At 64.1% G+C, this 56,646-nt stretch carries 49 protein-coding genes and 1 pseudogene (1 of these 50 only partly in view); 28 read left to right on the top strand and 22 right to left on the bottom strand.

Annotated elements, in window-relative coordinates; translation table 11 throughout:
* The 4 genes from PMM47T1_RS12660 to PMM47T1_RS12645 all read left to right on the top strand — a co-directional run.
* Positions 1-755, top strand: partial view of an MFS transporter gene (locus PMM47T1_RS12660; protein WP_008369286.1) — the 3' portion only. The gene continues 622 nt to the left of window position 1, outside the view; 755 of the gene's 1,377 nt are visible here — the last part of the coding sequence; its start codon lies beyond the left edge, outside the window; its stop codon occupies positions 753-755.
* A gap of 40 nt (positions 756-795) precedes the next feature.
* Positions 796-1,974 carry an L-dopachrome tautomerase-related protein gene (locus PMM47T1_RS12655; RefSeq protein ID WP_008369284.1) on the top strand — a complete coding sequence of 393 codons (1,179 nt, stop codon included), beginning with the start codon at positions 796-798 and terminating at the stop codon, positions 1,972-1,974.
* A gap of 125 nt (positions 1,975-2,099) precedes the next feature.
* Complete coding sequence (locus tag PMM47T1_RS12650) at positions 2,100-2,573, top strand: GlcG/HbpS family heme-binding protein (RefSeq protein WP_008369280.1); 474 nt, start codon at positions 2,100-2,102, stop codon at positions 2,571-2,573.
* A 163-nt stretch (positions 2,574-2,736) separates the two neighbouring features.
* Positions 2,737-3,642: a DoxX family protein gene (locus PMM47T1_RS12645; RefSeq protein WP_008369279.1), complete on the top strand. Its 906-nt coding sequence runs from the start codon at positions 2,737-2,739 to the stop codon at positions 3,640-3,642.
* Here the strand turns inward: PMM47T1_RS12645 and PMM47T1_RS12640 are convergent.
* On the bottom strand, positions 3,626-4,534 hold the full coding sequence (locus tag PMM47T1_RS12640; RefSeq protein ID WP_008369277.1) for a LysR family transcriptional regulator: 909 nt from the start codon (positions 4,532-4,534) through the stop codon (positions 3,626-3,628). The genes PMM47T1_RS12645 and PMM47T1_RS12640 overlap by 17 nt on opposite strands.
* Positions 4,535-4,627: 93 nt before the next feature.
* Here PMM47T1_RS12640 and PMM47T1_RS12635 point away from each other — a divergent pair, with 93 nt between their 5' ends.
* The 5 genes from PMM47T1_RS12635 to aroE are packed head-to-tail and all read left to right on the top strand — an operon-like array spanning position 4,628 to position 8,472.
* A complete protein-coding gene (locus PMM47T1_RS12635) occupies positions 4,628-5,581 on the top strand; it encodes a ketopantoate reductase family protein (protein ID WP_008369275.1) in 954 nt (317 codons plus the stop codon).
* Positions 5,578-5,964, top strand: a complete 387-nt coding sequence (locus PMM47T1_RS12630; RefSeq protein ID WP_008369273.1) for a VOC family protein — start codon at positions 5,578-5,580, stop codon at positions 5,962-5,964. Before PMM47T1_RS12635 ends, PMM47T1_RS12630 begins: the two co-directional genes overlap by 4 nt.
* A gap of 8 nt (positions 5,965-5,972) precedes the next feature.
* On the top strand, positions 5,973-6,428 hold the full coding sequence (locus PMM47T1_RS12625) for a MaoC family dehydratase (RefSeq protein ID WP_008369270.1): 456 nt from the start codon (positions 5,973-5,975) through the stop codon (positions 6,426-6,428).
* The gene (locus tag PMM47T1_RS12620) at positions 6,425-7,657 is read left to right on the top strand and encodes a CaiB/BaiF CoA transferase family protein (RefSeq protein WP_008369267.1); all 1,233 of its coding nucleotides are present in this window, start codon (positions 6,425-6,427) and stop codon (positions 7,655-7,657) included. Before PMM47T1_RS12625 ends, PMM47T1_RS12620 begins: the two co-directional genes overlap by 4 nt.
* Positions 7,654-8,472 (top strand): shikimate dehydrogenase, encoded by an 819-nt coding sequence (gene aroE / locus PMM47T1_RS12615; protein ID WP_008369265.1) that lies wholly within the window; start codon positions 7,654-7,656, stop codon positions 8,470-8,472. The genes PMM47T1_RS12620 and aroE overlap by 4 nt, the downstream gene beginning before the upstream one ends.
* Before the next feature lie 183 nt (positions 8,473-8,655).
* Here the strand turns inward: aroE and PMM47T1_RS12610 are convergent, their stop codons facing one another.
* Together PMM47T1_RS12610 and PMM47T1_RS12605 are read right to left on the bottom strand one after the other, a co-directional pair.
* Entirely contained in the window at positions 8,656-10,224 is a 1,569-nt protein-coding gene (locus PMM47T1_RS12610) for a GMC family oxidoreductase (protein WP_008369263.1), read from the bottom strand.
* 12 nt (positions 10,225-10,236) lie between these two features.
* On the bottom strand, positions 10,237-10,797 hold the full coding sequence (locus PMM47T1_RS12605; RefSeq protein WP_008369261.1) for a hypothetical protein: 561 nt from the start codon (positions 10,795-10,797) through the stop codon (positions 10,237-10,239).
* 184 nt (positions 10,798-10,981) lie between these two features.
* Here PMM47T1_RS12605 and gloA point away from each other — a divergent pair, with 184 nt between their 5' ends.
* The gene (gene gloA / locus PMM47T1_RS12600; RefSeq protein ID WP_008369258.1) at positions 10,982-11,509 is read left to right on the top strand and encodes a lactoylglutathione lyase; all 528 of its coding nucleotides are present in this window, start codon (positions 10,982-10,984) and stop codon (positions 11,507-11,509) included.
* A gap of 45 nt (positions 11,510-11,554) precedes the next feature.
* Here gloA and glsB read toward each other — a convergent pair whose 3' ends face one another.
* A complete protein-coding gene (gene glsB / locus PMM47T1_RS12595) occupies positions 11,555-12,463 on the bottom strand; it encodes a glutaminase B (RefSeq protein WP_008369255.1) in 909 nt (302 codons plus the stop codon).
* 179 nt (positions 12,464-12,642) lie between these two features.
* Between glsB and PMM47T1_RS12590 the strand changes: the two genes are divergently transcribed.
* On the top strand, positions 12,643-13,326 hold the full coding sequence (locus PMM47T1_RS12590) for a GNAT family N-acetyltransferase (RefSeq protein WP_008369252.1): 684 nt from the start codon (positions 12,643-12,645) through the stop codon (positions 13,324-13,326).
* Between the two features lie 47 nt (positions 13,327-13,373).
* Here PMM47T1_RS12590 and PMM47T1_RS12585 read toward each other — a convergent pair whose 3' ends face one another.
* Together PMM47T1_RS12585 and PMM47T1_RS12580 are read right to left on the bottom strand one after the other, a co-directional pair.
* Complete coding sequence (locus PMM47T1_RS12585; RefSeq protein ID WP_008369249.1) at positions 13,374-14,648, bottom strand: glucarate dehydratase family protein; 1,275 nt, start codon at positions 14,646-14,648, stop codon at positions 13,374-13,376.
* Between the two features lie 28 nt (positions 14,649-14,676).
* The gene (locus tag PMM47T1_RS12580; RefSeq protein WP_008369246.1) at positions 14,677-16,017 is read right to left on the bottom strand and encodes an MFS transporter; all 1,341 of its coding nucleotides are present in this window, start codon (positions 16,015-16,017) and stop codon (positions 14,677-14,679) included.
* A gap of 104 nt (positions 16,018-16,121) precedes the next feature.
* On the opposite strand from PMM47T1_RS12580, the gene PMM47T1_RS12575 reads away from it, so the two are divergent.
* Complete coding sequence (locus PMM47T1_RS12575; protein WP_008369244.1) at positions 16,122-17,024, top strand: LysR family transcriptional regulator; 903 nt, start codon at positions 16,122-16,124, stop codon at positions 17,022-17,024.
* Here PMM47T1_RS12575 and PMM47T1_RS29785 read toward each other — a convergent pair.
* Complete coding sequence (locus PMM47T1_RS29785) at positions 17,008-17,184, bottom strand: hypothetical protein (protein WP_157212993.1); 177 nt, start codon at positions 17,182-17,184, stop codon at positions 17,008-17,010. The genes PMM47T1_RS12575 and PMM47T1_RS29785 overlap by 17 nt on opposite strands.
* Positions 17,185-17,312: 128 nt before the next feature.
* Between PMM47T1_RS29785 and PMM47T1_RS12565 the strand changes: the two genes are divergently transcribed.
* On the top strand, positions 17,313-17,963 hold the full coding sequence (locus PMM47T1_RS12565; protein ID WP_008369241.1) for a DNA-3-methyladenine glycosylase family protein: 651 nt from the start codon (positions 17,313-17,315) through the stop codon (positions 17,961-17,963).
* Here PMM47T1_RS12565 and PMM47T1_RS12560 read toward each other — a convergent pair.
* Both PMM47T1_RS12560 and PMM47T1_RS12555 read right to left on the bottom strand, forming a co-directional pair.
* A complete protein-coding gene (locus tag PMM47T1_RS12560) occupies positions 17,952-19,142 on the bottom strand; it encodes an MFS transporter (RefSeq protein ID WP_008369239.1) in 1,191 nt (396 codons plus the stop codon). The genes PMM47T1_RS12565 and PMM47T1_RS12560 overlap by 12 nt on opposite strands.
* A gap of 140 nt (positions 19,143-19,282) precedes the next feature.
* On the bottom strand, positions 19,283-20,128 hold the full coding sequence (locus tag PMM47T1_RS12555) for a LysR family transcriptional regulator (protein WP_008369237.1): 846 nt from the start codon (positions 20,126-20,128) through the stop codon (positions 19,283-19,285).
* Positions 20,129-20,258: 130 nt separating this feature from the next.
* On the opposite strand from PMM47T1_RS12555, the gene PMM47T1_RS12550 reads away from it, so the two are divergent.
* From PMM47T1_RS12550 to PMM47T1_RS30850, 3 genes and pseudogenes are all read left to right on the top strand, one after another.
* Complete coding sequence (locus PMM47T1_RS12550) at positions 20,259-20,768, top strand: thioredoxin family protein (RefSeq protein WP_008369234.1); 510 nt, start codon at positions 20,259-20,261, stop codon at positions 20,766-20,768.
* A gap of 92 nt (positions 20,769-20,860) precedes the next feature.
* Positions 20,861-21,637, top strand: a pseudogene (locus PMM47T1_RS30855) (PAS domain-containing protein); the annotation flags it as partial.
* Entirely contained in the window at positions 21,617-22,174 is a 558-nt protein-coding gene (locus PMM47T1_RS30850) for a methyl-accepting chemotaxis protein (RefSeq protein ID WP_425225844.1), read from the top strand. The pseudogene PMM47T1_RS30855 and the gene PMM47T1_RS30850, both read left to right, overlap by 21 nt.
* A gap of 150 nt (positions 22,175-22,324) precedes the next feature.
* Here the strand turns inward: PMM47T1_RS30850 and PMM47T1_RS12540 are convergent, their stop codons facing one another.
* Positions 22,325-23,227, bottom strand: coding sequence for a sugar phosphate isomerase/epimerase family protein (locus PMM47T1_RS12540; protein WP_008369229.1), 903 nt, complete (start codon positions 23,225-23,227; stop codon positions 22,325-22,327).
* A 160-nt stretch (positions 23,228-23,387) separates the two neighbouring features.
* On the opposite strand from PMM47T1_RS12540, the gene PMM47T1_RS12535 reads away from it, so the two are divergent.
* The 3 genes from PMM47T1_RS12535 (at position 23,388) to PMM47T1_RS12525 (ending at position 28,210) form a co-directional block, all read left to right on the top strand.
* A complete protein-coding gene (locus tag PMM47T1_RS12535) occupies positions 23,388-24,443 on the top strand; it encodes a LacI family DNA-binding transcriptional regulator (RefSeq protein ID WP_043300969.1) in 1,056 nt (351 codons plus the stop codon).
* 294 nt (positions 24,444-24,737) lie between these two features.
* Complete coding sequence (locus PMM47T1_RS12530; protein ID WP_043300968.1) at positions 24,738-27,161, top strand: glucose/quinate/shikimate family membrane-bound PQQ-dependent dehydrogenase; 2,424 nt, start codon at positions 24,738-24,740, stop codon at positions 27,159-27,161.
* Positions 27,162-27,331: 170 nt separating this feature from the next.
* Complete coding sequence (locus PMM47T1_RS12525; protein WP_008369221.1) at positions 27,332-28,210, top strand: pirin family protein; 879 nt, start codon at positions 27,332-27,334, stop codon at positions 28,208-28,210.
* Between the two features lie 2 nt (positions 28,211-28,212).
* On the opposite strand, the gene PMM47T1_RS29780 is transcribed toward PMM47T1_RS12525, so the two are convergent.
* On the bottom strand, positions 28,213-28,374 hold the full coding sequence (locus PMM47T1_RS29780; protein WP_008369218.1) for an NAD-dependent epimerase/dehydratase: 162 nt from the start codon (positions 28,372-28,374) through the stop codon (positions 28,213-28,215).
* Positions 28,375-28,400: 26 nt separating this feature from the next.
* Positions 28,401-29,054, bottom strand: a complete 654-nt coding sequence (locus PMM47T1_RS12520; RefSeq protein WP_008369217.1) for an O-methyltransferase — start codon at positions 29,052-29,054, stop codon at positions 28,401-28,403.
* A 90-nt stretch (positions 29,055-29,144) separates the two neighbouring features.
* Here PMM47T1_RS12520 and PMM47T1_RS12515 point away from each other — a divergent pair, with 90 nt between their 5' ends.
* Complete coding sequence (locus PMM47T1_RS12515; protein WP_008369214.1) at positions 29,145-29,777, top strand: TetR family transcriptional regulator; 633 nt, start codon at positions 29,145-29,147, stop codon at positions 29,775-29,777.
* Between the two features lie 427 nt (positions 29,778-30,204).
* Complete coding sequence (locus PMM47T1_RS12510) at positions 30,205-31,233, top strand: glycosyltransferase family 2 protein (protein ID WP_008369210.1); 1,029 nt, start codon at positions 30,205-30,207, stop codon at positions 31,231-31,233.
* A 72-nt stretch (positions 31,234-31,305) separates the two neighbouring features.
* Here PMM47T1_RS12510 and PMM47T1_RS12505 read toward each other — a convergent pair whose 3' ends face one another.
* Together PMM47T1_RS12505 and PMM47T1_RS12500 are read right to left on the bottom strand one after the other, a co-directional pair.
* A complete protein-coding gene (locus PMM47T1_RS12505) occupies positions 31,306-31,944 on the bottom strand; it encodes a 3-oxoacid CoA-transferase subunit B (RefSeq protein WP_008369208.1) in 639 nt (212 codons plus the stop codon).
* 8 nt (positions 31,945-31,952) lie between these two features.
* On the bottom strand, positions 31,953-32,648 hold the full coding sequence (locus tag PMM47T1_RS12500; RefSeq protein WP_008369205.1) for a 3-oxoacid CoA-transferase subunit A: 696 nt from the start codon (positions 32,646-32,648) through the stop codon (positions 31,953-31,955).
* A gap of 350 nt (positions 32,649-32,998) precedes the next feature.
* On the opposite strand from PMM47T1_RS12500, the gene PMM47T1_RS12495 reads away from it, so the two are divergent.
* Both PMM47T1_RS12495 and PMM47T1_RS12490 read left to right on the top strand, forming a co-directional pair.
* On the top strand, positions 32,999-33,409 hold the full coding sequence (locus tag PMM47T1_RS12495) for a RidA family protein (protein ID WP_008369204.1): 411 nt from the start codon (positions 32,999-33,001) through the stop codon (positions 33,407-33,409).
* Between the two features lie 174 nt (positions 33,410-33,583).
* The gene (locus PMM47T1_RS12490) at positions 33,584-34,087 is read left to right on the top strand and encodes a GNAT family N-acetyltransferase (protein ID WP_008369202.1); all 504 of its coding nucleotides are present in this window, start codon (positions 33,584-33,586) and stop codon (positions 34,085-34,087) included.
* 128 nt (positions 34,088-34,215) lie between these two features.
* Here the strand turns inward: PMM47T1_RS12490 and PMM47T1_RS12485 are convergent, their stop codons facing one another.
* Positions 34,216-35,109: a LysR family transcriptional regulator gene (locus PMM47T1_RS12485; RefSeq protein WP_008369200.1), complete on the bottom strand. Its 894-nt coding sequence runs from the start codon at positions 35,107-35,109 to the stop codon at positions 34,216-34,218.
* Positions 35,110-35,403: 294 nt separating this feature from the next.
* Between PMM47T1_RS12485 and PMM47T1_RS12480 the strand changes: the two genes are divergently transcribed.
* From PMM47T1_RS12480 to PMM47T1_RS12470, 3 genes are all read left to right on the top strand, one after another.
* Positions 35,404-37,101 (top strand): NAD-dependent malic enzyme, encoded by a 1,698-nt coding sequence (locus PMM47T1_RS12480; protein WP_008369198.1) that lies wholly within the window; start codon positions 35,404-35,406, stop codon positions 37,099-37,101.
* Positions 37,102-37,209: 108 nt separating this feature from the next.
* Positions 37,210-38,811 carry a PqiB family protein gene (locus PMM47T1_RS12475; protein ID WP_008369197.1) on the top strand — a complete coding sequence of 534 codons (1,602 nt, stop codon included), beginning with the start codon at positions 37,210-37,212 and terminating at the stop codon, positions 38,809-38,811.
* Positions 38,812-38,919: 108 nt separating this feature from the next.
* Positions 38,920-39,396, top strand: a complete 477-nt coding sequence (locus tag PMM47T1_RS12470; protein WP_008369194.1) for an RcnB family protein — start codon at positions 38,920-38,922, stop codon at positions 39,394-39,396.
* A gap of 87 nt (positions 39,397-39,483) precedes the next feature.
* Here the strand turns inward: PMM47T1_RS12470 and PMM47T1_RS12465 are convergent, their stop codons facing one another.
* On the bottom strand, positions 39,484-40,932 hold the full coding sequence (locus tag PMM47T1_RS12465) for a sodium:solute symporter family protein (RefSeq protein ID WP_008369191.1): 1,449 nt from the start codon (positions 40,930-40,932) through the stop codon (positions 39,484-39,486).
* 383 nt (positions 40,933-41,315) lie between these two features.
* Here PMM47T1_RS12465 and PMM47T1_RS12460 point away from each other — a divergent pair, with 383 nt between their 5' ends.
* Complete coding sequence (locus tag PMM47T1_RS12460; protein WP_008369189.1) at positions 41,316-41,699, top strand: DUF2784 domain-containing protein; 384 nt, start codon at positions 41,316-41,318, stop codon at positions 41,697-41,699.
* Here PMM47T1_RS12460 and PMM47T1_RS12455 read toward each other — a convergent pair.
* Complete coding sequence (locus PMM47T1_RS12455) at positions 41,689-42,558, bottom strand: isocitrate lyase/PEP mutase family protein (RefSeq protein WP_008369187.1); 870 nt, start codon at positions 42,556-42,558, stop codon at positions 41,689-41,691. The genes PMM47T1_RS12460 and PMM47T1_RS12455 overlap by 11 nt on opposite strands.
* A gap of 298 nt (positions 42,559-42,856) precedes the next feature.
* Complete coding sequence (copM, locus tag PMM47T1_RS12450) at positions 42,857-43,228, bottom strand: CopM family metallochaperone (protein ID WP_008369185.1); 372 nt, start codon at positions 43,226-43,228, stop codon at positions 42,857-42,859.
* A 200-nt stretch (positions 43,229-43,428) separates the two neighbouring features.
* Between copM and PMM47T1_RS12445 the strand changes: the two genes are divergently transcribed.
* Positions 43,429-44,022 (top strand): trypsin-like peptidase domain-containing protein, encoded by a 594-nt coding sequence (locus PMM47T1_RS12445; protein ID WP_157212991.1) that lies wholly within the window; start codon positions 43,429-43,431, stop codon positions 44,020-44,022.
* 27 nt (positions 44,023-44,049) lie between these two features.
* Here the strand turns inward: PMM47T1_RS12445 and PMM47T1_RS12440 are convergent, their stop codons facing one another.
* From PMM47T1_RS12440 to PMM47T1_RS12425, 4 genes are all read right to left on the bottom strand, one after another.
* Positions 44,050-45,231 carry an HlyD family type I secretion periplasmic adaptor subunit gene (locus PMM47T1_RS12440; protein WP_008369181.1) on the bottom strand — a complete coding sequence of 394 codons (1,182 nt, stop codon included), beginning with the start codon at positions 45,229-45,231 and terminating at the stop codon, positions 44,050-44,052.
* On the bottom strand, positions 45,228-47,387 hold the full coding sequence (locus PMM47T1_RS12435; RefSeq protein WP_008369178.1) for a type I secretion system permease/ATPase: 2,160 nt from the start codon (positions 47,385-47,387) through the stop codon (positions 45,228-45,230). The genes PMM47T1_RS12440 and PMM47T1_RS12435 overlap by 4 nt, the downstream gene beginning before the upstream one ends.
* The gene (locus tag PMM47T1_RS12430) at positions 47,384-48,796 is read right to left on the bottom strand and encodes a TolC family outer membrane protein (RefSeq protein ID WP_043300965.1); all 1,413 of its coding nucleotides are present in this window, start codon (positions 48,794-48,796) and stop codon (positions 47,384-47,386) included. Before PMM47T1_RS12430 ends, PMM47T1_RS12435 begins: the two co-directional genes overlap by 4 nt.
* Positions 48,797-49,036: 240 nt before the next feature.
* On the bottom strand, positions 49,037-56,646 hold a 7,610-nt coding region (locus PMM47T1_RS12425; RefSeq protein ID WP_008369175.1), incomplete at its 5' end, for a BapA/Bap/LapF family large adhesin.

The following is a 56,646-nucleotide window of genomic DNA, read 5'->3' as shown; positions in this document are numbered from 1 at the left end:
TGAGCCGCGCGGAGCTTGAGGTGATGCGCCAGGGCGGTGCCAGCCTGCGCGAGCACGCGGCGGCGCCAGGCAAGCCGCAAGGATGGCACGACACCTGGGCCAGCGCCCGGGCGTTGCTGGGCCAGCGCATGTTCCTGGGTATATATCTGGCGCAGTTCTGCATCAGCACCCTCACGTTCTTTTTCCTGACCTGGTTCCCGGTGTACCTGGTGCAGCAACGCGGCCTGTCGATTCTCAACGCCGGCCTGCTGGCGGCGATACCGGCTATTTTCGGTTTCATTGGCGGCATCAGCGGTGGCCTGGTCTCGGACTGGATGCTGCGCAAGGGCCTGTCCCTGACCCTGGCGCGCAAGCTGCCGATTTTCGTCGGCATGGCCCTGTCCATGAGCATGATGGTGTGCAACTACGTGCACACCGACGCGCTGGTGGTGGTGTTCATGGCCCTGGCGTTCTTTGGCAAGGGCATGGGCGCACTGGGCTGGGCGATCATCGCCGACGTATCGCCCAAGCGCAGCGCCGGCATGAACGGCGCGATCTTCAATACGTTCGGCAGCATCGCCGGCATCGTCACCCCCGTGGTGATCGGCTACATGGTGCAGGCCATGGGCTCGTTCAACGGCGCTTTGATTTACGTGGCGCTCAACGCCGCCGGCGCCTTTGTCAGTTACCTGTTCATTGTCGGGCCGCTGCGCCGGCCCGACGACACCCCTGCGTGCGCGCCTGAGGAAACGCTGCAACCCGCCCCCGCGCGCTGAAACACCGGTTTCGAGTTTCATCTCACAAGGAAAATAAAAAATGCTGAATCGACGACACTTCTGCCGCGCCAGCGTACTGGCGACCGGCGCCTTCGCCTTGGTCGCCAATCCGTTGGCCAAGGCCGCCGGCCTGATCAAGGCCGGCCAGCCACTGACCGAAGTTGCCCGCCTGGACTGGCTGTGCAACGCCGTTGCCCTGACCTCCACGGGCCAGCTGTTCGTGGGCTTGCCGCGCTGGCCGGGCTTCGAGAAAACCCCCTCCATTGCCCAGGTGCTGCCCGACGGCAGTCTCAAACCGTTCCCCGGTGGCGACTGGAACGCCTGGGCGCCTGGCAAGCCCGGGGCCAAGGCGCTGGTGAAGATCAACACCATCCACATTTTTGACGATGACACCCTGTGGGCCATCGACCAGGGCGAGGATGCCGGCCCCCAGGGCATCAACCCGGACCAGAAAATCCTGCAGTTCGATACCCGCACCGGTGCGTTGCTGCGCAGCATCAGCCTGCCACCCAAGGTGCTGCCCGCCGGTGCCAACCTCAATGACCTGCGCCTGGACAGCGAGCATGCCTACATCACCGATTCCGGGTTGGGGGCGATCATCGTGGTCAACCTGGATACCGGTGTATCGATCCGCCGCCTGGCCGATCACCCGTCCACCAAGATGATCCCCGGGCGCAGACCCGTGGGTGAGGGCGGCCAGGTGCTGCTGATGCCCGATGGCACGGACCATCAGGTGCACTCGGACCCCATCGAGATCAGCCCCGACGGCCAATGGCTGTACTACCAGGCTTTGAGCGGGCCATTGTGGCGCGTGCCCACCCGGGGCCTGCGCGACCATCAGATGAGCGAAAAGGCCTTGGGCGAGTGGGTGGAGTTTGTCTATGACACCGGTCCCTTGACCGGCACCGCGATCGACAGTGCCGGCAACCTGTACCTGGCCGAGTACGACAAGCCGCGGGTCACAGTGCTGTCGCCCGATGGCGCGCTGCGCGTGGTGGTCGAGGACCCGCTGCTGTGGAACCCGGACGCCATGATCATCTCGGACAAGCGCGAGCTGTACATCCCGGTGCCGCAAAGCGCGCGCATGGCCGCCAACCGCGGCCCGGGCGGCAAGAATGCGCTGCAATTGCCGTTCAAGATCTACAAATTGCAGTTGCCTGCGACGCTGGGCACCCGAGAAAAAGTCCCCGCCCTGACCGGCACTGCGCTCCGCGTATAGCTGCGTTTCGCTGGCCCTCATAGGCACTGGAGATCTTTAGCGACCCAGAGGGCCAGCGCAGCCTTCGGCAGCAGCTACACGACACCCTTTACCCACCCATGAGAAACACCCTAATGAAAACAATAATGCCTTTGCTTGCCTTCGCTGCCCTGTTCCCCGTACTGACCCAGGCTAACGCCGCTGCCGACACCGCCTCGGTGGTGTCGCAGCCGAACGTGTCCACCGCCGCAGCCCTGCAACTGGCCGAGCGGGCGACCCAGATGGCTGCCAGGCAGGACATGCACATCTGCATCGCGGTGACCGACGCCGACGGCCACCTGCTGGCCTTCACCCGCATGCAAGGCGCCTACGCCGGCTGCGTCGAGGCGTCTATCGCCAAGGCCACGTCGGCGGCGCGCTTTGCGATCAATACCATCACGTTCTATGACCTGGCGCGCAAAGAGAACCTGGCCATAGGCACCATCCCCGGCATCTTGCCGGCGGTGGCTGGCGTGGTGCTCAAGCACGACGGTTTGGTGGTGGGTAGCGTGGGCATCAGCGGCGCCACTGACCTGACCGAGCAGAAACTGGCCGAGGACGTTGCGGCTACGTTCCACTAATCCTCTCGGTTCCCCGCACAAAAGCCGCCCCTGGAACCGCTGCCGTCAGGCTGCGCTGGCCCGAATGAACCCTGGAGATCTTCAGCGTAATCGAGGGCCAGCACAGCCTGGCGGCAGCGTCTACACGGCGCGCGGGAAACGGGACATCTTTCAAGGCAGATTCATGAACAATCCCATTGTCTATCCGGCGTCAATCGACGGCGCCTACGCCACTGACTACCGCTTGCTGCGCCCCACACGCCTGCCGCAATGGCCGGCGGTCATCGGTATCGCGGCCACGTTGATCGTCACGCTGTATTGCAGCCTGGTCACCCATAGCCTGCCGGATTTCGCGGCCTGGTCCAGCAGCCTGTGGCTGGTGGTTGCCCTGGCGTCTGCCGTATTCATCACCCCGCGCCTGTTCACGGTGGGGTTCCTGGTGTCACTGCTGCCGTTCCTGATTGCCTGGCGCGTGGCGGCCATGAACGGCGCGATGCCAGTGCTGTGGGTCGCCAGCTTCACGGCGGTGGTGCTGGTGCTGCAATTCATCGACTGCGCGGCCAGCGACTGGCAGCGCCATCGCGGCCGCCCCGAAGCCTGGCTGAACACCTTGTTGTGGCAGGCGACGATCGTACGACTGTGCTTCGGCCTCAACGAGTTGTGCCATAGCAGCGAGAAAATATTCGCCGGACTGGGCTCGTTCCACACCCTGGAGCATGGCTTCCAAGGCCTGGGCATTGCCCACGGTGCGGCGTTGTTCGTGGTGCTGGGTGGCTTGATCGAACTGGCCTCGGCCATCAGCGTTGGCCAGGGGCTATTTGCCCGATTGGGCGCGCTGCTCAGCCTGGTGTACTTTCTGGTAGCTACCCTGGGTTTCGGCGGCGAATGGACGCGGGGTTACGCCTGGGCCACGCCCGGCGGCGGGGGCTGGGAATACGTGATGCTGCTGTTGGTGGTGTTCGGTGGAGTATGGGTGACCGGCGCCGGCAAGTTCTCCATTGACGGCTGGTTGTTGCGCCAGGCCATCGTCCCTGGTTGGTTGCAAGTGCTGTGCACCAATGCCGAAGGCCGCGTCAGCGGTCGGCCTTGAACAGCTCGATCATCACCCCGCGCAGCCAGCGGTTGCCGCTGTCCAGATGGTAGCGCGCGTGCCAGTGCTGCTTCACTGAAAAGCCTTCGATCGCCACCGGGCAGTCATGCACGGTCAGGCCGTGCATGGCCGCCAGGGTTTCGCCGATGTGCCGGGGCAGGGTGGCGATCAGGTCGGTGGTGCCGATGATGGCGCCCAGGCCAAGGAAACCGGGCAATTCCAGAATGATGCGGCGCTCGATGCCTTGCAGGGTCAGGGCGCTCTCGAACAGTTTCTGCCCGGTGCCGGCGGTAATCTGCACGTGGCCCTCGGCACGGTAGCCCGCACGGTCCAGGCGGGCACCGATGCGCGGGTGTTCGGGGCCGCTCAGGCACACCCAGTCCTGGGGGAACAGCACTTGCTGGTACATGCCGCCGCCCAGCCACGGCACGAAGCCCACGGCCAGGTCCGCTTCACCTGACTCCAGGGCGCGCTCGGTGTTGCCGTCGATGCGCGCGGCTTCCAGGCGAATGCCCGGCGCTGCCTTGCGCAGGTGCGCGAGCACCCGTGGCAACAGGGTGATGTGGCTGGCGTCACTGACGCACAGGCGAAAGCGCCGCTGGGCCGTGGCCGGGTCGAAGTCCGGCTGGTGGGTGGTCAACCGGCGCAGGCTTTCCAGCACTTCGCGGCAGGGGCCAATCAGGCTTTCGGCGCGTGGCGTGGGCGCCATGCCCGCCGGCGTGCGCACGAACAGCGGGTCGTGCAACTGCTCGCGCAGGCGGCCTAACCAGATGCTGATGGTGGGCTGGCTCTGGCCCAGTTGCTCGGCCGCGCGGGTGACGCTGCGGGTGTCGTAGAGCACGTTGAACAGTTGCAGCAGCTTGGGCTCTGGCAGTGCGGTGATGTCGACCATTATTGTGTTTTTCAATAGGGCTATTGCAGCCATTGTATAGCTCAACGGTGCGCCCGGGCATAAGGTGGGAGCATAAAAAAAGGAGGCCACCGCTTGAAAATATGCATGCTTGGCGCCGGCGCACTGGGCTGCGCCATCGGCGCCACCCTGAGTGAAGCCGGCCACGATACCTGGCTGTTGAACCGTTCGGCGGCCCACGTAAACGCCATGAACCGTGACGGCCTGACCGTGCACGACGAGCACGGCCAGCGCAGCGTCAAGGTCAATGCCAGTACCCATGCCGACCGCGTGGGCGAAGTGGACCTGGTGGTGGTGTTGGTGAAGTCCTTCCACACCGCCCAGGCCATCGCCGGCGCCAAGGCGCTGATGGGCCCGCACACCCTGGTGCTGTCGTTGCAGAACGGGCTGGGCCATGAAGACATTCTGGCCGAGGCGGTGGGGCGCGCCAACGTCCTGGCCGGCAAGACCTACGTCGGCGGCGTGATGCTGGCCCCCGGCGTGATTCGGGCCGGCGTGACGGGCAAGCACACCTACATTGGCGAGCTGGATGGCAGCCTCAGCGACCGTGTGCAGGCCATCGCCGATGCCTTCAACGGCGCCGGGCTGGCCACCACGGTGAGCGAGAACATTGTCGGCACCATGTGGGACAAGCTGCTGGTCAACGTCGCCACCGGCGCCCTGACCGGCATCACTCGCCTCACCTACGGCCAACTGTACAGCGAGCCGATGCTCAAGGCTGTGTCGCTGTCGGCGGTAGCCGAAGCCATCGCCGTGGCCACCGCCGCTGGCGTGCAACTGAGCCTGACTAACCCCGGCGCGGCCTGGAACCTGGCGGCTGAAGGCCTGCCCGCCGCCTTCAAGACCTCGATGTTGCAGAGCCTGGAAAAGGGCTCGGTCACCGAAGTCGACTTCATCAACGGCTCGGTCGTGCGCTGGGGCCAGCGCCACGGCGTGGCCACCCCCGTCAACGCCACGCTGGTGGCCTGCATCAAGGGCATCGAGCGGGCCATGGCCGATCAACAGCCACAAGAGGAAGCCAAGTCGTGAGCATCCCCAAAGCCTATGTAGAACACGTTGCCGTCTGGGTCAAAGACATCCACTGGCACATTCGTTTTTTCCATGAGGTGTTCGGCATGACCTTGCGCGAAGTGCAGGGCAGCGTCGCAGAACCCATTCAGTACTGGACCCTGGGCGGCATGCAGTTCATGAGCAAGCCTGACCATGAAGGGCCCGAAGGCCGCCTGGGCCACTTGGGCGTGATGTGTGAAGACGTCGACTACGCGCTGGCTGCCGCCCGCACGTTCGACGTGACGCAAATGGCCCAGGGCCACAACTGGCTGCGCCTGCCGGACGGCCTGGCGGTGGAATTCATTCAAGCCTCGCCGGTTGCCTGCGTGGCCCAGGCCCTGGCCATCAACCCTCGTTCGTGAGCTGCCCTATGACCGCACAAGAAAAATACTGGGACGACGCCCGCGAAGGCGACGAATGCACCAGCCCTGAATACACCGTCACCAAGGAACGCATCCTGGCCTACGCCGACCTCACCGGCGACCACACCCCGGTGCACGTGGACGAGGCCTACGCCAACGCCAGCCACTTCGGCTGCCTGGTGGCCCACGGGCTGTTCGGCCAGAGCATTGCCGACGGCCTGAAAACCCAGAGCGACTACCGCTTCCTGCCAGGCATGAGCCTGGGCTGGACCTGGGACTTTGTGTTGCCCATCAAGGTCAATGACGTGCTGCACGTGAAGTTTCGGGTGGGCAGCATGCGTGCCAGCAACAGCAAGCAGGGGTGGGGCATCGTTGTCCTGCCTTCGGAATTGATCAACCAGAAAGGCGAGGTCGTGCAGCGCGGCGAGCATCGCTTGATGGTCCCTCGCAGGCCCCAAGCATGAGCCAGCCACTGCCCTTGAAAGGCATTCGTGTCATCGACTACAGCCACTTCCTCGCGGGCCCGTACGTGGGTCGCTGCCTGGCCGCCCTGGGCGCTGAAGTGATCAAGGTGGAACGCCCCGGCACTGGCGATGCCGGCCGCCAGCACGCGTTCACCCTGGACGAGCACCAGAGCGGTTATTTCCTGCAGCTGAACATGGGCAAGCAGGGCGTCAGCGTCAACATGCGCGACCCACGCGGCAAGGACTTCATGCACAAGCTCTGCGACAGCGCCGACGTGTTCATCGAGAATTACCGCCCCGGTGCCCTGGAAAAACTGGGCCTGGGCTATGCCGAGCTGTCGGCGCGCAACCCCAAACTGGTGTATTGCTCGATATCGGCCTACGGCCACACTGGCCCCGACGCCCACCGCGCCGGTTTCGGCCTGATCGCCGAAGCCAAGAGCGGCATCATGCAGATGGTCGGCAACCCGGGCGAGGCGCCGCCGCTGCTGCGCATATCCCTGGGCGACATGTACACCGGCATCCACGCGGTGGCGGCCATCAATGCGGCGTTGCTGGGCCGGGTGAACAGCGGGCGCGGCCAGCACATCGACATGGCCCTGTATGACACCCTGGTGTCCATGCACGAATACGCGGTGCAGTGCTACACCTTGTCCAACGGTGAAATCGTGCCGCAGCAGACGGGCCACGACATGCCTACCTCGACCCTGTACGGCGTGTTCCGCGCCGCCGACGGCGACCTGGTGATCGCCGCCCAGGTGGACGATGCCTGGAAGCGCTTTGCCGTGATGCTGGAGAACAACGGCGGCCCGGCCGGCTTTGGCGGCGACACACGCTTGCATAGCCTGAACGGCCGTAATACCCACCGGGTGGAGATTCTCGATACGGTCAAGGCGTGGGTGGCTGCCAACCCGGTGGCGCGCATCCTGTCGTTGCTGGATGAAATCGACGTGCCCAGCGCCAAGGTGCAGCGTATCGACGAGGTCATCGCCGACCCGCAGATCAAGGCTCGGAATATGGTCGTAGAGCAGGAGCATCCGCGCTACGGTACCCTGCGCATGCCGAACCTGCCGTTCCGCTTCTCCGACTGCGACACCACGATTCATCAGGTGGCCCCCGACCTGGGCGAACACAACGCCCAGGTGGCGGCCAAACTGGGCTTCAGCGCGGACGAGATCGCGGCAATGCAGGCCGACGGCGTGCTGTTTTCCCATGGAGGTGGACAATGACAGACCGTTACAGCGTGATCGGGCACCCGATCAACCACACCAAGTCGCCGCTGATTCACGGCCTGTTTGCCGAGGTCAGCCAGCAGGACCTGGAATACGGCGCCATTGAAGGTGGCCTGGACGGGTTCGAGGCCCAAGTGCTGGGCTTTCGCGACGCAGGCGGGCGCGGCATGAACATCACCGCGCCGTTCAAACTGCGCGCCTTTGAACTGGCCGACGCCCGCAGCGAGCGCGCCACCCTGGCCAAGGCCTCCAACGCGCTGAAGTTCGAACACGGCAAGGTCTACGCTGAGAACTTCGACGGCATAGGCCTGCTGCGCGACATCGAGCACAACCTGCAAGTGCCCTTGGCCGGCCGCAAGGTCCTGGTGTTGGGCGCGGGCGGCGCGGCACGCGGCGCCTTGCTGCCATTCCTGGCGGCGGGCCCGGCCCACTTGGTGATTGCCAACCGCGACCTGGCCAAGGCTCGCACCCTGGCCGCCGAGGTCACCGACCCGCGCGTGCAGGTGTGCGCCTACGACGCCTTGGGCGGTCAGGATTTCGACCTGGTGATCAACGCCACCTCGGCCAGTTTGGTGGGCGAACTGCCGCCTATCGGCCCCGAGGTGTTCGACCATGCGCTACTGGCCTATGAACTGGCCTACGGCAAAGGCCTCACGCCGTTCCTGCGCCTGGCCCGGGAGTCGGGTGTCGCGCAACTGGCAGACGGTGTTGGCATGCTGGTGGAACAGGCCGCCGAGGCGTTCGAATGGTGGCGCGGCGTGCGCCCTGAAACCCGCCCGGTCATCGATCGCCTGACCGTGCCACTGGACTGATGCACAGGTGGATTGCCTTGCTGGTGGCGGTGACCTTTTTTATGGAAAACCTGGACGCCACGGTGATCGCCCCTGCTGCGCCCGGCTGCGCTGGCCCTGACCCGCGCTGAAGATCTTCAGTGTGCTCAAGGGCCTGCGCAGCCTGACGGCAACCGCTAGGACGCAGCAGCCACGACGCAGCGGTCAGACGCGTTGCTCCTTCATTGCCTGGGCGATGTAATCGGCTTGCCGGATGGCCAGGGTGACGATGGTCAAGGTCGGGTTTTCCGCCGCGCTGGTGGTGAACTGGCTGCCGTCGCTGATGAACAGGTTGGCGATTTCGTGGCTCTGGCCATGGCCGTTGCACACGCCGTCGGCGGCCTTGGCGCTCATGCGGCAGGTGCCCAGGTTGTGGGTGGAGGGGTAGGGCGGCACGCGGTGGGTCTTGAGTGCGCCCACGGCCGAATACAGCGCCTGGCCCTGGGTGAACGCGTGCTCGCGCATGGCCAGGTCGTTGGGGTGGTCGTCGTAGTGCACGTTGGCCACCGGCAGCCCGAACTGATCCTTCACCTGTTCGTTGACCGTGACGCGGTTGGTTTCGCGCGGCATGTCCTCGCCCACGATCCACAGCCCGGCCAAGTGTGTGTACTGGTCCATCACCCGGGTAAAATCCGGGCCCCAGGCGCCGGGGTTGAAGAACGCGCCGAGGAAGGACGGCCCCAGGGAAATGGTCTCCATTTCATAGCCGCCGACAAAGCCGCGCTCGGGCTTGAACTTCACCTCGTCGCTGATGATGCCGGCCATGATGGTGCCGCGGTAGAAGTGCACCGGTTCGCTGAACTCGGCAAACACCGAGCCTGTGGTGTGGCGCATGTAATGCTTGCCCACCATGCCGGCGCCGTTGCCCAGGCCATGGGGGAACTTGCTGCTGTGGGAGTTGAGCAGCAGGCGCGGGGTTTCGATGGCGTTACCGGCCACGGCCACCACCCGGGCTTTCTGCCGTTGCAATTGGCCGTTGGCGTCGGCGTAGACCACGGCGCTGACCAGGCCCTTGTCGTTGTGCTCGATGTGCAGCACCTGGGAGGAGGGGCGCAGGTCGAGTTTGCCGGTGGCTTCGGCAGCGGGGATTTCGGTGTACAACGTTGACCACTTCGCGCCCATCTTGCAGCCCTGGAAGCAGAAACCCAGTTGCTGGCACGAGGCACGGTTGGCGCGCGGGCGGCTGTTGATGGCCATGTGGCCGGTGGAGCACTCGGTGTAGCCCAGCTTTTGCGCGCCGTTGTACAGCACCTTGAAGTTGTTGTTGCCCGGCAGGCCCGGAATGTCGTTGGTGCGGGTCACGCCCATCTTGTCTTCGGCGCGGGCGTAGTAGGGCTCAAGTTCGGCCAGGGTGATTGGCCAGTCCAGCAGGTTGGCGTCCTTGATGGCGCCGTAGGTCTTGAGCGCGTGAAATTCGTGTTCCTGGATGCGCAGGCTGGCGCCGGCCCAGTGGGTGGTGGTACCGCCCACGGTCTTGCAGATCCAGGCGGGCAGGTTGGGGAAGTCCTTGGCCACCCGCCAGGTGCCGGAGGTGGTGCGGGTGTCGCCCCAGGACAATTGCGCGAACGAGGGCCATTCGTCGTTGATGAAGGTGCCCTGATTCTGCCGCGCGCCGGCTTCAAGCAGCACCACGGGAATGCCTTTCTGGCACAGTTCATTGGCCAGGGTACCGCCACCGGCGCCAGAGCCGATGACGACCACGACCGAGTCGTCGTCATGATTGAAAGTGGTCATGGGCGTGCTTCCTCACGTAAAGGGGTTGGGGCTCGCTGCCGCAGGCGGGTTCGGTAACCAGGACAGGTCATTGAAACCGCGCATCAGGTAGCCGCCCTTGGGGAAGGAAGCACCCTCGTAACCGAAGTGCAGGTAGGCCAGTTCGTTGCTGTACAGGGTGTTCACTGCCGTTGCGCGCACCATGGCGAAGAAGGGGGTGTCCTGGATGGATTGCAGGATGGCGACCTGCTGCGTGGCGTCGATCTTGCGCCAGTCGCCCCCGGCTTTCTGGTCCAGAGTGGCGATGCCTTGCTTGAGCACGTCGGCGGCGCCGGGGTCACTGCTGGCCTTCTGGTCCAGGGCCTTGACCGGGAAGGCATACACCGCGTCTTCCAGGGTGTCGTGGGGGTAGAGTCGACGCACCATCAGCAGCAGCTTGTCGCCGCTGTCGCTGTCCAAGGTGGTCATGGGCAGGGCCCAGCTTTGGCTGGGGGCCATCAGGGCAATGGGACCGCTGGTGAACAGCAGCGTACCGAGCAGCAGGCCGCCACTGCCCTGAAGAAACCGGCGACGATCGAGTGTCAGGTTACTCATGGCGATGTCCTTCTTATTGTTGTTGTCACGCAACCCATAGTAGTAACGCCAGCGGGGGGCAGGTAATAGGCGCCTACTACGTTGGAATAAGCTTAGACGTGCCGGTGGCAGCGTAGTAGGCGCCTATTACCGCGGGGGCGCTCGGGCTTTCTAGAATGGGCCACCTCACCTTGAGATACCTGCCATGTCGTTCATCAGCGAAAATCAGCCGGGCGTGTGCCTGGCCCCCGATGCCGAGACCCAGGCCTACGTGTTCAACCACAGCATGATCCGGGTCAAGGACCCCCAGCGTTCACTGGATTTCTACACCCGGGTGCTGGGCATGCGGCTGTTGCGCCAGGTGGATTTCCCCGAGGCGAAGTTCTCCCTGCTGTTCCTGGCCATGACCGCCGGCGAAGCAGTGCCCGAAGAGCGCGGGGCGCGCCAGGTGTACACCTTCGGGCGCCAGTCAGTGCTGGAATTGACCCACAACTGGGGCACCGAAAGCGATGATTCGCGGTACCACAACGGCAACCAGGACCCGCGCGGCTTCGGTCATATCTGCTTCAGCGTGCCCGACATCGACGCCGCCTGTGCCCGCTTCGACCGCCTGCGGATACCCTTCGTCAAGCGCCTGGACAAGGGAATGAAACACGTGGCGTTCATCAGTGATCCCGACGGCTACTGGATCGAAATCGTCCAGGCCGACCTGCTGGCTGACCTGGGCCAGTAGCCTGCGGGAGCCTATGGCAGGTCATTCGCGGCGCGGGTCACCGGGTCAGAACACCGACCAATTGATCCGCTCGCTCAGCAACTCCAAGGCCTTCATGCCCGCCAGCGAGTTGCCGGCGGCATTGAGCTCCGGTGACCACACGCACACCGTGAACTGCCCCGGTACCACGGCAATGATGCCGCCGCCCACGCCGCTTTTGCCCGGCAGACCCACCCGATAGGCGAAGTTGCCGGCCTCGTCGTACAGGCCGCTGGTGGCCATGATCGAATTCACCTGCTTACTCTGTCGTGGGCTCAGGATCTGCTCGCCGCTGTGCTTGCAGAAGCCCTCGTTGGCCAGGAAGCAGAACGCCTTGGCCAGGTCCACGCAGTTCATCTGCAGCGCGCAGTGGCTGAAATAGCTGCGCAGCACCAATTCCACCTCATTGTGAAAATTGCCGAACGACTGCATCAGGTATGCCATGGCAGCGTTGCGCGAGCGGTGCTGGTACTCGGATTCGGCCACCTTGCCGTCCACCAGCACCTGGGGGTTGCCCGACAGCCGCCGCACGAAATCACGCATCGACAGCGCCGGCGCGGCGAACCGCGACTGATTGATGTCACAAATCACCAGCGCACCGGCGTTGATGAACGGATTGCGCGGCCGCCCGCGTTCGAACTCCAACTGCACCAGCGAATTGAACGGCTGCCCCGAGGGCTCGTGGCCCAGACGCTCCCAGATGGCCTCGCCGGAATGCCCGATGGCCTGCACCAGGCTGAACACCTTGGAAATGCTCTGCACCGAAAACGGCGTCTGGGCATCACCTGCGCTGTACAGGCTGCCGTCGTTGCCGTACACGGCAATGCCCAGCTGGTTGGCGGGGACGTCGGCCAGCGCGGGAATGTAGTCGGCAACCTTGCCCTGACCGATCAGCGGGCGCACTTCGTCGAGGATTTGGGTTAACAGCGTTTGCATGGGGGGCCTGTTGTGGGTGTGGTGGCGCAGTAAAGACGCTGCCCGCGCCTGCCGGATCACACCACATTCTTTGTGGCAGCTGGCTTGCCAGCGAGCTGTTGGGGCCAAGCAGCTCGCTGGCAAGCCAGCTGCCACAATCAGGTATGATGTGGCATGCCTTCCCGGAGCTTTTGCCCTCAATGCCCAGTATCACCCTGTTCCAGACCCCGCCGCCCGAGTCGTTCCAGAGCCAGATCCAGCAGCTGGTGATCGACAACCTCACCGCCATCAGCCAGGTGGCGCTGCCGTCCAGCAATGCGCTGTACCCGCTGTATCAGTATGGCGTGGGCTACGAGGTGCATCTGTACCTGCAGGCCATGGATGGTTCACGCGGATTTCCGGTTGAGGTGGTAGCGGCGCTGGATGATGAAGACCCGTCCCAGGTGCTGGGTTTTGCCCTGTACCTGCCCTTGACCGATGATCCACAGGCCTGTTCGCTGCTGTACCTGGCGGTGAAGGACGGCCATCGTCGCCAGGGCATTGCCCGGGCCATGGTGCAGAAGGTACTGGCGCGTTACCCGCATGCGGAGCTTGGCTGTGTGGTCAGCCAGGTGGCGTGCGGCCAGGCCTTGGGCTTCCAGGTGCTGGGCACCCGCGGCTCACAGGTGTTGATGAACACCCGAAACCACGCCTCCCAAGGGCTGACGCCGGTGCTGGACACCGCGCCGATCTACCGCTCGGTGGAGGTGCGGCAGATTCACGCCTACCTGCTCAAGCAGCACGGCGAAAAGGCCATGGTCAATGCCGAGAAGCAGCGTGACCGGCACCTCGACCAGCTGGCGCGCGAAGCACAGGCGTTTGTGAAGGTACACCTGGGCCTGTAAAACCGTTCCCCCGCCGAACATCCAAGGCAACCCAGGAGATGCCGTGATTAAAACCGCGGTTTAACCGTCATCCACTCCGGCTGGTACCGCTGCATCTGCCGCACATCATCGCGCTGGCGGATGCCGCAGCTCAGGTACTGGTCATGCAATTTGCCCAACTGGTCGTGGTCCAGTTCCAGGCCCAGGCCGGGGGCGCGGGTGATTTTCACACAGCCGTCGACGATGGGCAGTTTGCCGCCCTTGATCACTTCCTCGTCCGGCTCTTGCCAGGGGTAGTGCGTGTCGCAGGCGTAGTCCAGGTTGGGCACCGCAGCGGCCACGTGGGCCATGGCCATCAGGCTGATGCCCAGGTGCGAGTTGGAGTGCATGGACACGCCCACGCCGAACACCTGGCACATTTTGGCCAGTGCCTGGGTATCGCGCAGGCCGCCCCAATAGTGATGGTCGGCCAGCACGATCTGCACACTGTCCAGGGCCACGCTGCGACGGAACTCGTCGAAGTCGGTGACCACCATGTTGGTGGCCAGCGCCAGGCCGGTGCGCTTGTGCAGTTGGCTCATGCCTTCCAGGCCCGGAGTGGGGTCTTCGTAGTACTGCAGATCGTCGCCCAGCAACTCGGCCATGCGGATGGCGGTTTCCAGCGACCAGTTGCCGTTGGGGTCGATGCGCAGCGGGTAGCCGGGAAAGGCTTTTTTCAACGCCTTGATGCACGCCACCTCATGCTCGGGCGGCAGGGTGCCGGCCTTGAGTTTGATGCTCTTGAAGCCGTAGGCTTCGATCATGCGCCGGGCCTGGGCGACTATTTGTGCCTCGCTCAGCGCTTCGCCCCAATTGTCTGGCGTGTAGGGTGAGTCGATGTGCTGGGCGTACTTGAAGAACAGGTAAGCACTGAACGGGATCTGGTCGCGCACCGCGCCGCCCAGCAAATCCACCAGCGGCACATTCAGGTAATGCGCCTGCAAGTCCAGGAAGGCCACTTCGAATGCCGAGTAGGCATTGCTCACCGCCTTGCTGGCGTGAGAACCGGGGGCCAGTTCGGCACCGGCCAGGCTAGTGCTGCGGTTGGCCGCCACGGTGGCTTCGACCAACTGGCGCAGGTGGTTGAGGTTGAATGGGTCCAGGCCGATCAACTGAACCTGAAGTTGCTGCTGGATGGCCAGCGCCGGCGCGTCGCCATAGCTTTCGCCCAGGCCAATGTAGCCGTTGTCGCTTTCGATCTCGATGATCGAGCGCAGGGCGAAGGGTTCGTGGATGCCACTGGCATTGAGCAGCGGCGGGTCGCGAAAGGCGATGGGGGTGACAGTCACACGCTTGATTTTCAAAGGATGGCTCCTGACAGGTGCAGTCTATTCAAACCACCAGCGCCGCCGGCTTGCGATGGCCAGCGCGGGGCGCCTGGTTAGTGGGGGTTGTGCGGGCAAAGAAGATCACCACGGCGGCCACCATTGAGGTAATTGCCAAACCGTACAGGCCACCTTCGATGCTGCCCGTGGTCTGCTCCAGGAAACCGAAGGTGGCCGGGGCGACAAAACCGCCGAGGTTGCCGATGGAGTTGATCAGGGCAATCACCGCCGCGGCGATGCGCGCATCCAGGTAACCCTGGGGAATGGGCCAGAACAGTGCCGACGCCGCCTTGAAGCCGATGGCTGCGAAGCAGATGGAGATAAAGGCGAATACCGGCCCGCCGGTGGTGGACATGAACATGCCGATGGCCGCTACCACCAGGGTCAGGGCCACCCAGGCCTGCGGGTGTTTCCACTTGGCGGCCACGGCGGCGAAGCCGTACATGGCGACGATGGAGATCAGCCAGGGCACCGAGTTGAACAGGCCGACCTCGAAGTCGCCCAGGTTGCCCATTTGCTTGATCATGCTGGGCAGCCAGAAGGTGGCGCCATAGATGGTCAGGGCAATGGAAAAGTAGATGAAGCAGAACAGCGCTATCTGTCGGTCGGCCAGCAGCTTGAACATGGACGGCTTGACCACGTACAGCGCCTCACGGGCCTGTTGCTCCTGGGCAATGGTCGTTTCCAGCGCGTCCTTTTCCTCGTCGCTCAGCCAGCGCGCCTGGCGCGGGTGCGACTGCAGCCAGAACCACACGAAACCGCACAGCACCAGCGAAGCACCGCCCTCGATCAGGAACATCCATTGCCAGGCGTGCAGGCTCAGGGCATTGATGCTCAGCAGCGCGCCGGACACCGGGCCGGAGATCACCGAGGCAATGGCCGAGCCGCTGAGGAAAACCGCCATGGCCTTGCCGCGTTCGTTGGCGGGCAGCCACTGGGTGAAGTAATAGATGATGCCGGGGAAGAACCCGGCTTCGGCCGCGCCCAAGATAAAACGCAGCACATAGAAACTGGTTTCGCCGCGCACGAAGGCCATGGCCATGGCCGCGGCGCCCCAGGTGAACATGATGCGCGTGAGCCAGGCGCGAGCACCGAAGCGTTGCAGCAGGATGTTGGACGGCACTTCAAACAGCGCGTAGCCGATGAAGAACAATCCGGCGCCAAGGCCGTAGGCGGCCGCGCCGATGCCCAGATCAGCCTCCATGTGGCTGCGCACAAAACCGATGTTGACCCGGTCGATGTAATTGACGATGAACATCACCACAAACAGCGGCAGCACATGGCGTTTCACCTTGGCGGCGGCCCGTTCGAGCACGGAGGTGTCGGTGGCGGCATGATGGGCTTTCAAGGGCGACTCCCAATCTTGTTTTTGTAGGGACAGACCGATCATGGACGCGTGGATTGTTCCCGTCTAATCTAACCTGACACTTGATTGATACCCGGACTGAATCAATGTTCGAGCTGACCCAGCTGCGCTGCTTTACCACGGTGGCCACGGAGCTGAATTTCCGCCGTGCCGCCGAACGCCTGAACATGACCCAGCCGCCCTTGAGCCGGCAGATTCAGTTGCTGGAGCATCATCTGGGCGTGGCGCTATTTACCCGCAGCACCCGCAGCGTGGCGCTCACCGCTGCCGGCCGGGCGTTTTTCGTCGAAGCACAGAATTTGCTGGAGCGCGCCCAGCAGGCAGCGGTGGCGGCCAAGCGCTTTGCCGAGGGTGACATTGGCGCAGTGACCATCAGCTTCGTCGGCAGCGCGGTGTACGAGTTTCTGCCCAAGGTGATCGCCGAAGCGCGGCTAAAGCAGCCCCACGTGAAAATCGACCTGGCGGAAATGAACACCTACACCCAACATGAAGCGCTGCGCGCTCGGCGCATCGACCTGGGCATCGCTCGTGCGCCGTTGCTGGAGCCGGGTTACGCCACCGAATGCCTGGTGCGTGAACCCTTCGTGCTGGCCGTGCCTCGTGCTCATCACCTCGCCAGCAGCGACAGCGTGGCTGTGCGCGACCTGGACGCGCAGCCTTTCCTGATGTACTCACACGCGGCCTACCCGCCGTTCAACGAACTGCTCACCGGCATGCTGCGCTCGGCACGGGTGGCGCCCGACTACGTGCAGTGGCTGGGATCGTCGCTGACTATCCTGGCGCTGGTCAATGCCGGCCTGGGGTTGGCGCTGGTGCCGCGCTGCGCCACCAGCGTGGTGTTCAAGAATGTGGTGTTTCGCGACATCGACCTGGGCGAGGGGGTGCAGAGTGAACTGCACCTGATCTGGCGCGAAGACAACGACAACCCCGCGTTCGCCATGCTGCTGGAAGGTATTCGCGGGGCGGCGGGCGTTATTGCCCAGCGTTGAAGGCGTGGTTGAAGCGCTCGAGGAAAATCCCGCCCCACTGCTTCAGGTTGTCGACATACGCCTGCTTGTCGGCGAAGTGCTCGATGGTGCCCACCTGCCAGTCCGACGCGGCGATTGACGCGGCGGGGCTGGACTCGATACCGGCGGAGCTTGCATTCAAACCGTTCCTGGTCAGGTGGCGAGGCAGGGTCCAATGCCCCGGCCGGCGCAGAGTCACCGGGTGCGTGACGGGCGGCAACAGCACCGAGCCATGTTTCATCTTCGGCGCAATCGCGGCATAGTGGCGGCATGACCACCGACCTTGATCTGACTGCCCATCACGCTCGTCTACGGCAGCATCTGCGCGAATTGCTGCAGGCTGATCCGCGCCTGGCACCGGTGTACGCCCTGGCGGGTGACTTTGCGCCACGCCTGCGCGAGCCGGGGTTTGCCGGCCTGGCGCGGATTGTGTGTGGCCAGCAGGTGTCGGTGGCCAGTGCCGATGCCATCTGGGGGCGCCTGGCGTTATTGCCCCAGGCCACCACGGCGGCGGGGTTTCTGGCGCTGGGCGAGGAGGGCCTGGCGGGGGCGGGGCTGAGCCGCAGTAAGTTCAAGACCCTGACGCACCTGGCCCAGGCCCTGGAAAACAAAGAGCTGGACCTGGCGCACATCGCCCAGGTGCCCGCCGAACTGGCCATTGCCGAATTGACCCGGCTGCCGGGCATTGGCCCGTGGACGGCGCAGATCTACCTGATGTTCTGCGCCGGTCACCCGGATATCTTTCCGGCGGGCGACCTGGCGTTGCAGAAGGCCGTGGCCCATGCCTTCGAGCTGTCGGCCGTCAACGCCCGGGACCTGGCCAATCTGGCCTTGGCCTGGGCACCGTATCGGGCTACGGCGGCCTTGCTGTTCTGGCGCCTGTACGCAGTGATGCGCGGGCGCCAGGGGTTAGCGCTGTAGCCGCTGCACGGTGATCAGCGCCGCTACGGCCAAGCCGGCGATGATGGCCGCCAGCACCGTGACGCCGGTGGCCAGGCCATGCAGGTCTATCAAATGGCCCGCCACCATTGGCAGCGCGCCTGCCGGTACATAGCCGCCCATGTTGAACACACCGTTGGCCTCGGCCCGGCGGTTGGCCGGTACGTGCAAGGCAATCAGGCTCAGGCCGCCCAGTTGCCCGGTGCCTTGCCCGGCGCCGGCCAGCAATGCCGACAGCACCAGCCAGGGCACCGACGACTGTCCTACCGCCAGCCACAGCGTGGCCATGGCCAATACCGTGGCCAGGCCGCTGATCAGGAAGATGCGCGTTACGGCCAGGCGCTGCACGGCGAACTGCACGGCCACGCCCACCATGAACATGGCGAAGGCGGTGCCCCCGGCGATCAGCGGGCTGCCCACGTGGGCGAAGGCGGCGAACAGGCTGGGGCCCAGGCTCAATACAAAGGAGGTGGCAGTGATGCCCGGGCCGAAGAAGGCGACGCCGCGCAACACGTGGCCAATGTTTTCCCGGGGCACCGAGGGTAGCCGCAGTTTGAGCGCGGCGGTGGCGGGCCGCTGGCGCGGGAGGGCCAGTACTGCCCACAGGGCCAGTGCCAGCAACAGCAGTTCCAGGTTGAACACAACGGTCAGCGGGTGGTGGCTGTATTGCGCCATGATGCCGGCCAGCAACGGTCCGGTGCCGGCGCCCAACACCATGGCCACAGAGGCCAGCAGCGACGCCTGGCGTTTTTGCGAGTGTGCCGCCTGGTTCACCACGTTGGCCATGCCCGCGGATACGATGATGCCCACCGCCACGCCCGTGAGCAGGCGCGCCGCCATCAGTAGCGCCACGCTGGTGGCGAGCTGGAACAGCACGGCGGCGATCATCGCCAGCATCAGGGCTGGTATCAGCAGCGCCTTGGCGCCGAAGTGGTCGGACAGCCGTCCGGCCACCAGCAGGGTGCCCAACAACCCGAGGATGTAGCAGGTGAAGATCGTCGCCAGGGTGCCGGCGCCGAAACCCATCTGTTGTTGCCAGTGGCCGTACAGCGGCGTGGCTGCGTTGGACAGGATGAACACCGCCGTCACCACCCCGGCGGCGCGCAGCAGCGGGGCGGTGGAGGTGGGGGCGGCTGCGAGGGCCGAGGGGGTTGCGGTCATGGGTGCAGCACCGTTGAAACAATCGAGGATGGCGATGCTACGGTTGGATGGCCACGGGTTGAATTCCCCAGGGTTGCATTTGGCTTGTGCAAAAATGCACAAGCCCTTACACGCATACCTGGAGCGCTGGGAGGCGGCGATTACAGGGCCGGGGTCACACACTCGGCGATGAAGTCCATCACCGCGCGAATGTGCGCGGCATTGCGCACGTCCTCGTGCACCGCCAGCCAGACTTCGCGGGTCATGCAGGGCCCATTCGGGTCCAGGGCCACCAGGTCATGCTCGGCGGCCATGAACGCAGGCAGCAAGACCACCCCGGCGCCGCCGGCCGCCGCTATCGCCTGGATGCGCAGGTCGTTGCTGGTCAGCGCCAAGGGTCGTCCATCGGCCTGCTCCAGCAACCAGTCCTGTTGCGCCGAGCCCTCCATGCTGTCGTCGTACCCAATGAACACGTAGTCGCTGCTGCGTGCCAGGTAGGCTGGGCTGGCGTACAGGCGAAACTCCAGTTGGCCCAGACGCCGCGCGACCAGGGTCGGTTCGCTGGGGCGCATCAGGCTGATGGCGATGTCGGCTTCGCGACGGGCCAGCGATGCCCGTGACTTGGCACCGATCAACCGCAGTTTGAGCAACGGGTGCCGTTGATTCAGGGCGCTCACATGAGGGGCAATCAATGCGCCGGCGAAGGCGGGGGGCGATGACACTATCACTTCACCTTGCACCAGCGCCTGCTCGCCGCCGGCGAAACGCTCCAGGGCAAACGAGGACTGGTTCATGTGCTCACCGAAGTCAGCCACTCGCCGGCCGTCGTCGGTCAGCACATAGGCGCGCTGGCGGCGGTCCACCAGCTTGAGGTTCAGCGAGGTCTCCAGCGCCGCGATGCGCCGGGCCACCGTGGCATGGTCCACGCGCAACAACCGGGCGGCCGCCGACAGCGAGCCGGCACGGGCAAAAAGGGCAAAATAGCGAAGGTCTTCCCAGTCAAACATGAGCGGTCTCATTCAGCGCGAAGTGGAATGATAGGCGTTGTGGTTGCCTGAGCACCACCGCCTCGGCAGCGGCTGCAGGCACGGTGTGGGTTACAATGGGCTTCTGGTTCCACTCTTTCAGGAAAGCACCATGGCCTCGTATTCCCAACTGTCAGACATCGGCCAGCGCTTTGACGCGTTTGTCGCCACCGGTCTTGAGGGCGAGGCCGACACGGTGCATCGCGCGCAACAGGTGCTGGAAGCCGACGGCGTCAGCGAACGGACCCTTCAGCGGCTGTCGGCCATCAAGGGTTCCTACCGCCTGCTGGCCGCAGGCGAAATGTGGTGCCCGGACTGCCAACTCAACCTGGCCGCGCTGGATTACCTGTGCCGCCTGCAACCGCGCGTGCAACTGGCGGTGGTCAGCAAGGCGCGCGCCGAACATGACCTGCGCGAGCGCCTAGGCCTGGACAAGGTGTCTATACCGCTGGTGGTGGTGATGGACTGTGCGTTCGAACCGATCGGTCTATTTGTGGAGCGGCCGCGTGCCGTGGTCGAGGGCAGCGCCGAAGTGCTCGCGGCCTACAAGGCAGGGCAATGCCTGGAAGCGACCATCAGCGACGTGCTGGCCTTGATCGAAAATGCCGAAAAGCACCAATAGCTCGGCCAACGGGGGATAAAAGCCGCCGAACGGTGCTAATACCCTGAAAATGCTCGCCGATACTCTCCTTACCACAAGGAGGTCATCGGCCCATGTTCAACACCCGTCTCAAAGAGCAACTTGCGTCACAATCCGCCGAACTGAATGAACTGCGCCAACTGGTGGGTGGCCTGCAACGGGAAATGCTCACGCTCAGCGTCGACCCGCAGATGCGCATCGACGGTTGCAACGAGTCCTTTGCCAAGGCGCTGGGGTATTCGGTGGGGCAACTGGTGGGGCGGCCCATGGCCGAGATTGTCCCGGCCTACGTGTCGAAGCTGCCCTGCTACCACAGCCTGATGGCCGCGATCGGTTCGGGCTCCTCCATCACCGATGACTACCGTTTCCTGCGCGCCGACGGTGTGCTGGTATGGATTCGCGCCCATTGGCAGCCCATCGCCGATGCCAGCGGCGCGCTGAGCCATGTGCGCTGCTTTGCCGACAACATCACCGCCAACATTGAAAAATCGGCGGAAAGCACCTCGTTCATCGACGCCTTGCTGCGTTCTACCGCCGTGATCGAATTCGACCTCAAGGGCAACGTGCTGTCGGCCAACGACCAGTTCCTGCGGGCCATGGGCTACAGCCTCAGCCAGGTCAAGGGCCAGCATCACCGGCTGTTCTGCACCGCTGAAGAAACCAGTTCGCCCAAGTACGCCGAGTTCTGGGCCACGCTCAACCGCGGTGAGTTTGTTGCCGGGCGGTTCAAGCGGGTCGACAGTCACGGCCATACCGTGTGGCTGGAGGCTACGTACAACCCGGTGTATGACCCTGAAGGCAAACTCAGCAAGGTGGTGAAGTTCGCCACTGTGGTCAGTGACCAGGTGGCCCGCGAGGAGGAAGTGAACGCCGCGGCCCACACGGCCTACGGCATTTCCCAGCAAACCGACGTCACCGCCCAGCGCGGCGCCGTGGTGGTCAACGACACCGTGCAAACCATGCGCAAGCTGGCCGATGACATGCAGTCGGCCTCCACCGGTGTCGAGGCGTTGGGCAAGCAGTCGCTGCTGATCAGCTCCATCATCCAGACCATCAGCAGCATCGCTCAGCAGACCAACCTGCTGGCCCTCAACGCCGCCATCGAAGCCGCCCGCGCCGGCGAGCAGGGTCGCGGGTTTGCCGTGGTGGCCGATGAAGTGCGGCAACTGGCCGGGCGCACCAGCACGGCCACCGAGGAAATCGCCGCCGTGGTGCAGCAGAACCAGACACTGGTGGAAGGCACCGTACGCGAAATGGCCCACAGCAAACAGCAGGCCGAACAGGGCGTGCAATTGGCGAGTCAGGCGGGGGAGGTGATCGTCGAAATCCAGGAGGGTGCGCGCAAAGTGGTGGACGCGGTAGGGCGGTTTGCTCATCAGCTCAGTTGACGCCGCGTGGCCGTGTAGCGAGGGCTGCAGGCGGCGAAAAACTCTGCAGACCTTCGGCGGTGTCTTGCTGATATCGGGCCCGCTGTGCGGGCCTTCGCAGCCTGGCGGCAGCGCCTGCGGGGCGCATGAAGCACGCCGTGCAGGCCTGCTTCAGCGGAAATATTTGTCCACGTACCTCTGGATTTCTTCACGCATGAAACGCCCTGAGGCATCGGCGCGTTCTTCCCAGCCAAACACGCAGGCGGTGACAATGCCGTCGAAGCCGGTCTTGGCCAACGAACCGAAGAATACGTCCCAGTCGATCTCGCCCTGGTGCATGTCCATGTGCTGGTGAACCGTGACCTTCGCCCCCGGCGGGTTGATGATGTAGCGCAGCCCCGACGAGGCCTTGTGGTTGTAGGTGTCGGCAATGTGCACGTGGGCAATCAGCGAGCCTGCGTCGGCGATCATGCTGGCCATGTCATCGCCGAAATAGAAAGTGTGTGGCGCGCAGTACAGGAACTTGACGTTCGCCGAACCCACCGTCTTGATGATGTCCAGGGCCGGGTTGAGGGTTTCGCACCAGTCCTCGGGATGGGGTTCGACGTTGAGGGTGATGCCCTCGCGCTCGAAGATAGGTACCAGTTCTTCCATCGACCGCCACCAGGCCGCTTCGCTTGACTCGTGGCTGTGCACGCCGCCGCAACAGCTCACCGAGTGCCCGCGATCCGGCGACGGGCCGCGGCCGAACTCCGAGTTCATGGTGGTGCAGTCCAACTCCACGGCCACCTGGATGGCGCGCTTCCAATGCTCCACGGCCGTGCGGCGCTCGTCTTCATGGGGGCTGGCCCAGCGGTACATGGGCAGCAGGGAGGCCAGTTGCAGGTTGTGGTCGCGCAGGGCTTTCCTGAATTCGGCGATGCGCTCCTTGTGGGCCCGAGGGTGAACCCACCAGGGCAGGAAGTCCTCGCGCGGCGACAGCTCCAGGTACTCAAAGCCAAGCTCGGCGCTTTTTTGGCACAGCTCTGGCAGGCTGAGGTGGCGGTGCATGTAGGGATCAAGGGCGATTTTCATTGTTATGGTCCTTTGGTTCGATCATTGACCTGGGCGCGAACGCCGCAGGCCGGCTACATCAAGCCTTGCGCTGATGCTATTCGTTGCACGGGCATGCCGCCATGGCAGTTTGGGCTAATATGTCAGAACCTTTCATTCATCCCAGGCAGGATGTCAGAACATGTCAGAGTCTGCGCGCGCGACACGTCGCCCCACCATGGCCGATGTCGCGCGGGAAGCCGGTGTCAGCCTGTCCACGGTAGACCGTGTGCTCAACCTGCGCGCCGATGTACGCCGCGACACTGCCCAGCGCATTGTCGAGGCGGCGACGCGCCTGGGCTTTCATGCCAAGGCGGTACTTGAACAGCGGCTGCTGACCCATCGCCCCACGGTGCGCCTGGGGTTTGCGCTGCACAAGAGCGGCGTGGCGTTTTATCAGGTACTGGCCCAGGCCCTGTCCAGTGCCGCGGCGCATTACCCCCACGCGCGCATTCGCGTGGTGATCGCCTACCTCGACGAGCTGGACCCGGCGCGCGTGGCCCAACGCATCGCAGCGCTGCGTGACCAGGTGGATGGCCTGGGCGTGGTCGCCGTGGACCACCCGGTCATTCGCCAAGCGGTAGCGCGCCTGAGCGACAGCGGGGTGGCGGTGGTGGCGTTGATTTCGGCGCTGTCACCTGCGGCAACAGCAGGCTACGTGGGCGTGGACAACCGGCGCATGGGGCGCACGGCCGGTTGGTTCGTCTCCCGCCTGGCCAACCGCCCCGGCCCGGTGGCCGTGCTGCTCAGCAGCCAGGGCTTTCAATGCCAGGAACTGCGCGAATTCAGTTTTCGCAGCTACCTGGCCGACCAGTCCCCCGACTGGGACCTGCTGGCCACGCGCCTCACCCTGGAAGACGACGCCTTCGCTCACGGCAATACCCTCGACCTGCTGACGGGCGAGCCGGAACTGGCCGGGCTGTATGTTGCCGGCGGTGGTATTGCCGGGGTCATCCAGGCCCTGGGTGAACTCAAGGCCCGGCAGCAACGCTTGCCGATTGTGGTGTGCAACGAGGTCACGCCGCTCACCGCCCATGCGTTGCGCGACGGGCTGGTGCACGCGGTACTGTCGCACCCGGTGGCGGCGTTGGCCGAACGCACGGTGGACGCGCTGGTGCAAGCCGTCACTGGGGCGCGGCCGGTGGCGGGGTTGGTGGCCATTGTGCCGATGCAGGTTGACGTACAGGAGAGTCTGTAGAAGGGTGCCAGCCCCGCGATTGTTACCATCCAAACAACAGTGTTTCTCCCCCGATCAAATGACAACTTGTCGCAGGGCCATCATTTTTTGGTATGCTTACATTCAGTAACTAACTGATTAGTTAATTGCATTCTGGTGGGTGTCGGCGACATGCTTGTGAGTCGCACCGGATGCATCGGTGCGCAGACCTTGCAAGCCCTTGGTGAACATTGTCACGGAACCGGCTCCAAAAGCTGCGGCCTCCACTACTCTTAAAATTCCCCGCAACGTTCATGCGTCAGTAGGATCATGTACATGACTAACACTCGAACTTCGGCAAACGTCGCCCGCTGGCCCCTATGGGTCGTCGGTCTCGGCATGCTGGTTTTTGCACTTCTCTACATAGGCCTGGGTGGTTACCTGGCCTCCGTGGGCGGCAGCTGGTACTTCGTACTGGCCGGCGTCGGCATGCTGGTGTCTTCGGTGTTGCTGTTCAAGCAACGCCTGCTGGGCGCCTGGCTGTTTACCGCCGTCATGGTTGCAAGCATCATCTGGGCACTGGCTGATGCCGGCTTGAACTTCTGGCCGCAAATCTCGCGCCTGTTCGCCCTGGGCGTCCTGAGCCTGCTGGCCGCCCTGGTGTACCCAACCCTGCGCAAGGCCAACGGCCTGCCAGGCGGCAACGGCGGCTACGCGCTGGCCGTGCTGCTGGCCATCGCCCTGGCTGGCGGTGCCTATGGCATGTTCATTCCGCACGATCCTGTTGCGCCTACCGGCGATGGCCCGGGCCTGACCAAGGTCGACCCTGCCCACGAGCAGAAAGACTGGAAGCACTACGGTAATGATGAAGGTGGCAGCCGCTTCGCCGCGTTGGACCAGATCAACCGCAGTAATGTTTCCAAGCTGACCCCGGCCTGGACCTACCACACCGGTGACGTCGCCATCAGCGACGGCAACGGCGCAGAAGACCAGGACACCCCGCTGCAGGTTGGCGACAAGGTGTTTGTCTGCACCCCGCACAACAACATCATTGCCCTGGACGCCGACACCGGCAAAGAGCTGTGGAAGCGTGACGTGCACGCCCAGAGCAAGGTGTGGCAGCGCTGCCGTGGCCTGGCGTACTTCGACGCCACCACCGCTGTCGCCGCGCCTACCGATGGCAGCACGCCGGCCGCCGCCGTCTCGGTTGCACCAGGTGCCATGTGCCAGCGTCGTCTGCTGACCAATACCATCGACGCCCGCCTGATCGCAGTCGATGCCGATACCGGCGAGTACTGCAAGGACTTCGGCAACAACGGTCAGATCGACCTCAAAGCCGGCCTGGGCGACGTACCTGACTCCTACTACCAACTGTCCTCGGCACCGCTGATGGCCGGTACGACTGTAGTGGTTGGCGGCCGTGTAGCTGACAACGTGCAGACCGACATGCCTGGCGGCGTGATCCGCGGTTTCGACGTGACCACCGGTGCCATGCGCTGGGCGTTCGACCCGGGTAACCCGCAAGACAAGCAAGCCCCTGCCGCCGGCAGCACCTACGTGCGCAGTACGCCGAACAGCTGGGCGCCAATGTCCTACGACCCGAGCATGAACACTGTGTTCCTGCCGATGGGCAGCTCGTCCACCGACATCTACGGCGTTGAACGTACTGACCTGAACCACAAGTACGGTGCTTCGATCCTGGCGCTGAACGCTACCACCGGTGAAGAGAAGTGGGTCTACCAGACCGTCCACAATGACCTGTGGGACTTCGACCTGCCGATGCAGCCTAGCCTGATCGACTTCGCCAAGCCGGATGGCACCAAGGTTCCGGCCGTGGTGATCGGTACCAAGGCTGGCCAGATCTACGTGCTGGACCGCCACACCGGCAAGCCGCTGACTAAGGTTGAAGAAGTACCGGTGAAGAAGTCGGACATTCCGAACGAACCGTACTCCATGACCCAGCCAAAATCGGTGGGCATGCCACAGATCGGTGCTCAGAAGCTGACTGAATCGGACATGTGGGGTGCTACTCCGTTCGACCAGATGCTGTGCCGCATCCAGTTCAAGAAAATGCGTTACGACGGCCTGTACACCGCGCCGGGTACCGACGTTTCCCTGAGCTTCCCAGGATCGCTCGGTGGCATGAACTGGGGTAGCCTGTCGACTGACCCGGTACACGGTTTCATCTTCGTCAACGACATGCGTCTGGGCCTGTGGAGCCAGATGGTGCCGCAGCAGAAAGATGCCAAGGCCTCTTCGGGCGGTGAAGCACTGAACACTGGCATGGGCGCAGTACCGCTCAAAGGCACCCCATACGCCGTGAACAAGAACCGCTTCCTGTCGATTGCAGGCATCCCTTGCCAGGCACCGCCTTTCGGTACCCTGACCGCGATCGACATGAAGACTCAGAAGATCGCTTGGCAGGTGCCGGTCGGTACCGTGAAGGACACCGGTCCGATGGGCATCAAGATGGGGCTGTCGATGCCCATCGGCATGCCGACACTGGGCGGTACGCTGTCCACCCAGGGTGGCCTGGTGTTCATCGCCGGTACTCAGGACTACTACCTGCGCGCCTACAACTCGGCAACCGGTGAAGAAGCCTGGAAAGCCCGTCTGCCAGTCGGCAGCCAGGGTGGCCCGATGACCTACGTGTCGCCGAAAACCGGCAAGCAGTATGTTGTCATCACCGCCGGTGGCGCACGTCAATCGCCGGATCGCGGTGATTACGTGATCGCTTACGCGCTGCCAGACAGCAAGTAAGACGCTCGCCTGAAAACCCGCTGTCGTCCTCTGGGCGGCAGCGGGTTTTTTATTGCCTGCATGCCTGTGGGCGCTGGCTTGCCAGCGAGCTGTTGAAAGGCAAAAGCTCGCTGGCAAGCCAGCGCCCACAGGGCGTACCATTTCATCATTTACATTGTTGAGGCTTACCCATGACCAGCCGCACCGTCGCCGCGTCCCACCCGGCCTACCGTGATGACATCGCCGACCTGATCACCCGTCGACCGTTGCCCGGCGCAGACCTTGAGCAAGTCGACCCGTTCCTGTTTCTCAACCACCACGGCCCGCAGGTTTACGCGCCGAACAACAACGGCCTGCCGTTCGGCCCGCACCCACACCGCGGCTTCGAAACCGTGACCTTCATCCTCACCGGCAACCTGGCCCATTACGACACCGGCGGCCATGAGAGCGTGATAGAGGCCGGCGGCGTGCAATGGATGACCGCCGGCAGCGGCCTGATCCACGCTGAAGTTTCGCCGCCCGGCTTCAAGCACAGCGGCGGGGCGCTGGAGATCCTGCAACTGTGGGTCAACCTGCCGTCGCGGCTGAAAATGACCGCGCCGCGCTACAGCGGCGTGCAGGCCGATGGCATTCCGGCGCTGTCGATTGCCGATGGCAAGGGCGTGCTCAACCTGGTGTCGGGCGAGTTCCAGGGCACCCAGGGCGCCATTCAGTCGTTGACCGGGGTGTTCATGAGCACCGTTCAACTGCAGCCGGGCGCGCAGGTCCAACTGCCTGCACCCCTCGGCCGCTCGGTGTTCCTCTACGTAGTCAGTGGGCAGGTGAGCGTGGGCGGCACGGCGGTGAAACCGTGGCACCTGATCAGCATCAACGACGATGGCGATGCCTTGGGCATTGAGGCTGCCAGCGACGCGGTGCTGCTGTTCGGTCACGCCGACCCGATCAACGAGCCTGTGGTTTCCCATGGTCCGTTTGTGATGAACACCCACGGCGAAATCGAACAGGCCATCCGTGACTACCAGGCGGGTAAGTTCAATGGCGACGGCAAGCTGCTGGAAGTGGGTGAGTAAAATCACCCGCCGTGACGCAGCCTGCGATGACCCTGTAGTAGCGGCCGTCCGGCCACTTTGGCGTCGTCGCGGACCAGGCCAATAACCTGATGGTTTGAGGTAATCAGATCGTCGACCACGGCAGAGCCAACCCAGCCGATGGCGCTGGTGACGAAAATGTTCATGTTGAATCGCTCCGAATGCACAGGCGCTAGCCCACGCGCATGGACAACTCGACATCATCGGCAAACGGCAGCGACACATAGCCACCGCCGGCCGAACGCACGCGCGCCAGGTACTCGGGGCTGTGGTCGGCGTTGTCGGCGACAATCAAGGCGCCTGGCTTGAAGCGGCTTTGCAGCAGGTCAAGAATCGCCGGGTAAAGCGGCTTGGCACCGTCCAGCAACACCAGGTCGATCTGCTCGGGCAGGTCATTGCTCAAGGTCTGCAAGGCGTCCCCGACGCGGATTTCCACCAGGTCCGCAAGGCCACCGGCAGACAGGTTCTGCCGGGCAATGTTGACTTTGGAAGGCTCGAACTCGCTGGTGATCAGTCGTCCGCCGCCGTTGTCGCGCAGCGCCGCGGCCAAGTGCAGGGTGGACAGGCCGAACGAGGTGCCAAACTCGACGATGGTGGTTGCCTGGCTGCTGCGAGCCAACAGGTACAGCAGCCTGCCGGTCTCGCGCGACACTGGCAGGGCGAAGTCCTTCAGGCGGCTGTACAGCTCCAGGTAGCCGGTCTTGCTGTGCATCAGTGCTTGCAGTTCCTCGGCGGGCAAACCGGCCAGCTCCGGGCGCTTGGCATCGGCCTCGGCAAACAGGCGATCGAGCAGGAGGGCGAGGGGGGCTGCGGTGAGCGTGGTCATGGTGTTTTTCCTTTGGGTGTACAGGTTTGGAGGTGTGGGCATAGAATGCGATCAATTATTCAGGTTTTCCAATCGCATTCCCGAGCCCCCATGAGCGAACGCCCGACCCCCCCGATTTCCCAGCGCAAACAGCCGCGTCAGGCCCGCTCGACCGAGTTGGTAGCGGTCATTCTCGAAGCCGCCACTCAGGTTTTGGCCAAGGAAGGCGCCCAGCGCTTCACCACCGCCCGGGTGGCAGAAAAGGCCGGCGTGAGCATTGGTTCGTTGTACCAGTACTTCCCCAATAAGGCGGCGATTCTGTTCCGCTTGCAGAGTGAAGAGTGGCGCCAGACCAGCGGCCTGCTGACTCGAATCCTTGCCGACAGCACCGTGCCACCGCTTGTGCGTTTGCGTCGGCTGGTACACGCGTTCATTGCGTCGGAGTGCGAGGAGGCGGCTATGCGTGTGGCGCTGGATGATGCGGCGCCGTTGTATCGCAATGCCCCCGAAGCGCACGAAGCCAGGGCCCGTGGCCAGGAGTCATTTCAGGCATTCATGCACGATGCGTTGCCCCATGCCACTGAGGCGGGACGGCAACTGGCGAGTGAGCTGGTTATTTCCACCCTGAGCAGCGTGGGCAAGCGGTTTTCCGAGGTGCCCCGTACGCAGCAGGACATCGAGACGTATGCCGAGGGGATGGCGGATATGTTTTGTGCCTATCTCGGGGCGCTTGGGGCGTCTTGAAAGAGGACACCAGGTTCGAAAACGAGTGGTGAATGTGAAGTGTCCAAATTGTGGTGGTGCAGCCCTGGTGAAGGATACCCGGGTTGTTGCCTATGCTTACAAAAGGCAAGAAGACATCGCTTGGCGCAGTCCATCCGTTGGGGTTGTTCAATGCCAGCCTTGAGGGGGTAATACTTAGACGTATCCGGATACATCATCGTTGTGCATTTCCTTTCCATTTTCTTGTGCGTTGCCGAGCGCGCCGGTAATCTTTTCCTCCGCTGGAGGTAAGGTGGCGCGAAATCGACAGTGTTACAAAATGCCGTTCGCGTGGAACAAAGTCATCATGGGAGGATGGCGCTTTGCTGCTGGCTGGCGCGAGGATGCTACTTAATCGCTCAATCCGCTTTGCTAGCTGTGTGTGCACTTTTCAATGTAGGAAGTTGATGTGGCTGGGCGCAAGGGAATAACGGTAATTCTACCGGTTTATAATGTAAGGGAGTATGTAGAGGAGGCCGTCGATTCGTTGTTGCAGCAGTCAGTACCCCCTCTGGAGATTATTGTAATCAACGATGGCTCCACGGATGGGACTCTTGAATTGCTTGAGTCCCGGTATGCCGATTCCGACGTATTGACCATCCATAACCAGCGGAATCAGGGCGTGGGAGTGGCGCGCTTGAAGGGCTTGGCGCTGGCCAAGGGGGAGTTTGTTTATTTTTGTGACCCGGATGACCTGGTCCGAAGTGACCTGTTCGAAGGTTTTCAGCGGCAGGTGGAGAACGATCCGGGGTTGGAACTGTATTACTTTTCCATGCGTGCCTTTGTTGATGTGGGCAGTGGTCGGAAGTTTCTTCGTCGAGACACGTCTTCCAAGCGCAGTGGCTGGTTTGAGTCTGGGAAATGTCTGTTGCAGGATTTGATTGTTTCACAGAAGCATAGTGCTTCAACCTGTCAGTTCATTTTCAGGAAGTCCGTTTGCACGAAGTTTCCAGTGAGGTTCGTGGGGCGTGTCCATGAAGATCATTGGTTCAGCATGAATATCTATCTTTACAGTGGGAAGACATTCTCGGTGCGTGATGATTTATATTATCAGCGTGTCAGGGAAGGGTCCTTGACACGAAGTGTGAAGGATCAGCATTACGTGGTTGCCGGCTATGAAGCCTATCGGGATACCCTGTGTGCCTTGAAGCTTCATGTGGATGGCTTCTATAAGGGACGGGCGGTGGCCTTGGCGTATATGGAGCGAAGTGTCAGGACCATTGCAACCCTGTGCATCAAGAACAGAGTGAAGCCGCCGGCCAACTTTTTCTCGATGACGCGCAAGGACGTCGGGGACTGTGGCGTGGGGCTGCATGGCCGTCTGGTGCTGTGGCTGCCGGAGCTTTTTTTACTCGAAGAAATGGCGATACGAAGGGCGGATGTGGGTAAAGCGGTTACGTCAACGTCGATGAGCGAAAAAGGCTGCGCTGGCCCCTGAGTACGCTGCAGATCTTCAGCGAGGTAAGGGCCAGCGCAGCCTGGCGGCAGCGGCTACAGGTTGCAGCAGGGATTACTTGATCAGCGGCACGCCGCTCAGCTTTTCCAGCTCGTCAAAGCTGATGTCAGCCACGATTTCTCGCACTTTCAGGCCGTCCGGGGTGACGTCCAGGATGGCCAGGTCGGTGTAGATGCGGCTCACGCAGGCAATGCCGGTCAACGGGTAGGTGCACTCTGGCACCAGTTTGCTTTCGCCAGTCTTGGTCAGGTGGTCCATCATCACGAACACTTGGCGTGCGCCGGTGGCCAGGTCCATGGCGCCGCCCACGGCTGGAATGGAGCCTTCGGCGCCGGTGTGCCAGTTGGCCAGGTCGCCCTTGACCGACACCTGGAAGGCGCCCAGCACGGCGATGTCGATGTGGCCGCCACGCATCATCGAGAACGAGTCGGCGTGGTGGAAGAAGGCGCCGCCGGTCAGCAGGGTCACGTGCTGTTTGCCAGCATTGATCAGGTCGTCGTCTTCCTCGCCTTCGGCCGGGCTTGGGCCCATGCCCAGTACGCCGTTTTCGCTGTGCAGGAACACTTCCTTGTCGCCCAGGTAGTTGGCCACCAGGGTAGGTACGCCAATGCCCAGGTTGACGTAGGCGCCTTCTTTGATGTCTTCGGCCACGCGTTGGGCCATTTCGTTACGCGAGAGTTTTTTCATGGTCATGGCAGGCCTCAAACGGCTTTGGCGGACGAGGAAACAGGGTAGGTCGGCACGGCAACCACGCGCTGGACGAAGATGCCCGGCGTGATGATGTGCTCAGGGTCCAGTTCACCCAGTTCGACAATTTCATTGACCTGCGCGATGGCGGTCTTGGCGGCCATGGCCATGATCGGGCCGAAGTTGCGGGCGGCCTTGCGGTACACCAGGTTGCCCCAGCGGTCACCCTTGTAGGCCTTGATCAGCGCGATGTCGGCGTGCAACGGCATTTCCAGCACATAGTTGCGGCCGTCGATCACGCGGGTTTCCTTGCCTTCGGCCAGCAGGGTGCCGAAGCCGGTGGGCGAGAAGAACGCACCAATGCCCGAGCCTGCGGCGCGGATACGCTCGGCCAGGTTGCCCTGGGGCACCACTTCCAGTTCGACCTTGCCGGCACGGTACAGCTCGTCGAACACATAAGAGTCCGATTGGCGCGGGAACGAGCAGATCACCTTGCGCACGCAACCGGCCTTGAGCAGGGCAGCCAGGCCAACTTCGCCGTTGCCGGCGTTGTTGCTGATGATGGTCAGGTCGCGACGACCGGTGGCGATCACGCCGTCGACCAGCTCTGAAGGCATGCCGGCGGTGCCGAAGCCACCGACCATGATGACCGAACCGTCGGCAATCCCTTCTACCGCGGCAGCCACGGACTCAAACGTTTTATTGATCAAAGCGAGCTCCTGGTTTTTCCTGGAGTGTGAATGAATCAAGGCACGGGCCAATGGCTTGGCCACGTCTTCTTGTTATCAATTTAGCCGAAGCGCTGTCGGCGGCGACGTCAGACGGCTCGCTGGTAGCACTGCCTGTCGTCATGCCTATAGCGTGCCGCAAATCGGGGCTGGGGGAGAGTGCCTAAAGCGGAATTGGTGCGATTATCGGACTGTTGTGCGATATTGCAGAGTCGTGGGGCTTCAGTTGCTCACTATAGCCCGTATGGCGAACGCCGCAGCCGATGTGCAGAGCGGCCCAGCGTCCACGCAAGGAATAGTCATTCACCTTTAACTTGTCAGGGAGTACACCCATGAGCCGCACCGTTTTTGAATTGTCCAACCCGTCCGGCCTGTATGACCCGTCCGGCAACGCCTATTCCCATGTTGCCACGCTGCCCGCCCAGGCGAGGCTGGTGTATGTGGCCGGCCAGGGCGGCGAAGAGCTCGACGGAACACTGGCCAGCGATTTCAGCGCCCAGGCGCGCCAGGCGCTGGCCAATGTGCAGACGGCCTTGCAGTCCCAGGGTGCGTCGCTCACGCACGTATTCAAGCTGACCCTGCTGATTGTCGATCACAATGAAGCGAAGCTGCGCGCCTGGGTTGCTGAGGCGGACCTGGCCTGGGGCACGGCGATGAAGCCTGCCTGCACCTTGATCCCGGTGCCGCGCCTGGCCCTGGAAGGCATGCAGATAGAGGTCGAGGCCACCGCCGCCCTGGCGTGAACAGGGCCTTGCGTCAATTGCCGATGGCAATGAACGACACTTTTGTAAACAATAGCGCCCCTGCAACAACGCAGGCTCCCTCGAGCCTGCGCCCTGGGTCATTGTTACCGGACACTCCATGCCTTCGATTTTCACCCGCTTCACGCTTTGCCCTCCCGCCCGGGAGCTTGCGCCATGAACGACTTCTGCGTTGAACTGCTGCCCACCTCGGTGGAGCAGGCGCAGTTGATCCGCAACCTGTATCAGTTCTACGCCTACGAGTCGTCGGACTGGGAGCAGGAAGACGTCGATGAAGATGGCCGCTACTACATTCACGACGAGCACCTGATGCGTTACTGGCAGGAGCCGGACTGGAGCGCCAACCTGTTGCTGGTCAATGGTCATGTGGCCGGCTTCCTGCTGGTGGAGCGCAGCGAGCTGCCGGACATCTCGGCGCTGGAACTGGCCGACCTGTTCATTCTCAAACGCTACCGCCGCCAGGGCATCGGCAAGGCGTTGGTCACCCAGGTGTTGATGGGCGGCCATGAAAACTGGCTGGTTCGCTACTACCGCCAGGATGACGCGGCTCTGGCGTTCTGGGAGTCGGTGCTGGAAGACCTGCCACGCCCGGCGCGGGCCATCGAGCTGGACGACGAGCCGGACCTGGCCAATTACCTGATCACGCGCGTTACTCACTGACCTTCGATGGCGTTGGTTCACCGAGCATTGGCTGTGAGGCAAAGGGCCGGCGCAGCCTGGCGGCAGCGGCGAAAGCGGCGCCGGAATTGCGTTCGGCCCTGCCGCAGGCTGCGTCCTTTTCTGCGGCGTTAGGCGCGGTAGCGCAAGGCTTCCAGCAGCAACGCGAACGCCGGTGAGGTCTGCCGGCGGCTGGGGTAGTACAGGTGCAGGCCGGCGAAGGCCGGGCTCCAGTCTTCCAGTACCCGCACCAAATGGCCGCTGGTCAGGTAGGGCGCGCACAGATCTTCGGGGATGTAGCTCAGGCCCAGGCCATCAAGGGCGGCGTTCAGCAAGGGATAGACGCCGTTGAGGGTAACCTGGCCGCTGACCTTGACGTTGAGCGACTCGCCGCCCTTGGCAAATTCCCAGCTATACAGGTTGCCATGGGTGGCCAGCCGCAGGTTGTTGCACTGATGGGCCGTGAGGTCGCGGGGCGATTCGGGCGTCGGGTAGCGAGCGAAGTAGTCGGGGGTGCCGACCACGGCCATGCGCATGTCCGGCCCGATGCGCATGGCGATCATGCCATCGGCCACCTGTTCGCCCAGGCGCACCCCGGCGTCGAAACCCTGGGCGGCAATGTCGGCCAGGCCGTAGTCGCAGAATACCTCCACCTTGATGTCCGGGTACTGCTGCAAAAAGGCCTTGAGCTTGGGCCGCAGCAGCGAGTCCAGGGCGTGGTCGGTGGCGTTGATGCGCAGGTTGCCGGCCGGTTTATCGCGCAGGGCACTGAGCGCCCCCAGCTGCACCTCGATGGCGTCGAAGTGCGGGCCCACGGTTTGCAACAGGCGCTCACCGGCCTCGGTGGGCGAGACGCTGCGCGTGGTGCGCGTCAGCAGGCGCAGCCCCAGGCGCGCCTCCAGGCTGCGCACGGTATGGCTGAGCGCGGATTGCGACACGCCTATCCTGGCCGCAGCCTTGGTAAAGCTGCGCTCACGGGCCACCACCAGAAAGGCGAGCAGGTCATTGGCGTTTTCGCGCAACATTCATGAGAGTCCGTCATGGGTGGTTGCGCATTATAGCAATGCCGTGGTGTCACCACCCCCGGCATTCCTGCGCCCTAATGCAGCCGCAGCCTGACGGCAGCGTTTACAAGCCAGCCATGTGCCCGATCTGGTGCATCTGCCGAGAATTTCATGCTGCGTCAACTTGACGCATGGGTGTCAAACTTGCGGTAATCGGTTCTTTGACGTGAAAACAAAAGCCTGCGGTGTCATGGCCATGCAGCCTGATGACGATACCGTGATTGCAGTGCTTAAGCCTGATGACGGAAATCAACCATGAAAAATGCTCCGACCCAGTCTCGCCCTCTCTACATTGCCTACGCCGGCCCTTCGCTGCTGGAAATGCCGCTGCTGAACAAGGGCAGTGCCTTCACCCCGCAAGAACGTATCGATTTCAACCTGATCGGCCTGCTGCCGCAGAACGTGGAAACCATCGAGGAACAAGTTGACCGCGTGTACCGCCAGTATGAGCAGTGCGCCAGTGACCTGGACAAGCACATCTACCTGCGCTCGATCCAGGACAACAACGAAACGTTGTTCTTCCGCCTGCTGGAATCGCACCTGGACAAGATGCTGCCGATTATCTACACGCCTACTGTCGGCCAGGCCTGCCAGGAATTCTCCAAGATCTACCGCACCCACCGCGGCCTGTTCATTGCCTGGCCGGACCGCGACCGCATCGACGACATCCTGCGCAGCGCCACCAAGGACTCGGTGAAGATCATCGTGGTCACCGACAGCGAGCGCATCCTCGGCCTGGGCGACCAAGGCATCGGCGGCATGGGCATTCCCATCGGCAAGCTGTCGCTGTACACCGCCTGTGGCGGCATCAGCCCGGCCTACACCCTGCCGATCGTGCTGGACGTGGGCACCAACAACCAGGAACTGCTGGACGACCCCATGTACATGGGCTGGCGCCACCCGCGCGTCACCGGCCAGGAATACGCCGAATTCGTCGACCTGTTCATCCAGGCGGTGAAGCGTCGCTGGCCGAACGTGCTGTTGCAGTTCGAAGACTTCGCCCAGGCCAACGCCATGCCGTTGCTGGAGAAATACCGCGACGAGCTGTGCTGTTTCAACGATGACATCCAGGGTACCGCCTCGGTTGCCGTGGGTACCTTGCTGGCGGCCTGCAAGGTCAAGAACCAGACGCTGGGCGAACAGGTGGTGGCGTTTGTCGGCGCCGGTTCCGCCGGTTGCGGCATTGCCGAGCACATTGTCGCGGCCATGCAGCTTGAAGGGCTGTCGGAAAGCGAGGCGCGCCAGCGCATTTTCATGGTTGACCGCTTCGGCCTGCTGACCGATGACATGAGTGGCCTGCACGACTTCCAGATGCGCCTGGCCCACGGTGCCAACGCGGTTAAAGGCTGGCAGCGCGATGACAACGGCATTGCCTTGCTGGAAGTGGTCAAGCAGGCCAAGCCCACGATCCTCATCGGCGTGTCGGGCCAGCGTGGCCTGTTCACCGAGGCAGTGGTGCGCGAAGTCTATGCCCACTGCAAGCAGCCGTTGATCATGCCGCTGTCCAACCCCACCTCGCGCGTCGAGGCCACGCCGGCCGAGGTGCTGGAATGGACCGAAGGCAACGCCCTGGTCGCCACCGGCAGCCCCTTCGCGCCGGTGGACATCAACGGCCGCAGCCTGCCGATTGCCCAGTGCAACAACGCCTACATCTTCCCGGGTATCGGCCTGGGCGTGGTGGCGGCCAAGGCCACGCGTATCACCGACGCCATGCTGATGGCGGCCTCCAATGCCCTGGCCGAATGCTCGCCGGTAGTCACCGGTAGCGGCGACGCGGTGCTGCCGCCGCTCAAGGACATTCAGGCGGTGAGCAAGAAGATCGCCGTGGCCGTGGCCAAGCAGGCCCAGGCCGATGGCGTGGCCCTGGAAACCCCGGAAGACACCCTGCTGCAGGCCATCGAGCGCAACTTCTGGTTCCCGCGCTATCGCTTCTATCGTCGTTCAGCGGTATAAAACCACTCGGCGGGCCTGAACATCAGGCCCGCTATCTGCCCAACGGCGGCCCCGGTCGCCGCATCATCGCCTATTACTGAGTGACACCCGTCACACAGGATGCCCCGCGTGAGCCAACGCTTGTCCCTACGCCTGTCGCTGTTCTGGCTGCTGCCTCTGGCAGCGGTGATCACCGCCGTGCTGGTGCTGTCGGGGCACTTCCTGGGCATGGGCCCGCGCATTACCGTGACCTTCCAGACCGCTGAAGGGCTGGAAGCCAACCGCACCCAGGTGATGTACAAGCATGTGCCCATTGGCAAGGTCGTGGCCATCGACATCGACAAGGCCCGTGACCGCGTGGACGTGTCCATCGAATTGCAGGTGTCGGCCACAGCCTTCGCCGACAAGGGCACGCGGTTCTGGGTGGTGCGCCCGCGCATCGGCCTCAATGAGATTTCCGGTGTGGCCACGCTGCTCACCGGCAGCTTCATCGGTGCCGATGCGGGCAGCAGTGGCAAAACGGCCGAGCGCTTTCGCGGCCTGGAGCACCCGCCGGCCATTAGCTTCGGCGAGAAAGGCAGCCGGTTTGTGTTGCATGCCGACGAGTTGGGGTCCTTGAACGTCGGTTCGCCCGTTTACTTTCGCCGCGTGCAAGTGGGCCGGGTGATTGGCACGGGGTTGAGCGGCGAGGGCAATGGCGTCGATGTCACGGTGTTCGTGACCGCCCCCAATGACCGCTTTGTTACCCGCAACACACGGTTCTGGAACGCCAGCGGCGTAGACCTGAGCGTGGGCGTGGGCGGCCGCGAGGTCAATGTCGAATCCATGGCTGCGGTACTCAACGGAGCCGTCGCCTTTCAGGCACCGGTGTACCCTGCGGACTCTCCCGTGGCCGAGGCCAACAGCCGGTTCACCCTGTTCAGCGAGCGCGACGACGCCCTGGCGCGCCCGCTGGGGTATGCACGCTACCTGCAGATGCACTTCGATGACTCGGTGCGCGGATTGGCGGTGGGCGCGCCAGTGGAGTTCTATGGCGTGGGCATTGGTCAGGTGACGTCGGTAAGCCTGGAGTACGATCAGCAGCGCCAGCAACCGATGACCCGGGTTGGCGCGGTGATTTACCCCAACCGGCTGGGCGCCGTGCACGAGAAACTGCACAAGGACATGGGCCGTGACGACGAGTCCGTCACGGTAATGCTGGTAGGCCGCTTCATCGAGCACGGTATGCGTGCCCAGGTGCGGGTGGGCAACCTCTTGACCGATCAGAAGTACATACTGCTGGGCTTCGTGCCCAACGCGCCGCCCGTGACGTTCGACTACTCGGCGCGGCCCATCGAGGTGCCCTCCGTGGCCGGCAGCCTGTCGCTGATGGAAGACCAGCTCAAGCAGATCATGGCGTCGGCCGGACGCATCCAGGGGGCGGCGCTGTCGCACAACCTCACCCGCGCCTTCCAGCAATTGCCCCTGATGGTGCAACAGGTCAACCAGCAAGTGGTACCTGAATTGCGCGATACCTTGCTTGAAGCGAACCAAACCGTGCATGGCGCGGTCGATAGTGTCGCCGAGGGCTCGCCCCAGCGCGAGCAGTTCAATGAGGTTGCCGAACAGCTCAAGCAGGCGTCGCGCTCGGTGCAAGCCTTGATGGATCTATGGAACCGCTACCCGGAACTGTTCCTGCGCGGGCGTTCCTCCGAGGATCCAGCGGCCGCCACGGTGCTGCCGCGAAACTGACGGTAAATTTACCTTTTGCAGACGTTACCTGCACCTTTTCTGGCCGATACTCAAAGGCGTGTCATCGAACCGTGCGCTCCACGGTTCGACAGCCCAATGGAGAGCTACATGAACAAGATCATCGCGGTAGGTTGTGCCTGGCTGATGCTGCTTACGCCGCTGGCCAGTTTCGCCCAGCCGGGGCCTGACAACGGTGGCCCCGACAACCGGGGCCAGGGTGGCCAGCAAGGGCGGCCGCCTCAGGGCGGTGGCCAGGGCAGGCCGCAGGAGCAAGGGCGGCCACCGCAGCAGGGCGGCGGGCAGAACCGTCCGCCACAACACGGTGGCCAGCAGCAGTACCGTCCGGGGCCAAGCCGTGACCAGGCCTACCATCCGCAACCGGGCATGCCACGGCCTCATAACGAATGGCACCGCGGCGGCTTTGCGCCACCCCAGTACCGTGGCGACCGCTACTGGGTCACCGACTGGCATTCACGTCACCTGCGCCAGCCGCCACGTGACCATCGCTGGTTGTACGTGAACGGTGACTACGTGCTGGTGGCCATCACCACCGGCGCCATCGTGCAAATACTCAGCGGTTATTGAGACCACGTAGCCCTTGGCCGCCCAGCCTGTGCAGTCGCTGCCTTGGGCAGTGGCTACACAGGCTGGGCGGTTGCCGAAGGCCGGGTTTCAGTGACTGGCTACCGCACCATCAAAGTCATTGTCACGGTCGCGCTTGCTCAATGGCGGCAGCAGCGAACCAATCACCATGCCCAAGGCGCTGATCAGCAGCCCAGCCAGTTGCGGCGGCCACAGGTCGCTGTCCTGGTGGGTGATTTCCAGCAGGCCCCAGGAGGTCAGGCCGAAAATGATCGCGGTGATTGCGCCCTGGTTGGTGGCGCGCTTCCAGAACAGCCCCGCAAACAACGGCACTACCGCCGCCACCAGGGTGACCTTGTAGGCGTTGCCCACCATCTCGTAAATGCTCGACGTCGAATACAGCGCGAACAGGCAGGTCAGGCCGGCGAACACCGCAATGGTGATACGCATGGCCAGCAGGAACTGGCGATCGGTCATGTTCGGGCGTGCGCGCTTGAGCACGTTTTCGGTGAAGGTTACCGAAGGCGCCAGCAAGGTACCGGAGGCGGTGGACATGATTGCCGACAGCAGTGCGCCGAAGAACATGATCTGGGCGAACAGCGGGGTGCGCTCCATGATCAGCCGCGGCAGGATCATCTGCGCGTCACTGTCCAGCAGTTCGTTGACCATCTGCGGGTCGATCATGGATGCGGCGTAGGTCAGGAAAATCGGCAGCATGCAGAAAGTCAGGTAACAGCAGGCACCGGCAATCGAGGCACGCGAGGCAATTTTCTCGGTCTTGGCCGACATCACCCGGGCGTACACGTCCTGCTGAGGGATGGAGCCAAACATCATGGTCACCGCCGCGCCCAGGAACGCCAGAATGTCTTTGGAGGACATGCTGTGCACCATGGTGAACTTGCCCGCCGCGGCAGCGCTGTGGATCACATTCAGCGGGCCGCCGGCCATGTTGCCCAGCAGGTAAGTCAGGTAGAACAGGCCGCTGACGATGATCAGCATCTGCATCGAGTCGTTCATGGCCACCGACCACATGCCGCCGAACAGCGTGTAGACCAGCACGATGCAGGTACCAATCAACATGCCTTGGGTGGTAGTGATGGCACCGCCGGAGAGCACATTGAACACCACGCCCAGCGCGGTCAGTTGCGCGGCGATCCAGCCCAGGTACGAACCGATGATCACCAAGCTCACGAAGAGCTCGACCTTGGGGCCGTAGCGTTTGCGGAAGAAGTCACCGATGGTGAGCATGTTCAGGCGGTACAACGGGCGGCAGAACACCAGGCCCACCAGCATCAGGCAGCCGAACGAACCGAAGGGGTCTTCGATGATGCCCGAGAAACCGTTTTTCATAAACGCTGCCGGAATCCCCAATACCGCTTCGGAACCGAACCAGGTGGCGAACACCATGGCGGTGACCACGGGGAATGACATGCTGCGTCCGGCAGCGGCGAAATCCTTGGAGTTTTTGACACGAGTGGAGGCGTAGAAACCGACACCCACGGTGATCAGCAGGTAAACCGCGACAAACCAGATCAGCATGTGTTCTTCCCGTTCGCACGCACAGCCCGGCCAGGGGGAGGAACCTGGACGCACGCTGGCGCAACGCTAGACAAATTGTTTTTTTTGGATGCGTACGAGGTCTCAGGCGAAGGGTGGCTGCCGGGATGGCCGTCCCCCGTGCACAGATGTCCGGTACAACGGGTCGGCAGTGTGCCAAACGCGTCAAATATGTCAAACGTTTACAGCGAGAATCATGCAAAAAAGCGTCGTCGTTATTGAGTAAATAACTGTAAACAGTTGATTTTAAATGATATATCTATATTTATATTTTGTGCGGGCGTCAACAATTCTGCACCTGCGGCGGCCTTGACCCGCTGGGGGCGACGGCCAACAATGGCGCATTCACCTCACAGGGATTCCCCATGATCTACCGCATGGCTGCCGACGGACTGGTGCTGTTCCATAGCCTGTTCATTATTTTTGTGCTGTTGGGCGGGCTGTTGCTGCTCAAGTGGCGCGCGCTGGTGTGGCTGCATGTACCGGCGGCGATGTGGGGCGTGGCGGTGGAGGTGTTTCACCTGGCCTGTCCGCTGACGTACTGGGAAAATCTGTTGCGCCTTCAGGCGGGGCAGCAGGGGTATGCGGGGGGGTATGTGGAACACTACCTATTGCCAGTGATCTACCCGGCCGGGCTGACGGCGGGTATCCAGCTGGTGCTGGGCAGCGTGGTGCTGCTGATCAATGGCGCAGTGTACTGGCGGCTGTGTCGCCGCTGGCGCAGAGCGGGGGTGCAGGCTATTCCTTGACGTCCATGAACTCGCGGGCCCAGGCCACGTAGCTTTCTGGCAGCGTGTAGGTGTGGGTCAGTTCGGTGGCGCTGAGGTTCTGGGTGCTGCGGGTCAGCTTGCGCTGTTCGCGCAGCGAGTCGTAGGTGGCCTTGATGGCGGCAAAGTAGGCGCCGTGGCCGTCCACGCTGATGCGCACGCCCAGTTTGGCCAGGCGGTCATCGTCCTGCAGGGCGGGGTTGCCGTAGGTCACCAGCATCAGCGGCACGCTCAGGTGTTGGGCAATCTCTTCCAGGTGCTGGAAATCACGCACACCCACCATGCAGATACCATCGGCACCGGCTTCCTGGTAGGCCTTGGTACGGGCAATCACGTCTTCGGTGGACAACACGCCGGCGTGGGTACGGGCAATGATGGTCAGTTCCGGGTCGATGCGCGCTTCCAGGGCGGCCTTGATCTTGCCGATGCCTTCGGCCACCGAGATCAAGTCGGTGGACTTGCGGCCGAACTGGGCGGGCAGCAGGGTGTCTTCGATGGTCAGCGCGGCGACGCCGGCGCGTTCCAGCTCGGCCACGGTGCGCATCACGTTCAGGGCGTTGCCGTAGCCATGGTCAGCGTCGGCAATGAACGGCAGCTGGGCGACGCGGCCGATACGGGTGGCCTGCTCGACGAATTCGCTCAGGGTGATCAGGGCAAAGTCGGGGGCGCCCAGCACCTGCAGCGAAGCGACCGAACCGCCAAGAATGCCGACTTCAAAGCCCAGGTCCGCAGCGATGCGGGCCGACATGGGGTCGAAGACCGACGCGGTGTGGAAGCAGGCATTGGAGGCAAGCAGTTGGCGAAACGCGCGACGCAGACCTTGGTGGGAAATTCTGGGCATGACCGCTCCTCAATGTGGCATAAGCCGGATGTAACCGTGCGAGCCGATACGAAAATGGTGGGAGATTATCACACGCACCCGAGCCGTTGATGTCGTTTTCGCATCATCCTATGCGTGAACGTTATCAGCAGCTTAAACGTTTCAGGTGGGAGGTATCTTAACCATCGATCGGTGATTATACCGCGAGGGATCAAGGACTTGTAGCGGCGGCTCGTGTGTGGGAGCTGGCTTGCCCGCGAGCTGTCGAGGGCGCCAACGCTCGCTGGCAAGCCAGCTCCCACAGCGGTGTGCGCCGAGCTTATGAGTTGGGTTGCTTGGCCAGCCAGGCTTTCATCTGGGCGATTTCGGCGTCCTGGGCCTTGATGATGCCTTCGGCCAGCTTGCGTATCTCCGGGTCCTTGCCGTACTTGAGTTCGGTTTTCGCCATGTCCACCGCGCCTTGGTGGTGGGGCAGCATGCCCTGCACGAATAGCACGTCGGGGTTGTCGCTGGTGGCGTTCATGTTCATGTCCGAAGACATGCCATGGGCGGCATGCTGGTATTCGGCTTTCATGGCGTCCGTGTCGTCTGCATAAGCAGCGCTGCACAGGGTGGCGGCAAGAAGGAAACTGGCAAGTCTGATCACGGTGTGCTCCTGCTGGGTGAAAAAGGGCAGGGTAGACCTTGCCATGGGGGTAAGGTCAAGAAACGGCCTGTACAAAATGCGATACGCTGAATAAATTGGATCCAGCCGAACGGTAGTCTAAGGCTATCGACCGAGTGATGGCACACTGATATATTTGCGCTATCACCCACCCACCCCCGTGTGCCGAAATGAACCCCCTCAAGTCACTTCTGGCAGCCTGTGTGCTGCTCAGCGGGTGCAATGGAATGCCGAACGCTTACACCACGGACCCTGTCTATGACCAAGCCTTCGTCGTTCACTCAGGGGGGCCGTTGCCCTTTCTGTTGATGGGCACGGCCGTGCAATGGAACGCGGATTACGCGGTCACGGTCAAGCATATTCCTTACCTGCCGGGCGCCGTCTATCAGGGTCAGGCCGATGTGCAGTTCTTCCGCCACAAGGCCGACGGCGCACCGCTGTGGCGTGCCTATGTGCCGGGCGAGACGCTGACGGCGGTGGGTTTCAATTCGCTGTACGTACCGGTGAAAGGCCAAGGCCGCGCCCTGCCGGCCATGGTGCGTTTGCGCACCAGCGAGGGTGACGTGCTCTACGGCACCAACGACGCCCCGACAGCCAAGGGCATGTCGGGCGGCCCGGTGTTTGCGGCGGACGGCAAGGTAGTGGGCATCAACGTCGCCTACCTGACCCGTGGTGACCTGCAAGGCCTGAAGCGCCCGGACCTGGCCAGCGAGCCGCGGGTGAGCATCTTCCTGCCCTATGCCGAGATCAGCCGTGAGTGGAGCCGCTACGTGGCCCAGGCCCAGCCGCTGAAACCCTCTACCAACCTCGCCAGCCGGTAACCGCCCGCAGCTCCACTTAGCGGGGCGTTAGCGTTCACGCAGCGCTTCGCGGGCGCGGTTTAGGGGCTTGATCAGGTAGTCCAGCACGGTTTTCTCGCCGGTGCGGATGTCCACCGTGGCGATCATGCCGGGCACGATGGCGAAGGCCTTGCCGGCCTTGTTGCGCAGCACGTCGGCGTCGGTGCGGATGAATACGCGGTAGTAGAAGACCTCCGGCTTGGCCTGGTCCTGAAGGGTGTCGGGGGAGATGGTCACCACCTTGCCGTTCAGGCTGCCGTAGATGGAATAGTCGTAGGCGGTGATCTTCACCTTGGCTTCCTGGCCTGGATGAATGAAGGCGATGTCCCGGGGCGAGATGCGCGTTTCAATCAGCAGCTGTTCGTCCAGCGGTACGATCTCCATCAGCTTGCCGTTAGGCGGTACAACGCCGCCCACGGTGCTCACTTCGATGTCCTTGACGATGCCGCGCACCGGCGAACGCAGGGTCAGGCGTTCCAGCGAGTCGTTGCGCCCGCGAATGATGGCCACCAGCATGTCCGCTTCGGCGTTGGCCTTGGCCAGGTCTTCTCGGGCCTTCACCATGTAGTCCGAGCGCGCTTCGGTGGCCTTGAGTTCCAGCTCCGAACGCTGGCGGTTCAGGCGCAGCACTTCAACGCGGCTGGAGGCACCGATCTTGGCCAGGTTTTCGGTGATCTCCAGTTCGCTGCGCACCAGCCGCAGGCTGTCCTGGATGCCCGCCAAGGTGGCCTCCAGGCCACGGCGGCGGGTGGCGTACAGCGCGGTCTCGGCGCTGATCAGGTCGGGGAAACCCTGCAGCGATTCGGAAAACTTCAGCGGCCGGTCGTTGACCTCAGCCTGCAAGCGGTTGACGCTGGCCAGCGCCGCCCGGTACTTGGCCTCGCTTTCGCCCACATTGGACTCGTTTTTCACCGGGTCCAACTGGGCGAGCACTTGATTACGCTCCACCAGCGCGCCTTCGGTGACGTTCAATTGCTTGACGATGCCGCCCTCCATGGACTGAATCACCTGCTCGCGCGAGCTGGGGATGACCTTGCCGGTGCCGGTGGACACCTCCACCACCTGGAACCAGAACGCCCAGGCGAAAAAACACGCCAGCATCAACGCGCAGCCCCAGATCACCCGTGCGCCTCGCACCAGCCCGCGGTCGTCGTCGCCGTCCAAGTAAGACGCATGCTCATAGGTGTTCATGCCTGGGCTCCTTGCGGTTGCTTGAGGCGGGCGAGGGCGGCGTCGCGGTGGTCGTCGATGACGATGCGGCCGCCATCGAGCACGATGATGCGTTCCACCAGTTGCAGCAGGCTGACCCGGTGTGTGGCCACCACCAGCGTGCGGCCCTGGCACCAGGTGGCCAGCTGTTCGAGCAGGCGGCGCTCGGTGACGTCATCCAGGCTGGCGGTGGGTTCGTCCAGCAGCAATACCTGCGGTTGGCGCAACAGCAGGCGCGACAGCAACAGGCTCTGGCGCTGGCCGCCCGACAGGCCCTGGCCACCTTCCAGGATCACGTGGTCCATGCCCTTGGGTAGCTGGCGCACGAAGTCCAGGGCGCCGGTGTGCGACAGCGCAGCAAGAATTTCCTGGTCGCTGGCCTGGCCGGCGCCCAAGGTGATGTTGTCGCGCAGGGTGCCGTGGAACAACCGCGCATGCTGCGCCAGCAGGCCCACGTCGCGGCGCAGGTCGGCGGGGTCCAGGTGGGCCAGGGCAATGCCGTCCAGGGTGGTCTCGCCGGTGCTCAGGTCCATGGCCCCGGCCAACGCTTGCAGCAGGGTGGATTTGCCGGCGCCGTTGCGGCCCAGGATGGCCACGTGCTCGCCGGGGCGGATGGTCAGGTTGATGCCGCTCAGGGCGGGTGGCGCATCCTCGCTGTAGCGAAAGCTGGCCTGGGTGAACTGGTACTCGCCACGAATGGCCGGCAGGTGCACGCGCTGGCTGCCCTGGGGGTGGTCCACCGGCAACTGCATGATGCGATTCAGGCCTTGCAGCGCTACCTTGGCCTGCTGCCATCGGGTCAACACGTGGGTGAGCTGGGCCATGGGCGCCATCATCCGTGACGACAGGATCGAGGCCGCCACCAGGCTGCCAGTGGTCAGGTCGCCGGCAATCACCATGGGCGCACCGAACACGATCACCACTGCGAACACCGCGCTTTGCACGTTCTGGGTCCAGGCCACCAGGCTGTTGGTCAGGGTGCGCAGGCGCAGGCTGCTCTCGGCCGAGGCGGCGTTGTAGTGGTTCCATTGCTGCTGGAAGCGCTGTTCGGCTTGCAGCGCCTTGATGTCGTCCAGGCCCTGGATGGCTTCCACCAGCATGGCGTTGCGCAGGGCGGCTTCGCGCATGGACTCATTGGCCAGGCGCGCCAGCTTGCGCTGCGCCAGCACGCCGGGCAGCACCATCAGCACCAGGGCGATCAGGGGAATGGCCACCAGCGCACCGCCAATCAGGTAGAACACCAGTAAAAACAGCAGGAAAAACGGCAGGTCGGCCAGTGCCGTGGCGGTGCTGGAGGTGATCAGGTCACGGATCTGTTCCAGCTCGCGCAGCTGTGAGATGAACGAGCCGGTGGAGCGCGGCCGCGCCGAGTTGCGCAGGCGCAAGGCGTGGCCGAACACCAGGTCGGACACCCGCAGGTCGGCGCGCTTGCCCAGCAGGTCGGTGATGCGCAGGCGCATGATGCGCATCACGAAGTCGAACACCACCGCCAGCAGTACGCCGGCGAACAGCACGTACAGGGTGGGCAGCGATTCGGCGGGGATCACCCGGTCGTACACCTGCATGGAAAACAGCACCCCGGCCATGCCCAGCAGGTTGGCCACCAGGGAGGCGATCATCACCTGGGTGTAGGGGCGCAGGTCGCGCAGCACGATGCGCCGGAACCAGTGTTCGTCGAAGGGTTTGACGTAGTCGTCGGTGCGCACGTCGCTGAGCACCTGGGTGGGCCGCAGCACCACGGTGCGGATAGCCTGGCCGGCCAGGGTAGCCGGGTCGATGCGGCTTTGCAGGCCTTGGTCGCCGCTGAAGACGATGCCCAGTTCGCCGTCCTCGCCCACGCTTTCCACCACGCCCACCTGGCCGTCGCGCAGTTGCACCACCAGCGGTGCGCGCCAGCGGCTCAGGCTGCGCCGGTCGTAGCCGGCGAACTTGACGCTGAGGCCGGCCTGGCGGGCCATGTGCCTCACCACGTCTTCCAGGCGCGCGTCAGGCTGTTGCGAGGCGATGCGAATGCTTTCCGGCGATACGTCCAGACGATAGTGGCGCGCCACGGTCAGCACGGCTTCCAGCCAGGGCGCATAGTCGGCCTTGGGCGGGCCGTTGGCTGGGTCGTGGGGAAGGACAATGGCGTCGGTCATGGCAGTATCTCCACGTGCTGGATGGTGCTGTGCTCGATGCCGAAGGCACGGCGCAGCCCGCCGCTGTTGTACAGGCAATCGATTTGCAGGCGGCGCATGTCGGCCACGGTGTTCTCCAGGTCAAAGCGCGACTGGTAGATTTCCTGCTCGGCATTGAGCAGGTCCAGCAGTGGCCGGGTGCCCAGTTCCAGGTATTGCTTGCCATACAGTTCGCGAGCCTGGCTGATGCTGCTTTCGCGGGTTTGCAGGGCGCTCAGGCGGCGGTTCAGGCTGGCGGTCTGGGCCTGGGCCTCGGTCAGGCCCTGGCGCGCTTGCAGGCGCGCGGCGTCCTCGGCCGAGTCGGCGGCGCTCAGGGCGTGGCCTGCGGCGCGGCTGCGGGCGCTGGTGGCGCCGCCCTGGTAGATCGGCACTTCCAGGTTAAGGAAGATGCCCACCTGGGTGCGGTTGATGTCCGGGTTGTCCTTGTTGTAGTCGTTGTCCAGGTACTGGTTCAACGACGGTTCCAGGGACAGGGTGGGGTAGGCCTGGGCCTTGGCGTTGGCCAGTTCGGCCTGGGCCTGGGTGCGCTGGGCCACGGCGGCCAGCACGGCGGGCAGGGCGTCGCCGTTGTCGGCGGCCTGGCAGGACTGGTTCAGGCCGGGGGAAAAGCCATCGTTCACCTGGGGCACGCTGCGCCGCCCCAGCAGGTTGGCCAGGGTGGTCTGCCAGCGTGAATACTGGGCCTTGTAGTCTTGCAGGGTGGCCATGCCGCCGTCGGCACGGGACTGCGCCTGCACCACGTCGGAGCGGGTGCTGGCACCCATGTCGCTGCGCTGCTGGGCCAGTTGGACGATATCGCCGATGCCCTTGATCTGGTCGCGGGCGGTTTCCAGCAGGTTCTGGTAGCGCTGCACTTCGATGTAGGCGTAGGCGGTGTCGCGGGCCACCTGGTCGATGGACAGCAGGATATTGGCCTGGCTTTGCGCGGCCTTGGCGCGGGCGGCGTCGACGGAACTGTCGACCTTGCCGAAGTCGTAGAGCATCTGCTTGAGCGAGATACTGATGGCCTGGGTGTTGCGGTCGCCGTCGTAACCGCTGTCGTAGCCACCCTTGATGCCACCGGTGACCTGGGGGTAGTAGCCGGCCTGGGCGACGTTGATGTTTTCGCCCTGCTGGTAGAGGGTGCCGATGGCTTCGCTGATGCTGGGGTGCCAGTCCACCGCCACGCGAATGGCCTGTTCCAGGCCCAGGGTCTGTTCGCTGGCATTGGCCGAACGAGTGGCCAGCGGCTCGGCCCGCACATTCGCCGGGTGGGTTTGCAACTTGCTGGGGCTGATGACGCTGAGCCCGGGGTCCAGGTGTTCGTCGGCGTGGGCCGACAGGGAGAGGGTGTACTGCAGGCTGGTGGTCAACAGGGCCACCGATAACATCCTTGCACGCGCTGGCTTCACATAGATCCCTTACTGTTGTTTATTCCTTGATGTGCAACTCACACTCACGCACCACGCCACTGGATTTCGTCGGGCATAGCCAATGCAGACATTTTGTGGGCGAGGGTTCTGCCCACGAAAAGTACGCATCGGTTCACCCGAAACACCGCTGTGTGGCCTTCGCGGGCAGAGCCCGCTCCCACAGAATGTCAGCCGGATTAAGTCAATGGTTTGCGGTCGTCACACGACGTGCACCCCGCTCTGTACCCACAGGTGATGGCTTGGATCCTCCTGGGGCGTGTATTGGGTATAGTCCACGCCGCCGGATTGTTCACTGGCGTCCGCCACCCAGGTGCTGCCGGTCATGTGCACGCTGTCATTGCCGCCCCCCTTGATGATGAGTTTGTCGGCGCCGGTTTCGGTGACCGCGATGATGTCGGCCAGGTTCAGCGTCAGGCTGACGGTGCCGGTGGTGTTGAGGTCGAGGATCTCGATGTTGTGGATGCGGCTGGCCAGGTTGCCCAGGTCGATGGTGGCGTCGCCGCCGGCCCACACCAGGGTGTCGGTGCCAGTACCGCCGTCCACCGAGGCGAAGTTCTGGTCGTGGACGATCAGGGTGTCGTTGCCCGCACCGCCGTTGAGCGTTACCGCGCCGCCGTGGCCGGCGTCCAGGGTGTCGTTGCCACTGCTGCCCTGAATGGTTTCGGCGCCGGTGCTGGCGGCTGCTGCGGTGCTCTCGTCGCTCACCAGTGCCAGCGCACTGAAGGTGGTGACGGCGCCGGCCTGGTTGAGGTCGATGGTCAGGGTGGCGGTGTCGCTGGTGCCGTTGGGGTGGGTGAGTTCGTAGGTGAATACATCCGTGTGGCCGATCACGGCGTCGGTCAGCCCGCTGTTGAGGGTGTACACGTAGCTGCCATCGGCATGCACCAGTAACGAGCCGTAGGTGCCGGTGAGGGTCGTGCCGTTGTAGCCGGGTGTCACGTAGGTGCCGGCCAGCAACACGCTGAGCACGGTGTAGACCGAGCCCAGCACATCGGCGCCACCGCCGGCGGTATCGGTGAGCAGGTTGCCGCTGACCGGCGTATAGCTGCTCACCACATTCTGGTTGGTGTAGGTAGCGGCGTTAGTGATGCTGGTGGTGATGGTGCTGAGGATGCCCAGGCCGGTCACGGCCACCTTCACTTGATAGTTGCCAGAGGTCTGATCGTCGAAGGTCACCCCGTAGTTATTGCTGCCCAGGCTTAGCAGCGAGCTGCCGCTGACGGTTTTCACCGCCACGTACACGCCGGAGCTGTTCTGCTTGTACAGGGTGACCGTGAGGCCGCCGGCCACGCTCAGCAGGTTGCTGGCATTGAGGGTCACGGTGAGGTCGCTGACCGTGTTGGTGGCCACGCTGGTGGTGTAGGTGGCGCTGCCACCCAGCAGCGGTACGTTGAGGGTGCCCAGGGTGGAGGTGCTGGTGACCTCCTTGGCAGCCAGGGTGATGCTGGTGCTGGCGATATCGTAGGTGGCATCCACCACCACCGCTGGGGTGGCCAGGTTGGTGTCGCTCCACACCTCGGTGGCTTGTGGGCTGTCGATGCGCACGTACAGCGTGGCCGTGGCGGTCTGGCCATTGGGATGCAGCAGTTGGTAGCTGAAGGTGTCCACCTGACCGACGCTGGTGGTGCTGCCGTTGGGGGTGTAGGTGTAGCTGCCGTCGGCGTGTATCACCAGCGTGCCGTACAGGCCCTGCACCGTGGTGCCGGCACCGCTGACGGCGGTAACGTAGGTGCCGCCCTTGAGCACCTGCAACACGGCCGCGTTGTCCGGGCCCAACTGGTCGGCGACACCGGTGGTGCCAATGTCGGTGATCACGTTGCCGGTGGTCACCGCGCCGGCCGAGCCGGTGAACTGGGTCAGGCTGTTGGTCTGCACCGCCAGGTCGGTGGTGACGGTGGTCAGCAGGCCGATGCCGGTGCTGGAGACGGTCAGTCTATAATCGCCGGCCAGCAGTGCGGCGATCTTCGCTTGCACCTGCTGCGAGCCCAGGGTCAGCAAATCCAGCAGGCCGCCGTTGCCGTTCACGTCCAGGGTCACCCAGGCGCCGCTGGCGTCCTTGACCTGCAGGGTATAGACCACGCCGTTGAGCAATGACACCAGGCTGCTGGCGGTGAGGGTCAGCGTAGGGTCGGCGCTGGTGCCCGCACCCACGGTGAACGAGAAGGTCTTGGAGAAGCCCGACAGCAGGGTGGTGAACGAGTCGGCGTAGTGGGTGGTGGTGGACACCGGCGTCAGGTTCACCGTGGCGGTGACCAGGTCGTTGCTGGCCACCAGCGGCAGGTTGGCGTAAATGTCCGGTACGGTCAGGGTCGAGCCGATAGACACGTTGCCGTGGGTGTCGGTAAGGCTCACGGTCAGGGTCTGGCCGTTGACCTGGGCACTGCTCAGCACCACGCTGAACACCCCGGTGCCGCCCACGGTGCCGGTGCCCAGCACCAGGCCGGAAGCGGCCTTGATGATGACGCTGCTGCCGGCTTCGCCGGAACCGCTGACGGTCAGGCCGTCGGTGCTCACCGCAAGGCCGCTGGCGGCGGCGGGCGGGGTGAGGTCCGGTGCCGTGGCAGTGCTTGCGACCGAGACGTTGCCGCTCAAGTCCGCCTGGGTGACGCTCAGCACCTGGCTGTTGATTTGCGCGGCGATGGCCACCGAGAAAGTGCCGTTGGCCGCCACCGTCCCGGTGCCCAAAACGGTGGTGCCTAGCACTACCTTGACGGCAGAGCCGGCCACGCCGGTGCCGGTTACCAGCGTGCCGCTGGCGTTTACCGCAACCCCGGTAGGCGCCGCCGGGGCGGTGGTGTCCGGCGCCGTCAGGCTGGTGGCGGCCGAGACGTTGCTGGCGGTGTCGGTGAGGCGCACGGTCAGCACCTGGCCATCCAGTTGCGCGGCGCTCAGGGTCAGGCTGAAGGTACCGCCTGCGCCGACCACGCCAGTGCCCAGCACGGTGCCTGCGGCATTGGTGACGTTCACCGTAGCGCCTATTTCGCCGCTGCCGGTCAGGGTCAGGCCATTGGCCGCAAGGCTCACGGCGGTGGGCGCATTGGGTGCCTGCACATCGATGGCGGTCAGGCTGGCGGTGGGCGAGACATTGCCCGCAGCGTCGGCCTGGCTGATGCTCAGTAACTGGCCGTTGAGTTGCGCTGTACCGAACGTCACCGTAAAGGCGCCCGCCGCGTTGACCACAGCGCTACCCAGGGTGGCGCCGCCGCTGGTGATGGTCACCGTGGCGCCGGCTTCGCCGCTGCCGGTCACTTGCAGGCCGCTGCTGCTCAGTGCCAGGTTGGTCAGCGCAGCGGGCGGTGTGGTATCGCTGGCCACCAGCGTGGTGCCGGTGGAGACATTGCCGGCGGCATCGGCCTGGCTGACCGTGAGGGTCTGGCCATTGAGTTGCGCCGTGCCCAAGGTGACGGCAAAGGTGCCGGCCACCACGGTGCCCGTGCCCAGCACGTCGCCGGCGGCGTTGCGCACCGTGACGGTAGCACCGGTTTCGCCCAGGCCCGATAGCACCAGGCCGGCGCCATTGAGTGCCAACACGCTCGGTGCAAGGGGCGCGGTGGTGTCCGGCGCGACGACGCTGGCGTTGGACGAGACGTTGCCGGCGGCGTCGCTTTGCACTGCGTTGATCAGTTGGCCATTGTTCTGGGCGTTGACCAAGGTGGCGCTGAAGGTGCCATTGGCGCCCACGGTGGTGGTGCCCAGCAGCACACCGGTGCTGGAGGTCAGGGTCACGGTGGCGCCCACTTCACCGTGGCCGGTGACCACCAGGCCGGTGGCGTTCACGGCCAGGCTGGTGATCGCATCAGGCGCGGTGGTATCGGCTGCCAGCACGGCGGTGGGCAGCGAGGCGCCGCCCAAGGTAGTGGTGGCGGTGACGGACAGGGTCTGGCCGTTGGTTTGCGCCGCCGTCAGTTGCAGCGTGAACACTCCGTCGCTGCCGGTGGTGCCGGTGCCCAGCACCGCACCGGTGGTGCTGTAGACGGTAATGGTGCTGGCAGCCACGGCGGTACCGGCCAGGGTAAGGCCATCGGCGGCCAGCACCACGTTGGCCGGCGCATCCGGGGCAGGATTCACCGGCACAGTCAGGCTGGCGTTCAGGGAGTGGTTGTTGCTGGCATCGCTGAGCACCACGGTCAGCACGGCGTTGGCGTTGATGCCGGCGGCCAGGTCAACGACGAAACTGCCGTTGGCGCCCACCACGCCAGTGCCCACGCTGGTGCCGCCGGCATTGGTGACCACCACGCTGGCGCCGACTTCGCCGCGCCCGGCCAATTGGCTGTGGTCTGCGCTGATGCTCAGGTTGGTGGCCGCGCTGGGTGCGGTGATGTCCGGGGCGATGTAGGTCAGGGCCGCAGAATGGTTCAGCGCAGCGTCGGTCGCCACGACCGACAGCACCTCGCCATTGGCCTGGGCGCTGTTCAGGGTGATTTGGTAACTGCCCAGGCCGTTGGTGGTGCCCGAACCGATAACCGTGCCCGCGGCGTTGGTCACCGAAATGGCGCTGTTGGCCTCGGCGGTACCCGCCAGAATCAGGCCGCTGCCGGTCAGCGATGTCACGGTGGGTTGTGCTGGCGCGGTCATGTCCGGGGCACTGGTGGTTTGCGCCGGCGATGCATTCAGCGCGGCGTCGGTCTGGGTCACGCTCAGTTGCTGGCCATTGAGCTGCGCGGCGCTCAGGGTCACGCTGAAGGTGCCATCGGCTGCCACGGTGGCAGTGCCCAGCACGGTGGTGCCCGCGCTGACGCTGACGGTGGCGTTGGCCTCACCGGTACCGCTCACCACCAGGCCATTGCTGCTCACGGCCAGGTTGGCCACGCCGTCGGGCGCGGTGACGTCGTCCGCAGTGTAGAGCACCGCTGCGCTGTGGTTATTGGCAGCATCGGTCTGGGTCAGGGTCAGTACCTGGCCGTTGAGTTGCGCAGGGTTGAGGGTGACGTCGAAGATGCCATCGCTGCCGACCGTGGTGGTGCCGAGTACGGTACCGGTGGCCGAGGTCACGGTCAGCGAGGCGCCGGCTTCACCCAGCCCGATCAGTGTGACGCCGTCGCCGGTGTGGGCGGTGACCACGGGCGCGGCCGGTGCGGTCACGTCCAGGGCCGTTACGCTGGCGGCGGTGGCGGCGTTGCCCGCCGCGTCCTGTTGCACCACGGACAGCACCTGGCCGTTGAGTTGCGCGCTGGTGAGGGCCACCGTGAAACTGCCGTCGGCGGCCACGGTGCCGGTGCCCAGTACGGTGCCGCTGCTGGAGGTCACGGTGACGCTGGCGCCTGTTTCGCCGGTGCCGCTGAGCACCAGCCCGGCGGCATCCAAGGCCAGGCCTTGCACGGCGGCGGGCGCGGTAGTGTCCGGCGCGGCCAGGGTGCCGGCCGCCGAGGTGTTGCCGGCGGCGTCAATGAGCGTCACCCACACGGCCTGGCCGTTGGTTTGGGCGCCGCCGGCGTTCAGGGTAATCAGGAAGTGGCCGGTGCTGTCGACAGTACCCGTGCCGATCTCGGTACCATTGGCCAGCTTGATGCTGACCGTGGTGCCTGCTTCGCCGCTGCCGCTGAGTACATCGCCGGTGGCGTTGAACAGCAACTGGGTGGGCACCTCGGGCGGGGTCAGGTCCGGCGCGGTCACCAGCGACGGCGTGCTGACGTTGCCGGGCGGGTCGGCCTGCTGCACGGTCAATATCTGATGGTTGACCTGGGCGGTGCTCAGGCTGACCGCGAACGAGCCATCGGCGAGCACCACGGCACTGCCCAACAGGTTGCCGGCGGCGTCCTTGACGGTCACCGTGGCGCCGGCTTCACCGGCGCCGGTGATCAGCGCGCCGGCGTCATTGATGGCCACGTTGACCAGGGCTGCGGGCGGGGTGAAGTCCGGCGTGGTCAGGTTGGCGGCGGGCGACACGTTGCCTGCGGCATCGGCCTGCACCAGGGTCAGTATCTCGGCGTTGGTCAGCGGCGTGCCCAGTACCAGGGTAAAGGTGCCGGTGCTGCCCACGGTGGCGGTGCCCAGTTCATTGCCGGCAGCGTCGCTGACGGTGACCGTCGCGCCGGCTTCACCGTGGCCGGTCAGGGTGGCGCCGTCGCTGCCGATGGCCAGTTGCGTCAACCCATCGGGCGCCGTGGTGTCGATGGCGGTAAGGCTGGTGGCGGGCGAGGTGTTGCCTGCGGCGTCCGTCAGCGTGACAGCCAGGACTTGGCCGTTGGCTTGAGCGGTATTGAGGGTGATCTGGAACGTGCCATTGATGAGCACGGTGCCGGTGCCCAGTACCGTGCCGCTAGCGTTGAGCACGGTGACCGTGGTGCCGGCCTCGCCGCTGCCGGACAGCAGCAGGCCATCGCTGCTGACTGCCAGCGCCGCAGGCGCGCCCGGGGCGACAAGGTCGGGGGCCGTGAGGTTGACGCTGTTTGATTCGTTGCCGGCCACATCGGTCTGGCTCAGGCTCAGTAGCTGGCCGTTGATTTGTGCCGTGGTCAGGCTCAGGGTGAAGCTGCCGTCGGCGGCCACCCCCGCAGTGCCCAGCGCGATGCCGCCCTGGCCCAGTACAGTGACGGTGGCGCCGGCTTCGCCATGGCCGGTCAGCGCAATGCCATCGGCTGCCAGGTGCAGGTTGGTCAGGGCCGTGGGGGCGGTGACGTCGGCCGCAGTGATGGCGGTGGGCAGCGAGTGGATGCCGTCGGTGGACGTGGCCGTGGCGTTCAAGGACTCGCCGTTGAGTTGCGCAGTGGCCAGGGTGACGCTGAAGGTGCCGTCGGCCGCCACCACGGCGCTGCCCAGCACGGTGCCGTTGGCGCTGTGAACGCTGACGGTGCTGCCGAGGGTGGCGTTGCCGGTCAGGGTCAGCCCATCGGCGCTCAGGACCAATTGAGTGGGCGCTTGCTCGGCGAGGGTGCCGGGGGCCGTGACCGACGCCGAGGGCGAGGCGTTGCCGGCCGCATCGGTCTGCACCACATTGAGGGATTCACCGGCACTGGCCGCCGGGGCCAGGGTCAGGCTGAAGCTGCCGTTGCTGCCCACGGTGCCGGTGCCCAGCAGGGTGCCGGCGGTATCACGCACGGTGACGGTGGCGCCGGCTTCGCCGCTGCCGGCCAGTGTGGCGCCGTCGGCGGCCACGGCCAGGTTGCCCACCGCCAGGGGCGCGGTGCTGTCGACGGCGGTGTAGGTGGCGGGTGTCGAGACATTGCCGGCCGCGTCGCTGGCCGTCACGGTCAGTGCCTGGCCGTTGGTTTGCGCAACGTTCAGGGTCACGTGAAAAGTGCCATCGCTGTCGCTGGTGATGCTGCCCAGCACGGTGCCCTGGGCGTTGCTGACGGTCACGGTACTGCCCGCCTCGGCATGACCGGTCAATTGCACCCCTGCACCGTTGAGTATCAGGTCGGTGGGGCTGGCCGGCGGGGTCAGGTCCACAGCGGTGATGTCCACCGAGGTGCTGACGTTGCCGGGCGGGTCTTCCTGGCTGACGGTCAGTACCTGGGCATTGAGCTGCGCGGTGCTCAAGGTCAGGGTGAAGGCGCCGTTGGCCGCCACCAGGCCACTGCCCAGCAGGGTGTTGCCGGCGCCGTACACGTGCACGGTGGCGCCGGGTTCGCCGTGGCCGGTCACGGTGACGCCGTCGGCGTTGATCGCCACTTGGGTGAGGGAGGCGGGCGGGGTGATGTCTGGGGCCGGTTGGGTGACCGAGGGCGAGACGTTGCCGCTGGGGTCGGTCTGGCTGATGTCGAGGGTCTGGCCGTTGTTGGGCGCCGGTGCCAGGGTCACCGAGAAGGTGCCGTTACTGGCGACCAGGGCGGTGCCCAGCAGGGTGCCGCTGCTGTCGGTGACGTGCA

This window comes from Pseudomonas sp. M47T1 (assembly GCF_000263855.1).
Classification (GTDB): Bacteria; Pseudomonadota; Gammaproteobacteria; order Pseudomonadales; family Pseudomonadaceae; genus Aquipseudomonas.
The sequence above is the reverse complement of the archived record's forward strand: the minus strand, read 5'-3'. Positions and strand labels throughout refer to the sequence as shown.

Excerpts from the sequence above, each read along its gene's own strand:
- PMM47T1_RS12655 (WP_008369284.1), top strand. The coding sequence starts at position 796 with ATGCTGAATCGACGACACTTCTGCCGCGCCAGCGTACTGGCGACCGGC.
- PMM47T1_RS12650 (WP_008369280.1), top strand. The coding sequence starts at position 2,100 with ATGCCTTTGCTTGCCTTCGCTGCCCTGTTCCCCGTACTGACCCAGGCT.
- PMM47T1_RS12645 (WP_008369279.1), top strand. The coding sequence starts at position 2,737 with ATGAACAATCCCATTGTCTATCCGGCGTCAATCGACGGCGCCTACGCC.
- PMM47T1_RS12640 (WP_008369277.1), bottom strand. The coding sequence starts at position 4,534 with ATGGTCGACATCACCGCACTGCCAGAGCCCAAGCTGCTGCAACTGTTC.
- PMM47T1_RS12625 (WP_008369270.1), top strand. The coding sequence starts at position 5,973 with ATGACCGCACAAGAAAAATACTGGGACGACGCCCGCGAAGGCGACGAA.
- PMM47T1_RS12620 (WP_008369267.1), top strand. The coding sequence starts at position 6,425 with ATGAGCCAGCCACTGCCCTTGAAAGGCATTCGTGTCATCGACTACAGC.
- aroE (WP_008369265.1), top strand. The coding sequence starts at position 7,654 with ATGACAGACCGTTACAGCGTGATCGGGCACCCGATCAACCACACCAAG.
- PMM47T1_RS12610 (WP_008369263.1), bottom strand. The coding sequence starts at position 10,224 with ATGACCACTTTCAATCATGACGACGACTCGGTCGTGGTCGTCATCGGC.
- PMM47T1_RS12605 (WP_008369261.1), bottom strand. The coding sequence starts at position 10,797 with ATGAGTAACCTGACACTCGATCGTCGCCGGTTTCTTCAGGGCAGTGGC.
- gloA (WP_008369258.1), top strand. The coding sequence starts at position 10,982 with ATGTCGTTCATCAGCGAAAATCAGCCGGGCGTGTGCCTGGCCCCCGAT.
- glsB (WP_008369255.1), bottom strand. The coding sequence starts at position 12,463 with ATGCAAACGCTGTTAACCCAAATCCTCGACGAAGTGCGCCCGCTGATC.
- PMM47T1_RS12590 (WP_008369252.1), top strand. The coding sequence starts at position 12,643 with ATGCCCAGTATCACCCTGTTCCAGACCCCGCCGCCCGAGTCGTTCCAG.
- PMM47T1_RS12575 (WP_008369244.1), top strand. The coding sequence starts at position 16,122 with ATGTTCGAGCTGACCCAGCTGCGCTGCTTTACCACGGTGGCCACGGAG.
- PMM47T1_RS12565 (WP_008369241.1), top strand. The coding sequence starts at position 17,313 with ATGACCACCGACCTTGATCTGACTGCCCATCACGCTCGTCTACGGCAG.
- PMM47T1_RS12560 (WP_008369239.1), bottom strand. The coding sequence starts at position 19,142 with ATGACCGCAACCCCCTCGGCCCTCGCAGCCGCCCCCACCTCCACCGCC.
- PMM47T1_RS12555 (WP_008369237.1), bottom strand. The coding sequence starts at position 20,128 with ATGTTTGACTGGGAAGACCTTCGCTATTTTGCCCTTTTTGCCCGTGCC.
- PMM47T1_RS12550 (WP_008369234.1), top strand. The coding sequence starts at position 20,259 with ATGGCCTCGTATTCCCAACTGTCAGACATCGGCCAGCGCTTTGACGCG.
- PMM47T1_RS12540 (WP_008369229.1), bottom strand. The coding sequence starts at position 23,227 with ATGAAAATCGCCCTTGATCCCTACATGCACCGCCACCTCAGCCTGCCA.
- PMM47T1_RS12535 (WP_043300969.1), top strand. The coding sequence starts at position 23,388 with ATGTCAGAGTCTGCGCGCGCGACACGTCGCCCCACCATGGCCGATGTC.
- PMM47T1_RS12530 (WP_043300968.1), top strand. The coding sequence starts at position 24,738 with ATGACTAACACTCGAACTTCGGCAAACGTCGCCCGCTGGCCCCTATGG.
- PMM47T1_RS12525 (WP_008369221.1), top strand. The coding sequence starts at position 27,332 with ATGACCAGCCGCACCGTCGCCGCGTCCCACCCGGCCTACCGTGATGAC.
- PMM47T1_RS29780 (WP_008369218.1), bottom strand. The coding sequence starts at position 28,374 with ATGAACATTTTCGTCACCAGCGCCATCGGCTGGGTTGGCTCTGCCGTG.
- PMM47T1_RS12520 (WP_008369217.1), bottom strand. The coding sequence starts at position 29,054 with ATGACCACGCTCACCGCAGCCCCCCTCGCCCTCCTGCTCGATCGCCTG.
- PMM47T1_RS12515 (WP_008369214.1), top strand. The coding sequence starts at position 29,145 with ATGAGCGAACGCCCGACCCCCCCGATTTCCCAGCGCAAACAGCCGCGT.
- PMM47T1_RS12505 (WP_008369208.1), bottom strand. The coding sequence starts at position 31,944 with ATGACCATGAAAAAACTCTCGCGTAACGAAATGGCCCAACGCGTGGCC.
- PMM47T1_RS12495 (WP_008369204.1), top strand. The coding sequence starts at position 32,999 with ATGAGCCGCACCGTTTTTGAATTGTCCAACCCGTCCGGCCTGTATGAC.
- PMM47T1_RS12490 (WP_008369202.1), top strand. The coding sequence starts at position 33,584 with ATGAACGACTTCTGCGTTGAACTGCTGCCCACCTCGGTGGAGCAGGCG.
- PMM47T1_RS12485 (WP_008369200.1), bottom strand. The coding sequence starts at position 35,109 with ATGTTGCGCGAAAACGCCAATGACCTGCTCGCCTTTCTGGTGGTGGCC.
- PMM47T1_RS12480 (WP_008369198.1), top strand. The coding sequence starts at position 35,404 with ATGAAAAATGCTCCGACCCAGTCTCGCCCTCTCTACATTGCCTACGCC.
- PMM47T1_RS12470 (WP_008369194.1), top strand. The coding sequence starts at position 38,920 with ATGAACAAGATCATCGCGGTAGGTTGTGCCTGGCTGATGCTGCTTACG.
- PMM47T1_RS12465 (WP_008369191.1), bottom strand. The coding sequence starts at position 40,932 with ATGCTGATCTGGTTTGTCGCGGTTTACCTGCTGATCACCGTGGGTGTC.
- PMM47T1_RS12460 (WP_008369189.1), top strand. The coding sequence starts at position 41,316 with ATGATCTACCGCATGGCTGCCGACGGACTGGTGCTGTTCCATAGCCTG.
- PMM47T1_RS12455 (WP_008369187.1), bottom strand. The coding sequence starts at position 42,558 with ATGCCCAGAATTTCCCACCAAGGTCTGCGTCGCGCGTTTCGCCAACTG.
- copM (WP_008369185.1), bottom strand. The coding sequence starts at position 43,228 with ATGGCAAGGTCTACCCTGCCCTTTTTCACCCAGCAGGAGCACACCGTG.
- PMM47T1_RS12445 (WP_157212991.1), top strand. The coding sequence starts at position 43,429 with ATGCCGAACGCTTACACCACGGACCCTGTCTATGACCAAGCCTTCGTC.
- PMM47T1_RS12440 (WP_008369181.1), bottom strand. The coding sequence starts at position 45,231 with ATGAACACCTATGAGCATGCGTCTTACTTGGACGGCGACGACGACCGC.
- PMM47T1_RS12435 (WP_008369178.1), bottom strand. The coding sequence starts at position 47,387 with ATGACCGACGCCATTGTCCTTCCCCACGACCCAGCCAACGGCCCGCCC.
- PMM47T1_RS12430 (WP_043300965.1), bottom strand. The coding sequence starts at position 48,796 with ATGTTATCGGTGGCCCTGTTGACCACCAGCCTGCAGTACACCCTCTCC.